Here is a 56,777-nt window from a genome sequence, read left to right on the forward strand (position 1 = left end):
GCGACTGCCAGCGTGCTGCGCCCGGTACGGATCGCCTCGCAGGCGTGGTGCACCGCGGTCAGGGTGGAGGAGCAGGCGCTGTCGACGGCGAACGAGGGGCCGTGGAAGTCGAAGACGTAGGAGATCCTGTTGGCGGTGTTGCAGGACGCCGACCCGCTCATGGCATAGGCGTTGATGGTCCTGAGCCGGCGGACCTGGAGTTCGTAGTAGTTGCGGTCGGAGACCCCGATGATCACGGCCGTGTCGCTGCCCGCCAGTGCGGCGGAGTCGAGCTGGGCGTCGTCGAAGGCCTCCACCGTGCACTCCAGCAGGAGCCGTTGCTGGGGGTCCACCCGGGATGCTTCCTTGGGGGAGATGCCGAAGTAGTCGGCGTCGAATCCGCTGATGTCGTCGAGGAACGCGCCGGTGGTGGAGTACGTCTTGCCCTCGTGCTGCGTGTCCTGGTCGAAGAACCGCTCGGGATCGAAGCGTTCGGGCGGTACCGGCGTGAGGACATCCTTGCCCGCGTTCAGGGTGCGCCACAGGTCCTCGCGGCTGTTGATGGCTCCCGGCACGCGAAAGCCCAGCCCGACGACGGCGACCGCGTCCTGCGGTTCGGTGGAACGGGCCGGGTACTCGGCGGACATCGCCGCTTCACCACGGGTAGGGGCACCGCGGCCGTTCTGCCGGATGGAATGCGCGGCCATCGGATTCTCCTCGCAGGACAGATGTTCACCTGATGAATCAGGCCGACGACCGCGTTCGCGTCAGGTGTCCGGCGTGAATCCTGGATCGGCCGCTCCGTTGGCGGACTCGACCGGCCGGGAACCGGGCCGGTCGGGCAACCGGTGCATGAAAAGTCGACTTCGCCTCATCGCGAGGCGACGGGTCGCCATCGACGCGACCCCTGTGACCGCCTCCCCGACCCCAGTGACATACGGGATGAAATGCCGGGAAAGTGCGTATCCATGCTTGCACGCCACCGCTACGGAAGCGACCCGCAGAGATCAGCGGAGGCGACCCCCGGAGAACAGGTGCCTGTCTCGCGGCCCCTCCCCGCTCAGCGCGAATCCCCCGGCGGACAAGCGTAGGGTCGAAAAAACCGTGCCTGTCGGCCCGACATCCCCTTGAACGTCCCGGACACCGCGGGACCACGTGCAGGAAGTCACCGGCCCCGCTCACGGCCTTTCCGCAGGAGAGAAGTGTGTGCCGCATGAACCCCCCACCGAAGCAGAACCAGGCGGCGCTCGCGCCGCACCTCCAGGAACGTCTGCACCGGTTGCTGGACCGGGAGTTCGAATGGAACGGGACCGTCACGGAAGAGGACGACCGTCCGCTGCTCAACCTGCCGGGCGTGGACTCCCTGGGCTTGCTCAGGGCCATGACCTGCATACAGAAAGAGTTCTCGGTTGCCTTCAGCGACGAAGAACTCTTCGATCTGCGCACGGTCGGTGATCTGCGTGCCCTGCTGGCCGCCAAAGCCGGGAGCGGGCCATGACCTCCCCGGACCAGCCGACCCCGGCCGTCTGCCCCGCCCGGACAGGCGGGAACCGGCAACTGATGGACGCCGCCTTCCCCCATGAGGCGTTCCCCACCGCCCTCCGCGATCTCGCCGACACCGGACCGGTCCACCCGGTCGTCCTCCCCGGCGGCCTGCACACATGGCTCGTCACCGATCACCACGCCGCACGCGCCCTGGCAGGCGACCAACGACTGACCCTCGACATCCGCGAGATCCCCGAACCCCCTTGCGGCCTCGGCCGCACCCGCTACCCCGAGGACGGACTGGCCGTGCGAGGGCGCCACTTGATGAACATCGACGGCGCCGACCACGACCGCCTGCGCCGGCAGGTCTCCCCCCTTCTCAGCCACGCGGCCGTCCAGCCGCAGCGGCCGATGATCGAAGCCGCAGCCGAGAACGCCTTGCGGGACCTCGCCGGCCAGGACCCCGCCGATGTGGTCGCCCACTACGCACGCCCCCTGGCCAGCGACGTCATGAGCACCCTGCTCGGCGTCCCGGCCGACCTCCGCGCACCGCTTGCCGACGTCACCGCCAGGCTCGGGGAACCCGACCCCCCGGACAGCGAACCCATGCACGCCGCCCTCCTCGAACAGTTCGACCTGGTCAGAGAGGCCATGGAACGACGCCGCACGGACCCGGGCGACGACCTCATCACCGTGCTGCTGAAAGCCCACGGCCGAGACCGGATCACCCGCATGGAGATCCAGGCAATGATCTCGCTCCTGACCGCCGCCGGGCTGGAAACCACCGCCACGCTCATCGCCTACGGCACCGCCCTGCTGATCGAGCACCCCGACATCCGACGCACCCTGCTGACCGACGACGACAGCGCCCAGGCAGTCGTCGAGGAACTCCTGCGTCACCACGCACCCCTGTTCACCGCAGGCTGGCGCTTCACCACAGAACCCGTTGAGGTCGGCGGCACCACCATCCCAGCAGGCGCCTTCGTGCTGCTCTCGCTCGCCGCCGCCAACAAGGACCCCGGCGTCTTCCCCCACCCCGACGACTTCCGCACGGACCGCCCCAACGCGGCCCAGCTGATGTCCTTCGGCCACGGACCCCACTACTGCCTGGGCTCGCACCTCGGCCGGCTGGAAGGACGTATCGCCCTGCGCGCCCTTTTCTGGCGCTACCCCTCCATCGCGCTCGCCACCGAACCCGACGCCCTCACCTGGCAGGGCGCCACCCTCAACCGCCGCCTCACCACCCTCCCCGTCACCCTCGGCACGGCGCGACAGCGGCCATGAAGACCCCGGCGCGACGGACGACACCACTGCCGCAGGCGGACCGGAACACGCCGGACCGAACCCCGCAAGCCCGGCGGTGGCAGACACACGTACCCGCAGACGCGGAAACCCACTCCCCAGCCGTTCGGCCGCCTTCCCCTCCCGCTCCTCCCCCGCCGGCCGACGGGAAGGACGACCGTGAGAACCGACATCCCCCTCTACATCAACGCAGCCGCGCTCTGGCTGCCCCAAACCGCCTCCACAGCCGAGGAAGCCGCCGCGTCCGGAGTCATCCGACTGCGTGCCGCCGAGGCCGAAGGCTTCGCCCAACTGGCCGTCTGCCATGACCGCACGGTCTCGAGCATGGCCGCCGAAGCCGCCCGCACCGCCCTTGAGGACGCCGGTCTCACCCCCGACGACGTGGACCTCCACATCCATTGCTGGGTCTACGAACAGGGCGAGGGGGTCTGGAGCCCGGCCCACCGCGTCGCCCGGCTCACCGGCGCCCACCACTGCATGGCGTTCGGCCTGCAACAGCAGTCCAACAGCGGAGCCACCGCGATCGAAACAGCCCTCACCAAAATCGCCACGGACCCCCGGACCACCACGGCCCTGATCACCACCGCCGACAAGTTCAACGAAGTCCCCCAAGGGCGCTGGTCCCCGCTCTCCGACGGCGGCCCCCTCGGCGACGGCGCCACCGCCGTCGTCCTCACCCCCTCCCCGGGCCCGCTGCTCATCGAATCCATCGCGGGCCACGGAGACACCAGCCTCGAACCCGACTTCCCCGGCCGCGACCCGTTCGGACTCCAGCCCCCCGACCCGAACGGCTCCCCCTTCCGCAAACAGGACGTCCTCAAGCGCATGCGGGCCTGCGTCAAGCACGCCGTGGACGACGCCCTCGACGACGCCCACCTCAGCCCCGACGCCCCCGGGATCGACTCGGTCCTCCCCTGTTTCCTGGGCCAGACCTTCATCGACTGGACCATCCGCCCCGCCCTTCCCACCCCCCTCCAGGACAAGATCCGCCGCTACGGCTCCCACACCGGCCACCTCGGGGGCGGCGACCTCACCGCCAACCTCGCCTTCACCCTCAAACAACCGCCCCCACCCGAGAGCCACACCCTGCTCGTCAGCGTCGGAGCCGGCTACTGCGCCACCTGCCTCGTCGTACGCGCCTGACACGCACCCGCAAGCCCTGAGAGCCGGCCCTGGGACTCCTTTGGGCACGGACGCGGAGGCTCGGTTGCCGCAATGTCTTCGCGGATCACGTCGTCTCGCCTACCGTCATCTGCATGAGCAACGACGGTGTAGTGGTGGATGAGGCGGTCCGCGCGGCGTGGGACACCTACCGGGTCCTGGAGAAGCGGACGCCCGCCAAGGAGCGCCAAGAAGCGCAGCAACGAGTGAAGGCTGCGGCGGACTCCGTCGGGCGCGAGGAGGTCTCCCGAGGCACGGTGTTCCTGGTGGGCGTCCTGACCGGGTACCTGATCGGCGAGCCGCCCGGCGGCGGGGAGCAGTTCGATCCGCTGAACGACCTCATCCCCGCGGTGATCCGCAAACTGCCCACCTTCGACATGGCTGACCCGGAGCAGGTGCCGATGGCCACCGGTGTCCTCATGGCCGCCGCCATGGGCATGGACACCGTGGCCTGGCGCGACCGGTTCGGGCCGATCGAGCCGAAGGAGGCCATAATCCACGGCTTCGTGCTGTGGCTGCTCGCGGACCTCTTCGACTCCCTGGCCGACAAGCCGGGCACCATCGACCAGTTGATGCGCGAGACCTTCGACTCCATGGGTACCTCGCAGGACTGACGCACGACACCAACCCGGAGGAGTGCCCGGAGTGCCGGCGCGAGGTGCAGCTCGGCGCCGACCGCCGCTGCGGCCGCGGGCAAGGGCCTCGCATCGCGCATACCCGGACGGCGCAGCAGCTCGCGGTGTCCCTGGCCGTGGTGTTGATGCCCGGAACAGGTGCCACCTGGTGACAACGGCCGGGCGGATACGCGTTGCCGCCGGGTGCCAACGGGCGACGACTCGTTCCCCGGCCCCGGCCGCGAGGTGGTGTGCGGCGCCGGAAAGGGCGATGCGCATGCCGCCGGGCGCCACGGGGCCCAGAAAGAGAGCAGACAGATGCAACCGACGTTCGTACTGGTTCACGGAGCTTTCGCGAACTCCTTCTCCTTCGCACCGCTCCAAGCCGAACTCGGCCTCCTCGGGCACCGTTCCGTCGCCGTCGACCTGCCGGGGCACGGGTTCGCCGCGACGTACCCGCGCGCCTATCAGGCGCCGCAGGACCTCGAAGAGCTCGCCACCGCGCCCGGGGCCGTCAAGGGCGTCACGCTCGCCGACAACGCCGCGCATCTCATCGGGACGCTGGAGCGCGCCAGACGGAACGGGCCCGTCATCCTGGTCGCCCACAGCCGTGGCGGCATGACCGCCACCGTCGCGGCCAACCAGCGGCCCGACCTGATCGACCGCATCGTCTACGTCTCCGCCTGGTGCCCTGTCGACCTCGACGTCAGCGCCTACTACGCCGAGCCCGAGATGGCCACGGTCGACACCACAGGAGTGGCATCGGCGATGGTCGGGAACCCTGCCGAACTCGGTCTGCTGCGCTCCAACTTCCGCACCGCCGACCCCGGCGCCCTCGCGGCCCTCAAAGCGGCCTTCCTCGCCGACGGGACAGACGGCGAGTTCATGGTCTTCCTCAACACCTTCCAGCCCGACGAGAACCTCGACGTCGGCTCACCCGACGACCGGGCACAGGCCGACACCTGGGGGCGGATCCCCAAGACGTACATCCGGCTGACCGAGGACACCAGCATGCCGCTCGCCATGCAGGACCGGATCATCCGCGAGGGCAACAAACTGACACCGAAGACCCCCTACGACGTCCGCACACTCACCAGCAGCCACCTGAAGTGGCTGGTCGACCCGGCACCGGCGGCCCGGGTCCTGGGGGAGATCGCCGCGCTCCTGCCTGCCGCATCCGGGCGCTACGTTGTCGCCCCAGGCTCCTGAGCGGTCCGCCTCCGGCGATTCCGGCCGGCTCGCCCTGGCACGCCGAGTCGTTTGACGGCCCGGCTCGTTTGCTCGGGTGGCGTGACCGGACGGTCCGCCGAACCCATGTGTCCCGACAGCATCAGGTTGCGTGATGGATCAGTTTCCTTCCGGATACGACGAGGCTCTCGCGGTGGTCGAGGCCCGCTGCGGGAGCGCCTTCCGGTTGCGGGAGGTGACGTCCCGCCGGGGAGCCGTGGTGTGGGAGGCCGCGGGTGCCGACGGGAGGTTCGCCGTGAAGATCGGCACCGGCGACGGCGCGGGGGCCGTGTCGCGGGAGACCGAGGTACTCCGGGCGTTGGGGTGGACCGGGCATCTGCTCGCCGCGGGTCGGGGACCGGACAGCGCGTGGCTGGTGGCGCGGTGGTTCGAAGGGCCCTCCACATGGGATGCCTTCGCCTCGTTCCGGGAGAACAGCAGCGGGCGGAGGGCGGGCCTCGACGCGGCGGTGCAACTGTGCCGGACGGTCGACGGCCTGCACGGCCTGGGCTGGGTCCATGCTGATCTCCAGCCGGACCACGGGATCCACACCGGTGGTGGTGTCCGTCTGATCGACCTGGCGTGGAGCTGGCGGGAGGGGATGCGGCCGCCACCGGTGACGGGGGTGGGCATCGACCATCTCGTGCCGCCGGAGGTGGCCCTGCGCGGCGCCGGTGATCTGCCGCTGGACGCGGGCAGGGCGGCCGACGTCTACACCCTGGCCGCCACCCTGTGGACCTGTGTCACCGGAACCTGGCCCCTGGACTACCCGGCCGCCGGCGTCTCACCGGAGCACCTGACCTCGGACCAGCTCCGCGCGCAGATCGCCACCGGCCGTATCCCCCTGCGAGCTGCGGCACCGTGGCCAGAGGTCCAGGGAGTCCTGCGAGAGGTCCTGCTGAGCGCTCCGGGTGACAGGCCCTCGGCGCGGGAACTCGCCACGAACGTGGAACGCTCGGCGTCCGGGCCGGCCGGACGCTAGGACCGCGTCCGCCGGTGCAGCTGGGTGAACAGCGGACCCACCGTGCGCCCGGCCCCGGATACGGGCCCCGAACCGCCGTTCGTACGCCGCGAACCGGCGCGGGTCGTCGTGGAGGAAGAGAACGTCGTGCGGGCTAGGGCCTCGGCGATCTCCGATGAGCAGGGTGTGGCTGCCGGGTGGGGGCGGTTGCTCGAGGGGGAGGGCGAGGTCGGCGGTGAGGTCCCCGCCTCCGAGGTGGCCGGTGTGTGAGCCGTAGCGGCGGATCTTGTCCAGGTGCGAGCACCCAGCAGCAACCTCACGGAATGGGTCGGTGGGGCGGGTTTCGGCGGGAACGTTGGACGGGCGGCCGAGTCGTTGAGCATCGCGGCTCGTTGTCCCTGATGGCGGTGGCCGTACCGGTCCGCCTGCCCGGCTCCAGGCAGCGTCTGGTCGTGTGGAGCCGTCCGGGAATCGCAGAAGGAGAGCAGCGTGGCTACAGGAACGGTGAAGTGGTTCAACGCGGAGAAGGGTTACGGTGCCATCACTCCGGACGACGGCGGCGCGGAGGTGTTCGTCCACCACACGTCGATCAATGCCTCCGGCTTCCGGAACCTGGACGAGGGCCAGGCGGTCGAGTACGACGTCACCGACGGGCCCAAGGGCCCCCAGGCCGAGAACGTGACAAGCGCCTGACCACCGCCTGCCCCCTCCGGCAGGCGCGGAGTGGAGCGCGGCCCGTACCGGGAACCATCTGACGCGGTGTCCGGCCTGGGGCGGTGTCCGGCCTGGGGCGGTGTCCGGCCTGGGGCGGTGTCCGGCCTGGGGCGGTGTCGTTTGTTCCCGGTCGGAGTGGTGGTGAACCGGCAGGCGGTGGATTCCGCGCCGGGCAGGTGCGGTGCCCGCGGCCGGTGAGTGGTGCCGGTCTCGCACTGGGGGCTGAGGTCGGGTTCTCCGCCCGGGAGCCGGAGGCCGTTGCCGTCCTCCGGTTCGTGTCGCGGGTGTCCCGCCGATCATCGGCGGGACACCCGGGTAGGTGCGGTGTTCGGCAGGGGTCAGGAGAACAGGCCCGGCCACACGTCCGTGATGTCCGCGATGTTCCCGATGCGCTCGCCGCTGTCCCAGTCGCACTCGACGTAGCTTCCATTGCTGATGAAGCGGGCATTGCTGTCCGGGCCCAGGAACGCCACTTCGAGCCGCAGCACCATTTCCGGGGGCAGGCCCGGCCAGACCTCTTTGATCTCGCGGGTGTAGCCGATGCGCTCGCCGCTGTCCCAGTCGCACTCGACGTACTGGTTGCCTCCGAAGAAACGGACGTTGCCGTTCGAGCCCAGGAGTGCCGTGTCGAGCTTGTCCATGCGCTTCGCCGTTCCTGTGGTGTATGCGGCTGTCCACGTCCGGGCGTTGTGGGTCCAACGTGCCTTGTAGAACTGCTTCCACCCGACCTCGCGGGTGCCGTCGGGCCGGTGGAGCTCGATGTGGTCGGACGACCAGCCCGCGTCCGGGAGGTCGTGCCGCCGGGGCCCGTGCTCTGTCCGGCGTTCGGGCCCGGGGCGGTGATGCCCGCGGTCCAGTCGGCTGCCAGTGGCGTACGAGCTGTCCATGCCGCAGGGGCGGCTGTCCTGCCTGCGGGTGGTTTATCCACGGGATGTGACCAGCCTGGGCGTATTCGCCGGATTCCTTGATCACGCTGGTGCATAGGGTCCCCGGGTTGATCGACTGAGAAGGAGCCCCATGCTCAACCGCAAGCTCGTCCTGGCCGCCGCCGTTGTCCCGTTCGCCACCTCACTGGCACTGGGACCGGGCGCCCAGGCCGCCGCCCCGCAACATGGCACCGCCACCTTCACCACGCCGGGAAGCGCTCAGCAGTGGACGGTGCCCAACGGCGTCTCCACCCTGACCGTCGACCTGTGGGGTGCCGGTGGAGGCGGCTCCGGAGGCACCGGCGGTGCCGGTGGAGGCGGGGGCGGGGGTGCCGGCGGGCAGGATGCCACCGGTCTGGGCCACGGCGGCACCGGCGGCGGTGGCGGCAGCGGCGCCAGTGGCGGCGGAGGTGGTGCGGGCGTCCACATCACCTGCACCATCCCGGTCCACCCCGGCATGCCGCTGCGCATCACCGTCGGCAAGGGCGGCTCCGGCACCGCGGGCAAGCCCGGCACCGCCGGTGGTACGGGCGGTGAGTACGGCCTGCTCGCCGGAACCGGCGGCAACAGCGGCACCGACGCCAAGTCCAGCACCGCTGACGGCGGCTCCGGCGGGGCCACCACCGTCGATGCCGCCGGAGGCCCCGTCATGTCGCCGGGAGCCGGCCCGGTCCTCTCCCCCAGGTCGACCGCATCAGGCGGGTCCGGGGGCAAGGGCGCGGTGGGCGCAGCGGGCGGGGGCGAGTGGGGCGGCGGCGGTAAAGCTCTGGGGATCGGCGGGGGCAACGGATCCGGTGGAAGCTCGGGCGGCTCCGGTGGCGGGGCCGGCTACGCCGGGCTGGACCTGTCCTGCACGGGCACTCCTCCCGCTCCCGGGAAGGCGCACGTCGTCCACGGCAAGAGCGGCAGCGCGGGTTCCGCGGGCAGGACCGGCGACGCCGAGGCGGGCATCGGTGAGCTGGGCGGCACGGGCGGAGCAGGCGGTACAGGCGGCCGGACCCCCAACGACCACGGCTACGGCCGCGGTGGCGACGGCGGCAGCAGCGGAGCCGGCGGCGACGGCGGCCGGGGAGCCGACGTCTCCGGCGCTGAAGGCGCGGACGGCGACAACGGCGGGAACGGGGCCGCCGGGAAGAACGGCAGCAACGGAGCCGTCGTCATCACCTACTGACAAAACCCGGGAGACCGTGTGCCCCGGTCACACCACCAGGCCGCACACACGACACCTGACACCGGGCCCCGGAGTGCGTGATGCCCTCCGGGGCCCGGTGGCGTGTCCGGTCCGGACTGTCCGGACCGAGGGGGGTGCGGGTGGTGTCAGCCAGCGGTCCACTGGTGAGTACCGGCGTCGCGCCACTCCACCCAGGCCGGATCGTCCAGGATCAGCTCCGGGCCGGTGACGCCCGCGGCTTCCAGGAAGACCACGAGATCGCGGTCGGAGAACGCGAGGTCCAGGGTCTCGTCCCGGCCGTTCCGGTGCGCATTCACCCGCCGACCGCCCGACGGCGACGGCCGGTGCACGACGATCGGTGCGCTCTCCAGGCCTTTCAGCGTGCGCACTCCCTGCCCCGGGCACAGCACGCGGCAGCGTCGGGCTGGCGGGGTCAGGGCCCTGTGCCGATGCCCCGGTACCCCGGCCCGGGGCCGCGCCGTTTCGGGCGCGGCAGGTGCCGGGGCGCCCCCGCCGGATCGTCCCGCTGCTCGGCCCGGACGCGCCGCCAGCGGAGCGGCTTGAGAACTGCATGCTGTACCCCGGCTGCTACCAGCCCCTCTACGGGAGCGCTGCCTCGCACATGCTCATCGTGGAGCGGGTGGAGACCCACCCGTTCGGTCTGCGCAGCCAGTAGGTAGGCAAGTGGACGGCATCCTGCTGGAGCGACTCGGGTTCGCGTGGGACCGTCCATCCGCCTCAGCCGGTGAGCAGTCGGGATCGAACCGGGGCCGGACAGGTTGTCTGTTCGGCCCCCGTGCCGAGACAGGTTTCGTTGTTCGGCAGGCCGCCGGTCCGGTGGAGGGATCTTGCTGATGGTCGAGCCCAGCGGCAAGGCTCCCTCAAGCCCGGTGAGCATGCCCAGTAGTTGGTGCGCAGCTCTGCCCGCTCCCCCGCGTCCCCGCCCGGAGGCCGGGGCGCAGCCAGGCTCGCCGGGATCTTCTCGGCCTCACATGATCAAAAAGGACAAGGCCCGACTACGCCGAAGCCCTGCCACAGGGCCATGTCCGGCGCGTCCAGGACGAGCTGGGTCTCCTTCGACGTGGCGGCGGACCGGTCGACGATGCGGCGGGAGAAGATGTCGACGCCGAAGGCGACGTAGACCACTGCCGGCCACGTGCTGATGTGGGTGAGGTCCGCGACCCAGCAGCGGTTGGGGGCCGGCGCGACGAAGTCGCGGTCCAGGAGGTCCGGTGCCCGCTCCACGGAGCTGTCCGGGATCGTGGTGATGATCTTTTTCCGCGGACGGCCCCGGTGACGCCCAGCTCGCGCATCAGGCGTTCGACGGTGCACCGGGCCACGACGTGGCCCTGTCGGTGCCGCTCGCGCCAGACCTTCCTGGCCTCGTAGACAAGGTAGTTGGAATCGAGGATCTGCCGGATGAGCGGCTTCAGCTGGGCGATCTCCTTCTTCAGCGCCTTGACCTGCGCGGACTCCTCCGTGGTCGTCCCCGGCCGCTGCCCGGAGTCGACCTCGTCCCGCTTCACCCGGTTCCGCGGGGGCTCTGCCGAACCGATGCCCGGCTTCTGGGCGACCGCCCGCAGCGCGGCCGACTCGTTCGGACAGCCACCACGGACCTCGGCGAACATGCGCACCGCGCGACGGCGCAGCTCAAGCGGGTAACGGGAAGGGCGTGCCATGGCTCGATCCATTCACGGAATCGGGTCTCCACCGAACCCGGAACGGTGCACTCGCAGTTCAGGAGGACGGTGCGTCCAGGTTCGGCTTCCGCCTCACCTCAGTCACGGACACGCTCTCGTCTGCGGGGGCGCCGAAGGGTTCCGCGATCACGCCTGTTCCGGTGCCGATGACTTCCACTGCCAGGCCGGAGCCCATGAACCGAAGGTCCACTCGGGCGCGCGGGTCGCCGCCGAGGTCGGGCATCTTGTGGATGCGGTCGGTACGGTATCCGGCGGCGATAATGGTCTGCTGAAGTGCGCTGTAGGTGGTATGCGGCTTTCCGGCTGCTTTGGTGGTCAGGCGCTCGGCGTGCTTGGCGGCGGCGCACTTTTCGATTTCGCCGAGTTCGACTTCCTGTGGCGGGCCGGACCGCATGGGCTTGTCGGGCATCTCACCTGACTCATCGACGGGGATGGGTATGTCGCCGTTCGCGTCAGGTGTCCCGGCGGGCTTGTCGGTGCGGGGGGCTGCACCGCTGGGGATGCCGCCGGGCAGTGTCCCGGGATCCGGTGCGGCGCCGCTGCCGCTGGGGGCGTCGGGGGAGCATTGGCGTGCGAACTTGTTGAGGAGGTCGAGGAACTGCTTCTCGGTGGGCTGCCGGGCGGGTGAGGCGGAGACCTGGGAGCCGACCGGGGTGGTGGAGGTGGATGAGGCTGTCTGGGTGCCGCAGGCGGTCAGGGCGAGGGAGCCCGCAGCCGCTATGACGACGGATCCAGTGAAGCGAATTGATGGCATAGATGAATCTTTGCCGCACGCTCACAGGGGCGCATGAGTATGCGTACTCATGGCTTGATTACGCCAAAGCAGTCGTAGAGATCTGTGGATCAATTGACCTCGGTCTCGTTGCGATGGCTCGATTTCGACGAGTTCGGTTTCGAATCCGTCATCGTTCTCCAGGAAAGGCCCCGGCGCAGTTCCGCGCTGCCCGGTTTCATGATGTTGATCAGATGTCGTGAACGGCGCAAGCGTCCCGTGGTGGAGTAGGTCGCGGCGGGCGTGGGCGATGCCGGCTCGTCCGGCGAGGCGGATCGTACTGATGGCCAGGTTGCGGAAGCCGGCCGTCGCCCGCAGAGCCGTACTGGTCCCGACCTGCGAGTCGTCCTCGTGGAAGGTGACGTCCGGGTCGGATCAGGCGGGCTTGGTGCTGATCATGACGGGGTGGTTCTCCTGTCGGTGCCCTCTCAGGCTCACCCGCCGAAGCGGGAAGTCTCACCCAAGGCTGACAGGGAGGGAATCGATGACCGTCCCAGGACCATTCGGCAAGGTATCCCTTTCGCGGGTCACCCGTCGCCGATCCACAGTTTTCGAGTATTGCTCCGGGTCTCAAAAACGCTCATAAATGGAGGAGTGGGCTCCAGTTATACGGTCTTGCAGGCACATGTTCGGATCGCATAAGTTCCCGGATTGTTGATCAGAGCTCGTCAACTTGACCGAAGGGAACACAGTGCGCAAAATCGCGCTTCCTGTGATAGCGGCGGCCTCCCTGGCCATGCTGCTGCCGCAGTCACCCGCCGTCGCCGACACCACGCCCAGCGCGCCTCTGGCCGACGGCACGGTCACCACCATCGGCCCCGGCCTGTACGAGTCTGCCACCGACACGTACACCGTCACCGAGAACGATGTCCCCGCCGGGCTGATGGGCCGCTCCCATGCCGTGAACGGGCAGGGATCCGGTCCCGCCGGCGTTGAGCAGGCGCCTTCCGCGCGTGCAGACCTGGACGTGTTCGGCAAGGCGTGGGAGGCCGAGTTCCTCGGCGGGCAACTCAACCGCACCCTCGTCTCCTCCAGTGGTGCGATCACCGTGCAGGACCTGGCGTCGGGTGCCTCCACCCGCTACGACCTGACCGAGTCCATCGCCGGCCCCAACGGCGGCAGCACCAACACCTACAAGGCCGCTGACGGGTCCACGCTCATGGAGTCCATCGTCTTCGATGACCTGTCCGGGTCGCTGAAGACCACCGTCGTCGAGACCGTAGAAGTCAACCTTGCCGCCGGCGCCACCGGGGACGACGTTCCCGTGGATGCGTCCGGCGCACCGATTCCGGCCGCTGACCTGAAGCCGACCTACGTCTACAAGCAGGTGTCTGGCAGCGGGGACACCTGGCGGGTGACGTCGGTGGGTAACAACGCGTACAAGCCGTCGACCGTCACCTACGACGCGCAGGGCCGCGTCTCGCAGGCGAAGGACCCGGCGCGTGGCACCGACACTCCGGCGCAGACGCTGAAGGTGAACTACTCCACCGCGACCACTGCCACTTCCACGGCGCTGGGTGAAGTGAGTGGTCTGGTGAAGGACATCTCTCTCACGGTCGGTACCACCACACAGACGCTGGCCCGCTACAGCTACGACAGTGCGGGGCTGCTGAAGAAGGTGGAGAACCCGTCGGCGGGTGACGAGCTGAACGCGTACGCCTATGACGGGTTGAATCGGCTGGACACCGCGACCACTGATGGTGGCGGGAGGTGGGATCTGAACTTCGGTGCGGAGACCGCTCAGGCGACGGTGACGGAGACGACCGGAACTGTTCCGGATGGCGGCACCGCGATGGCGGGTGCGCCTTCGATTCAGCAGGGAGAAGGGGTTGTTCCGGCGGCGTCCGACTTCGAGTCCGGTGAGATCAACGCGCCCACCGCGAACCCGTCGTGGTGCAACAACGCCTATGAGTGGATGTGGTACACGGCGAGTGGCTGTGCGACGAAGGTCGCTCACTACGGGTGGCGTAACCCGTACTGGAAGGTGACGCCGACGGGGCACTACGTGGTGGGTATCAACCACGATCACTGCACCTCTGCCAGGGACAAGCCGAACGGCTGGAACTTCATTCCGGCGTGCGACATGCACGACTACGGGTACGGCACGATCGGGAACGCCTACAAGGGCTACAAGTGGTACCTGGACAAGGGCAAGGGCGCTCAGGCTGACGTGACGTTCTACAAGACGTTGTACAACTACACCTGCCCCCGGTACAGCAACAAGAAGTCCTGCCGGGCTACGGCGTACGCGTACTACACGGCTGTCTTCTACTTCGGCCGTCCGAAGAACGGCGCCAACGCCACCTGACCGTTCAGGTGAGCGAGTCGGCTTGCTGAGGTGACAGGGGTCCGAGCCGTCCTATACCCGCTCGGACCCCTTTTCCATGCCGTCCCCGGAAGAAGGAAGAACCCGTTTTGAAGCGGCCTATATGGGCTACCGTCACGGCGACGGTAGCAGCCATGGTCCTCGCGGCCATGCCCTCCCCCTACAACCCCATCACCGGCACTGCGCTGGCGGCTACCAGCGACGCTGTTGATCCGGCCCTCAACGACAAGGTTGCCTCCGGCGGCACCGTCCGCGTCAACGTCGTCACCTCCCAGACATCGGAGCTGTCCTCTGCGCAAACGGCGGGGGCAACCCTCGTCACCTACAACACGCTTCCCCTGGTCACCTTGCGGGTGAACCAGACCGGGCTCACGAACCTTGAATCGCAGCCCGGTGTCATCTCCGTCACCGAAGACGTGCCGGTCAAGGCAACTCTGAACGAATCCACCGTCAAGATCGGGTCCGACAGGGCGACCGCCGCAGGCAAGACCGGCGCCGGAGTGACGATCGCTGTCCTGGACACCGGAGTGGAGAAGGGGCATCCGTTCCTCGGTGGGCGCGTCAAGCAGGAAGCGTGTTTCTCCGTCACTGACGCGGGCTACGGTGCCACCAGCCTCTGCCCGGACAGCACGCAGGCTCAGGTGGGTGCCGGTTCAGCTGACACGTCCACCGGCCCGTGCTCGCTGCTCGGCACGCAGTGCGACCATGGCACTCACGTCGCCGGTATCGCCGCAGGCAACTCGAACAGTGCTGTTGGTGCGCCAAAGCGAGGCGTCGCCCCCGCAGCTGATATTGCTGCCGTGCAGGTGTTCACCCGGTTCAACGACGACACCTACTGCGGAGCCGGGGGCAGCCCGTGCGTGCTGTCCTTCACCTCTTCGCAGATCAAGGGCCTGGAGCAGGTGCAGCAGTGGAAGACCGCCGGGGTGAACATTGTCGCCGCGAACATGAGCCTGGGCGGGGCCCGCTGGACCACTGGCTGCAACGCGGATCCGCGTAAGGCGATCATCGACAGTCTTCTCACCAAGGGTGTCGCCACTGTCATCGCCGCCGGCAACAACGGCTACACCGATGCCGTGTCCGCGCCCGGCTGTATTGCTTCTGCTGTCACCGTGGGATCGACCACGGACACCGATGAGGTGTCCACGTTCTCCAACCGTGGCCCGCTGCTGGACCTGTTTGCCCCCGGCACCTCCATCAACTCGTCGGTGACGGGCGGCAATTACGCCTCCAAGAACGGCACTTCGATGGCCACTCCGCACGTTGCGGGGGCTCTGGCTGTGCTGCGGCAGACGTATCCGGCGGAGACGATCGAATCCCTGGTGTCGCTGCTCGCCACGTCTGGTACGCCCATCTCGTACACGGGAGCGACCACGCCGCGTATTGATGTGTACAAGGCCATCACCGCGGTGACTCCGGGGCCTGATCCCACGACGAAGAAGCCGCGTGCGTTCCACATCGACAACGATCAGACGGTTGCCATCCCCGATGGTGTGGGCTCTCCGGCCCCTGGACCCGCCGCTACGTCGCCGATCACCGTGGCCGAGTACCCGGGGCAGGCGTCGAACAAGCTGAGCGTGTCGGTGAACATCACCCACACCTACCGGGGTGATGTGAAGCTGGAGCTGATCTCGCCGACCGGCAAGGTGTTCCTACTGAAGAATTCCTCTGTTTCGGATGGGGCGGACAACATTGTCGCCGTTTACACGGTGGATGCTTCTGTTGAACCGGCGAACGGCACGTGGAAGCTTCAGATGACCGATGTTGATGACGCTGACACCGGAAAGCTGAACTGGTGGTCGCTGATCTTCCCGACGCCGTTCGAGAAGAACGCCAACGAGGTCATTGCCGACAACAGCACGCTCGTGTCCGCGATCGACGTCACCAACATCAACGGCAACGCGGCCGGGCCGCTCCAGGTGTACGTGAACATGGATCACACCAAGCTCGGTGAGGCTCGTGTTCTCCTGGCGAGCCCGGACGGCCGGGTGTACACCCTCAAACCGTACGGTTCGGAGCCTGGCGGCAGTCTGGTCACCACATGGGGTGTGGATGCCACGGATGCGGTCGCGAACGGCACATGGACGCTGAAGGTCACCGACAACGCCACAGGTGACACCGGCACGCTGAAGGGCTGGGCGCTTGGTTTCCCGTCGTATGAGAACCAGACCGTCAAGCCCATCCCGGACAAGAACTACGAGGAGATCTGGACCAGTGTGTCCAACCTCTTCGGCACCGCGTCTTCGAAGGTCCAGGTGTATGTGGAGGTCGATCACCAGCGTCACGCCGACCTGAAGATTGATGTCATCGCCCCGGATGGCTCCATCCATCTCCTCAAGCCGTCCGGTGCGCCTACGGGTGGCGGCACCTTCAAGAAGGTGTACACCGTGAATCTTGATGGAAAGTCCGTCAATGGCTGGTGGAAGCTGCGCGTCGACGACCTGACTGTCGGGAACACGGGCACGACGAACAAATTCGCCGTCCGTTTCTGAATCCCCCTTCGGAACCGTACGGAGACAACTGCGCGCCCCGCCCTTCTCTTCCCGGGGTGGGGCGCGCTCCATGCCGGGCAATTGAAAGGATGATCGAATCTCATGTCCGCCAACCTCACTACCAGTGACTTGTCGATCTGAAACGCTTTGGGATCCGGCTCGTTGACCGCGAACTTTCGTGACGGGCTGTCGGATCTCCGGCGGCCAGCACGAAGCCGACTGGAGCCGCCTCCCCGACGAAGTGACCACCCGGCTCCGCCACGCGCACGCCCACCCCGGGCAGATCGCCGACACCCTCGACCACGCCGCCCACGCCTTCGGCACCCCGGCACACGGCGCCCGTGTCCGGCCGCCGCCTCGGATACACCGGCACCCGGGCCCGGATCGGGATGCCTTCCGCCACGGGGCATCATGCTGCGGGCGCCGCCGATCGGAAGTTCGTTCAATCATTCCTGGGCTGCTGCGAGGCCGGGGGCGGTGCCGGCCGGCTCGTACGCGAACCCGCTCCACTCCTCCAGAACGCGCGCCTCGTCGGGCCGGAGGTGACTGCGCCGCCGTGCACCGGCCGGTGACGCCGGTAGATGTTCATCGGCGGGCGGCGCCGCTCGTCGTACGCGGCGCATGGGTTGTCGGCGTCCAGACGCGGGACGGCGCGCGACGGCTGGTCCGACGGTTTGGGTCGGCTGTGCCTGACCATGCCTCGATGCTCTCAGGCCACGGTCGTGGTCTGCCTGGCGGAGAGTACCTTCGCCCGGGTCCGTGGGGTCGGCGCGGTCAGCACCCCGCGCTCGGCCACCGGTTCCACTGTCATCCGGAAGCCCCCGTCACGCACACGATCACGGACAACTCGACCGTAGTGCAAGCGAGTTCGACCCGTCCGGCACGTCCCGCGGTTCCCTGCACGTGACAGCCGACCACCGGCGTCGCCGCCGGAACTCGCGGAGAACGGGGACTGGCCATCCCCTCCACAGCCCGCACCTACTCAGCCCCAGCACTCACTCAGCGCGACTGCGACCACGTGCGGGTTCACTCCACGTCAGCGCCCGGGGCCAAGTCCCGCCTGGGAGGAACCGGGGGAGAAAGCGCACGGCTGGGGAGCGCTCAGGGAGAAGCGGCCGCATGACACGGCGCGCCCCTGAAAGACACCGAAAGGACCAACTAGGCAGGTCAGCCCGGGAAACTGCCACCTTTACGCAGGTCAGCCCCCCTCGCACGTCAACTTCATGGCGTACGTACCGAGATCGTCGGCCTCGACCACACCGGGCAGCGACCCGCCCTCACGCAGCGGCGTGATGTAGCGGGTCACGGTAACTTCCGTCAGTATCTCGCCAGGCTGTACGGCGTGCCCCGGGTGGGCGCCCATGGATCTGCCGGTCTCATGCCGTGGTGGTGGATGGCCGCGCACGGTGGCGGTCACCCACCACGGGGCTCGGATCAGTTCTTGGCCAGGCCCAGCTCGCCGAGGATCTCCTTGACCCGGCTGTTCTCCTCCTTGAGCCATGTCGCGAACTCGTCACCGGCGAGGAAGTTGTCGTTCCAGGCGTTCTCCGCGGCGATGTCCTTCCAGCCCTCTGTGCCGTGCATCTCCTTGAGCGTCTCGACGTACCGGGTCTTGAGCGCGTCGTCCAGATCACCCGGGGCCATCATCGAGCGCCAGTTCTGGAATTCCAGGGACTTGTCGACGTCAGCGGCGGTCTGCTCGAAGGGGGGGCCGTCGACGGGCTCAAGTGACGAGACGAGGAGGCCCTTCACCCTGCCGCTCTTGATCTGGGGGGCGAACTCGCTGAGCCCCGAGACGCCGGCCTGGGCCTTGCCGCTGAGGAGCGCGGTCGTCGCCTCGCCGCCGCCGCTGTTGGGCACGTACTTGATGTCGGCGGGCTTGACACCGTAGTGCCGGGCGAGCAGACCTATGTAGATGTGGTCGGCGCTTCCCACCGAGCCGCCCGCGATGGCGACCGATTCGGGGTCCTCCTTGATCGCCGCGAACAGGTCGTCGACCGACTTGTAGGGCGAGTTCGTCGGCGTGACGACGACCTCGTACTCGCCCATGAGGCGGGCGAGGGGCGTGAGGTCGTCGAGCGTGGCTTCGGTCCCGTTGCTGATGACGCCGCTCATCATCGCCAGCCCCGAGGTGATCCAGAGATCCTCCTTGCCCTTCTGGGGCGCGAACTTGGAGAGGGCGACGGTGCCGGAGGCCCCGGCGACATTCGTGACCTCGGGCGACTTCGCGAGCCCGGCGAATCTCAGCGCGTCCTGGGTGCCGCGGGCGGTTCGGTCCCAACCGCTGCCAGGCGCGGCCGGCGCGATGATCTCAAGACGGTCGAGCGCTTCGGGCTCGGCGTCCGAGGCCGGGTCCTCACTGCTACCGCATGCGCTGAGGGCAAGGACAGCGGCCGCAGTTGTGGCGGCGGTGCGGGTGATCTTCATGGAAGCTTCCTTGTCTCTCCGGCAGGTGCCTGGAGAACCGGAATGTATACATACGGAGGTGAGCCCACAAGAGTTCACGCGCATTTCGCACTCACTCGTAACCATGGTGTATACACTGCATCCATGTTGACCACTCCCCCCACAGCCGCAGGACGCGCCTACGCGCAACTGCGGTCGGAGATCCTTGACGGCGTTCTGCCACCGGGCGCCCACCTCCTGGAGGTGGAACAGTCCGAGCGCCTGGGGGTCTCCCGCACACCGGTGCGCGAAGCCCTGAGCCGCCTTGCCGCAGAGGGTCTCGCCGAGCCGTCGGGGAAACGGGGCCTCGTGATCACGCAGGTCGACGACCGGTACGTGCGCAGCCTCTTCGAGCAGCGTTCCTGCCTTGAGTCCCAGGCCGCCCAGCTCGCCGCCTTACGCGGTGAGCCCGCGGTCTTCGCGGAGTTCGGGGACCACTTCACGCAGTGGCATGACCTCTTCCGGGGTGCCGCGGTCTCCGACGGGCAGGTGAGCGACTACTTCGCACTCATCCGGCGCTTCGACGAGGCCGTCAACGAGGCGACGGACAACTCCTTCCTGGTCGACGCGATGGAGAACCTGCGGACCCACGTCGCCCGTGTGCGCCGTATGGCCGGCCACTCCCGGAGCAGGCTCGAAGCGTCCGCCTCGGAGCACGCGCTCATCGCGCGGGCCATCTCCCGCCGCGATGCCGCGCTCTCCGTCCACGCCACGCGTGTTCATCTGCACAACAGCGTCGAACACTTCCGCCGGTCCTGGCGTCCCGCCGAGACGGAACCGACCGAAGGGCAACTCCCCACCACAGCAACGGAGACGCCCGGATGAAGAACCGTCCCGTCCGGTCCCACCAGGCCATCGGCCAGGCACCGCACACCGATTACCACAGCCCGGGAGTCCCGCGAGGGCGGGATCTCCTCATGGAAGGCGTACGCGCCCGGGTTCGCCGGCAGGCTCGCGGTCGCGCGCGACAACTGGTGGACACGTGCGCACCCTGGACGAATTCTCCCGGGTACGTGCCGCGATCGCTGTACCGCCCCTCGTCAGCATGACCGAGTTCGTCGTACGGCGTGACTCCCGTGAATCCACGGACCGGGTGACGCCGTGCGGCCGGGGGTCCGCTGCCAGGCCCCGCACGTCACCGCCCGGCTGAAGCCGTCCGGCGTCCGATGGTCACCGCGCCGCCGAAGCCGTCCGGCGAGATGGCCGACATGGTGTCGAGCGACGGATCGGGGACGGGCAGCAGATGGGCGTCGACCCAGGTGTCCCCCTTCGCCGCGTCGGCCCACGGGTCGTCGACCACGACGGCGCCGGGCACGACGCCATGGCAGAGCACCCAGTGCGGCACGTCGAAGCCCTGCATCGCGGCGAGCGAGACCAGGAGCAGCACATGCTCGCGTCGGCCGATCGCGCTCCGGATGCCGGTCGTGGAGAGGCGGCGCGGGTCGACCGGGACGCCGATCCGTCCGGCGTCCTCACGTGACATGCGCTGGAGGTGGGCACGCCACTCCCGCTCGCTCTCCGGGAGGTGGCCGAGCATGACGGGCCGGTCCGTGTCGAGGTGGACCGTGACGGGGGACGACGGCCACGCGCGGCGGACGGCGACGCCCAGTCCCACGGGCTCGCACGCGGGGAAGTTGGTCGCGTCGCGCCACAGCGTCAGCTCCGCCCGGCGGTCGAGCCCGTCCCCCGGCAGCGCCCCCGCGTGTGCCTGCGCGACCAGGGCGGTGACGGCGCCGCAGGTGAAGTGCGTGGTCTGCCCGTAGTACGGAGGTGCGGTCACCACGCCGTCGCGCAGCCAGCGGAAGTATCCGGCGGCAGGCCCTTCGGCGCCCTCGGAGCGCGCGAGCGGAGGACCCAGGGGGGCGAATCCCGCGGCGACGGCTTCCTCGGAAGTCGCCGTCCAGCCTTCCCACTTGACCTGCGCGAGCCCCCGGGCGCGCGCGTGGGCGACAACCGCCGCGACGGCCGCCGGCACGTCACCGACGGCGTCGACGATCTTCAGATACGCCGTGTGCGGGCGGGCCGTCACGAGCGCGGCGGCGGTCCAGTCCTCCCCGTCCGCGCCCCGGACACCCACGAGGTGCGGGGCATGGCCGGAGCGGTCGACCGCGCGCCAGCGTTCCAGCACCCCGTGGTGTCCGAGCCCCCTCAGCGGGGCAGGCGGCTCACCGGCCTCGAACGGGACGACGACGGACCTCACGGACGCTTCCTGCGGGGACGGCATCGCGGTACTCCTGGCGGGACGGGACGGAGCGGGACTGGATTGGGCGGGACGGAGCGGGGCGGGACTGGGCGGGTCGGGCCGAGGGCGGGTCAGGGCGGGCCGGGGCGCGGGTACGGTGCGTCAGGTGTCATGCGCGGGACTGCCGGAGCACCCAGACGAAGTACGGCGCGCCGACCAGCGCGATCATGAGGCCCGCCGGTACCTGGGCGGGCGCGACGAGCGTGCGGCCGAGGGCGTCGGCCACGCACACCAGCAACGCGCCGAGCAGCATCGCGACCGGGATCGCGCGGCCGTGCCGGGCGCCCACCAGGGACCGGGCGAGATGCGGGGCGACCAGCCCCACGAAGCCGACGACACCGACGGCGATCACGCTGAGCGCCGCGAGCACCGCGGCGATCGCCAGCGCGGCGAAGCGGGTGCGCTCCACCTTGACACCGACGATGCGCGGGGTGTCCTCGTCGACGGCGAGCAGGTCGAGCCGGCCGCGCATGGCGAACAGCACGGGAAGCGCGAGCGCGAGCGCCACCGCGACCGGTACGACGTCGGGCAGCGTGCGGCCGTAGGTCGTACCGGAGAGCCAGGTGAAGATCTGCGGCGTGTTGTACGGGTCGGCACGCAGCAGCAGGAAGGTGGTGACCGAGCTGAGGCCGTATCCGCAGCCGATGCCGATCAGTACGAACCGGTCGGGCAGGAAACCGCCGCGCCAGGCCAGCAGGGCGACCAGCCCGAACGTGGCGAGCCCGGCGGCGACCGCGACCGCGACGAGCACGGGCCGGCCGCCCGACAGCCCGGACGTGGCCACGCTCGCCGCGCCCAGCCCGGCGCCCGCCGTGATGCCGAGCACTCCCGGCTCCGCCAGCGGGTTGCGCACCGCGCCCTGCACGACGCACCCGGCCAGTCCGAGCGCGGCGCCTGCCAGGACCGCGGCGGCCACCCGGGGAACGCGGTCGTCGAGCGCCTGGCCGATCAGGTCCGGGGCGCCGCCGCGGAACCACAGCGCGAGGTCCCCCGTCCGCAGCCAGAGGCTCCCCGCCAGGACCGCCACGAGGACCGCCACGGCCAGCAGGGCCAGTGCACCGGACACGACGAGGAGGAACGCGCGGCGGGACCGTGCGGCGACCCGTGAGTGCGGTGGCTGACGGAGCCGGCCCGTGTCACGCAGGCGCAGCGCGAGGACCACGATCACGACGGAGCCGAGCAGCGCGGTCGGCACGCCGGTGGGGATGGAGGCGGCGCCGTCCGCGCCCTGCACCGCGCGCAGGGAGGCGTCCGCGAGCAGGATGAGCAGCGCGCCGATCAGCCCGGCCGCGGGCACCAGCAGGAGGTGCCGCCGCAATGCCCGGACCCGCCCGGCGATCAGCCGGGCCAGGACGGGGGCGCCGAGGCCGACGAAGGAGATCGGGCCCGCGAGGGTCACCGCCGTACCGGCCAGGAGCACCGCGCAGATCACGGCGGTCACGCGGGTGCTCCGGATCGGCACACCGAGGGTGGACGCGGCGTCGTCGCCCAGGTTCATCACGTCCAGTCGCCGGGACAGCAGCAGGGCGGCGCACAGCACCACGGCCACGACCGGCAGGGCGCGTACCGAGGCGTCGATGTTCATCTGGGCGAGCGAACCGCTGCCCCAGGCGAAGAGGCCGGTCGTGTTCTGGTCGAACAGGATGAGGAGCATCCCGGTCGCCGCGTCCAGGGCGAGCGCGATCGCCGATCCGGCGAGGATGAGCCGGGTACCCGCGGTGCCCGAGGCCCGGCCGGAGAGCAGCAGGACGAGCGCCGCCGCGGCCAGGCCACCGGCGAAGGCGACCGCGCCCGACGCCCACAGCGGGACGGTGAGACCGAGGGCCGCGACGAGCGTGAGGGTGAAGTAGGACCCGGCCGTGACCGCGAGGGTGTCGGGCGAGGCGAGCGTGTTGTGCGTGACGGACTGGAGGAGCGCGCCGGCGACACCGAGGGCGAAGCCCACCGCGACGCCCGCGAGCAGGCGCGGCAGGCGCGAGCCGGTGATGATCTCGCCGACCGGCGCCCCGCCGGTGGCCTCCCGGTCCCCGGTCAGATGGCGCACCAGGTCGCCGACGCCGACGCCCGAGGTCCCCTGCGTCAGGTGCCACAGGCCCACCAGGACGGTCGCGACGAGCAGGACGGCCAGGACTGCCACCCCGAGGGGACCGCCACCGCGCTCGGCGCGCGGCGACGGTCCCGCTACGGGCTTCGACATCAGCGGTGTGTTCACTTCTTGTCGAGCACGTCTACGTACGCGTCGATCGCCTGTGCGCAGGAGCGCGGACCGCCCGCGCCCCACACCCGGGACGGGAACGCGTGCGCGCGGTCCTCCTTGACGGCCGGGAGGGTCTTCCAGATCGGGTTCTTGGCGAGCGCGTCGACGAAGCCGCCGGCCGCGTCGTCGTTGGCGTAGAAGAGGTTGGCGTCGCCCACCCCGGTGAGTCCCTCGACGTCGGTCTGCGCGAGGCCGTAGGCGGCGTCGACGCCGCCGTCACCGTGCGCCTTGTTGACGTCCTTGGTCCACGCGGGGGTCATCCCGAGTTCCTTGCCTATCTCGGTGAACAGGGCGCCGTCGCTGTAGGGGCGGATCGTGAGGTTGCCGCCCTGGAGCCAGCCGTCGAAGTACAGGAAGTCCTTGGTCGGCAGATCGGCGTCGGTGACCCGCTTCTTCGCGGTGGCCAGGTGCTGGTCGAACTCCTTGAGGACCTGGTCGGCCCGCTCGGTGCGGCCCGTCGCCTCGCCGATCATGCTGAACACCTCCCGCATGTTCCCGATCGGGTCCTCGGGGTCGGCGCCCCGGGTGGCCATCACGGGGATGCCCCGCTTCTCCAGCTTCGCGATGGTCTCGTCGTCGGCCTTGAACGCCTCCACGACGATGAGGTCGGGCTTGGCCGCGTAGAGGGTGTCGAGGTCGGGCTCCTCACGGGCGCCGATGTCCGTCACCCCGCCGGGCAGCTTCTCCGCGCTGGTCCAGGCGCGGTACCCCTTCGCGTCGGAGACGACGGTGGGGGTGACGCACAGGGTCAGCGCGTCCTCGACCTGCTGCCATTCCAGGACCGCGATCCGCTTGGCGGGCTTGTCGAGCTTCACCTGCCGGCCGACGCCGTCCTTGAAGGAGACCGGCTTCGTGGAGGTGGTCGTGGTGTCGTCGGCACAGCTCTTCGACGCGGGCGGCGCGCTGGTGCCGCCGCCCGCCTCGCTCTTGTCGACATCGGTCGTGCCGCAGGCCGTCGCGGCGAGGAGGGCGAGCCCCGTGGAGGCTGACGCCGCCAGGCGATGGGCACGGTTCATGAAAGGTCCTCTTTCTTGCGGTTCGTCTGGGGTTCGTGGGAGGGGGCGGGTGTCCCGCCTCGGGGCGTGCCGCCGCGGCCGGTCGGGACCCGCTCCGGGCGGAGGGCCGCCCGAGCGGGTCGGGCTGGTCCGTTCCGGAGGAGGGCCGCCCGAGCGGGGGGCGGATGTCCTGGTTCAGCGGGGCGGACGCCCTGCGGTCCAGCGGGGGCGGCCGTCCCGCGTCAGGAGGAGTGCCGCCCGAGCGGGTCGATACGGAGACGGCCGGTGCGGGGATCGGTACCGACCTCGACCCGGACCTCGTAGACCTCGCCGATGTTCTCGGCGGTGAGGACATCGGCGGGCGCGCCCGCCGCGTGCACCCGGCCGGAGCGCATCAGGACCAGGGTGTCCGCGACCCGGGACGCCTGGTCCAGGTCGTGCAGCACGACCCCGACCGCGATGCCGTGCTCCTCGACGAGATCGCGTATCAGGTCGAGCGTCTCGATCTGGTAGCGCAGGTCCAGGTGGTTGGTCGGTTCGTCCAGCAGCACGACGCCGGTGTCCTGGGCCAGGCAGGCCGCGAGCCAGACCCGCTGCATCTCGCCGCCGGAGAGTTCCCCGACCGGCCGGGCCGCCATGTCCCGTACGCCGGTGATGCCCATGGCGCGGTCGACGGCGGTCCGGTCCTCGGGGGTCGTTCCGCCGAAGCCGTGCCGGTAGGGATGGCGTCCGAACGACACGACCTCCGTGACCGTCAGCCCTTGGGGCGCGGGCCTCGACTGGGAGAACAGCGTGACCTCGCGGGCGAACCGGCGGGAGCTGAGCAGGGCCGCGTCACGCTCGGACGGCCCGCCGAGGGGGCCGAGCGTGACCCGGCCGCCGTCCACCCGGTGCAGCCGGGAGAGCGCGCGCAGCAGCGTGGACTTCCCGCTGCCGTTCGGCCCCACCAGCGCGGTCGCGCGGCCGGGTTCCAGGGTGATCGAGACACCGTGGACCACGGGCTCACCGCCGTACCGCAGCACCAGGTCGTGCCCGTGGAGGGCGGCGGCCGGCGCGGTGGGGTCGACCGCGGGGCGGTCGGCGCGCCGGAAGGGGCTTGTGAACATCGAGGGTCCGGACGGTCGGAGGGGCAAGGACTGCGGCACCCTCCGTCCGGCCTGCACCGGCCGGGCCGCGACTCCCCGCGTACGGCAGGGAGCACCGTTCACGGCGAGCACCAACTAAGGGTCACCTAACTCCGTGAAGGTTATATTCCGCTTGCCGAGTCGACAATCAGGAGTCCGGGACACCCGATACGGGATTCCGGACATCGCCGGGGTCGCCGGCGGTCGTGTCGAAGAACGCGCCGGGCGTGGTTCCCATGACCCGCCGGAACGCCGCGATGAAGGAACTGGGCTGCGCGTAGCCGAGCGTGTCCGAAACCGTCATCACGTCGAAGCCGTCGGAGAGGAGCATCAGCGCCCGGTGCACCCGCAGCATCTGCCGCCACCGGGCGAAGGAGAGCCCTGTCGTGTGACGGAAAGCACGGGTGATCGTGCGGTCGCTGATCCCCAGCGACCGGGCCCACTCCTCCAGCGAACGGCTGTCGCCGGGATCGTCCAGCAGGGCTTCGGCGATCGCGTCGATCCGGGTGTCCCCCGGCAGCCGCAACGCGACCTGGCGCTCCGACGGCTGGATCACGTCGAACACGACCGACTCCGCGCGCGCCCTGGCCTCCGTGTCGAGATCCCCACGGGACAGATGGGTCAGCAGCGACTGGAGCAACGGCGTCATCTCGATCGCCTTCGGCTCCCCGAAGGCGAACGGCGTGCGGTCGGGGGCGAAGAAGGCGTCATGGAACTTCGCACCCGCCGTCGCCCGGCCCCCGTGCACCACTCCGGCGGGCATCCACAGCCCGCACCCCTCGAACACGGTGAAGACACGGTCCCCCACCCGGGACGTCAGCGTTCCGCCGCGTACCCAGACGAGTTCGTGCATGGCGTGCGCGTGCGGCGCCCACTCCGTGGGGACGGGGGGAACATGGAACCCGGCGACGATGGCGAACGGGGCCGCCGTCCCCTCCGGCAGCGCCGGGGCCCGGCGCATCGCGGTGCCCGCCTCGCGCCGCCACATCCCGGGGGTCGCCTCACCGCAGGACGATCGAACCATGGCGACGAGTCTATCCGCGGCCCGCACCGGTGCCCCCGCCCCGGACCGCGATACACCGGCGAGCGGTTCCGGGCGGCTCCCCGGTGAGCGACGGAGCCACGCCGCGCCGCCGTCGCTCACCGGGAAGGGGGACGGAGCCACGCCGCGCCGCCGTCGTCCGCGGGAAGGGGGACGGAGCCGCGCCGCCGTCCCCCTTCCCGCTGCCGCCGCGAACCCGTCCACACAGCTGCGAACCCGTCCACCCGCGCGAACCCTTCCGGCCAGTACCCGTACGGACGCCCCCGCCTCGCGGCCCGGGTCACCCGGGAAGCGTGCGACCACCTCCGGACAGGTGCGGCTCCCACGCCGCCCGTCCCGCGCCACGAGTGGGATACGGCCAAGCCTCCGGTGCCCCTTCTGGCGCACGGCTCCCAGCGGTGTCACGCTTCCCGCCGTACCGATCCCCTCCCGACCCGGTGGTCCCCCGAGCCGGAGCGCGTCACTCGCGCGCCACGGGACCACCCGGACTCCGAGCCCTTCGGAAGGGAGCCGACGGCACACCGCACCGGAATCTCTGCCCGTCCGGCACACCCCGTCGGCGGGTCCTGTCCCGGCCGTGACAGACGGCCGGCGCGCAAGGAGTTCGCTATGAGACGGTTTCCCCGCAGGGCCTCGGCCGCTGGAGCCCTGCTCGCAGGTGTCGCGCTGATCGCCGTGGCCGTGCCCTCCGGTACGGCCGGGGCCGCGCCCGCCCGGCCCGGCTCGCCGGGGCCCCAGCCGCGTGCCGGCGCCATGCCGGTGAAGCTCGCACCCGAGCGGCAGACGGAACTGCTCGCGCGGGCCACGGCCGACCGCGCCGGGACGGCGACCGCACTCGGTCTGGGCCCCAAGGAGAGGCTGCTGCCGCGCAGCGTGCTCCAGGACGCCGACGGCTCGGTGCACACCCGCTACGAGCGCACCTACGACGGCTTACCCGTCCTGGGCGGTGACCTGGTCGTCCACACCACGGCGTCCGGCGCGACCAAGGGCGTGACCAGGGCGACCAAGGCCCGGGTCACCGTTCCCCGCACGACCCCCGCCCGTAGCGCCGCCACGGCCACCAGGTCCTCCCTGGCGAAGGCCGAGGGGGAGGGCACCAAGGACGCCGTCCTCGACAAGAAGCCGCGTGCCGTGGTCTGGGCCGCCTCCGGCCGCCCCGTCCTCGCCTGGGAGACGGTCGTGCGGGGCACCCTGCCCGACAACGGCCCCAGCGAACTGCATGTGATCACCGACGCCACCACGGGTGCCGAGCTGTACAGCCACGACGCGGTGAACAGGTACACCGGCGTCGGCCACAGCAGGCACAGCGGTCAGGTCGCCCTCGGCACCTCCAAGTTCGGCACGCTCCACAACATGACCGACACGGAACGCGGCAGTCATCGGACCTACGACGTCACGGGTGTGTGGTCCGGCGACGGCCCCGGCAAACTCCTCACCGACGCCGATGGCGTGTGGGGCGACGGCACCTCGGCGAGCCAGCAGACCGACGCGGTGGACGCCGCCTACGGCGCCCAGGTCAACTGGGACTACTTCGCCCAGGTGCACGAGAGGTACGGCGTACGCAACGACGGCGACGGGGCGAGCTCCCGGGTCCACCGGACGGGCATCCGCGGGGCCTCCTGGGAGGACTCCTGCTTCTGTGTGACCCACGGGCACGACGGCACGACGCCCTACACCTCCATCGACGTCACGGCCCATGAATTCGCGCACGGCCTCATCAACAACACCGCCAGGCTCAGCTACTACGGCGAGTCCGGCGGGCTGGCCGAGGCGACCGCTGACATCTTCGCCGCCGCCGTGGAGTTCCACGCGGGCAACAGCCAGGACGTGGGCGACTACCTGACCGGCGAGAAGGTCGATGTCGGCGGTCTCAACCGTCATGTGCGCCAGATGGACCGGCCGTCCGCACCGGGATGGACCGCCGACTACTGGCACCCGCGCCTCGCGTCCAGCACGAACGGGCGGTACATGGCGGGCCCGGCCGTCCACTGGTTCTATCTGGCCTCCGAGGGCAGCGGCGCCAAGACGATCAACGGGGTCTCCTACGACAGCCCCACCCATGACACCCTGCCGGTCACCCCGATCGGCCGGGCCGCCGCCGAGCGCATCTGGTACCGCGCCCTGACCGTCTACATGACCTCCACCACCGACTACGCCGGCGCCCGGGCCGCCACCCTGTCCGCCGCCGCCGACCTCTACGGGGCGAACTCGGCCGTCCACCTCAATGTGCGGGACGCCTGGGGCGCCGTCAACGTCGGCACCCGCCCCAGCAACCCCACCCCCCGGCCGCCCGGCCCGGCCTTCACCAACTCCGCCGATGTCCCCATGCCCACGCCGCCCGCCGTCGCCGAGTCACCGATCACCGTCACCGGTGTCCCCGGCAACGCGCCCAGCATCCTCCTGATCGATGTGCACACCATCGGGAACCCGAACGCACAGCTCGAACTGGTGGCCCCGGACGGAACCGCCTACCCACTGGCGAGCGGCGGCGGGTTGGAGGGCAACCCCTACATCGCCACAGTCGCCGTGGACGCGTCCTCAGAGACCGCCAACGGCACCTGGAAGCTGCGTGCGCGCGGCTGGGAGTACGCCTACCCCGGCGGGTACATCAACAGCTGGACACTGCACTTCTGACCCAGCGGCCCCGCCTGTCCGCACCTGACCCGGCAAGGCGGTCCCGAGGAGAGTCCTCCTCGGGACCGCCTTCCCCCATGACCTCGCCGCCGACGGCATCGTGGGGCCACCTCACCAGGAGCTGCGGCAGCGGACGGTCACATATAGCGGCGGGAGCGGGCGGGCGCCACGGCGTGGGCCACCGCCTCGGCGAGGGACGGCATGTCGTCGACGGTCAGCGACGAGACGGTGATCCGTACGCCCTGCGGTGAGCGCGCGCGGAAGCGCGCCCCGGGGGCGACCGCCCAGCCGGACTGCAACAGCCGCGCGACCGCGCCCGTCTCGTCCGGGACGGGCACCCATACGTTCATCCCGCTGTGCCCGCCCGCGCCGACGCCCCGCCGGGCGAGCGCGTCGATCAGCGCGGTACGCCGCGCCCCGTACGAGGCGGCGACCTCGCGCGCGTCCACCGCGCCGGCGCGCAGCAGACCGACGACGGCCCGCTGCTGAAGCAGGCTCACCCAGCCCGGCCCGAGACTCTGGCGGCCCTGCACCCGGCCCAGGGTGACCGGGTCACCGGTGAGCACGGCGACCCGCAGATCGGGGCCGTACGCCTTCGCGGTGGAGCGCAGGAACGCCCAGTGCGTGGTGACCCCGGCCAGCGGGCTCAGCGGCTGGTCCACGATCCCGTGCCCGTGGTCGTCCTCGATCAGCAGTACGTCGGGGTGGGCGGCGAGGATCCCCCGCAGGGCACGCGCGCGCGTGGGGGTGACGACGGCACCGGTGGGGTTCTGCGCGCGGTCCGTGACGATCAGGGCGCGGGCGCCCTCGGCGAGTGCCCGTGCCGTCTCCTCGGGGAGCGGCCCCTCACCGTCCACGGCGACGGGGACCGTGCGCAGTCCGAGCGCGGGGACGAGATCGAGCAGGCTGCCCCAGCCGGGGTCCTCGACGGCCACGGTGTCGCCCGGTCTCAGATGCGCGGCGAGCACCCGCTCGACGGCGTCGAGCGAGCCGGAGGTGACGGCCACCGGCCCCGCCGGTACCCCGTCCCGGTCGAAGGCCGCGCGGGTGAGCGCGCCGAGGTCGGGGTCGACCGGGTCGGCGCCGTACAGCACCGGCCGGGCGTCGGCGTGGGAGGCGGCGGCCGTGAACGCGGCGGTGAGCGGGGGCAGCAGCGCGGGATCGGGGTTGCCGTCGGACAGATCGCGCACCCCGGCGGGTACATCGGCGTGGATCATCTCGCGCGCGGTGACCGCGGGTCTGGCGCGGACCTTGCTGCCCCGGCGCCCGTCCGTCTCGATCACCCCGCGCTCCCGGAGGGTGCGGTAGGCGGCGGCGACGGTGTTGGGGTTCACCCCGAGCTCCGCGGCCAGCGCGCGCAGGGGCGGGAGGTGCTGACCGGGCTCCAGGCCACCCCCGGTGACCGCCCGTTCGACGCTGCGGGCGATGTCGGCGGCGCTCCGGCCCATGGGATATTCTCCTAGCACAAAAAGTATTATGCACTAGTGCAATAACGACGGCAAGTGACCGGAGCGGCCGGACGGGCCCCCGGGTCAGCACCAGCACGAGGGAGACGGCCATGCCGGAACAGACCGCCTACACCCCCACGGGACGCACGGTCCCGACCCGTTCCCGCGAGCGGGCGTCCTACGACCGTGCCGTGGTGCACTCGATACTCGACGCCGCCTATGTCTGCCATCTGGGATTCATCCGTGACGGCGCCCCGGTCGTGCTTCCCACGCTCTACGCGCGCGTGGGCGAGCACCTCTATGTGCACGGCTCCACGGGATCGCGCCCCTTGCGGATGGCGGGCCAGGGCGACCCGGGGCTCGCCGTCTGTGTCACCGTCACCCATGTCGACGGGCTGGTCCTCGCGCGGTCCGCGTTCCACCACTCGATCAACTACCGCTCGGTGGTCGTCCAGGGCATCGCCCACCCGGTGACCGACCCGGAGGAGAAGCGCGTGTCGCTCGACGCGCTGGTCGACCATGTCGTGCCCGGCCGCTCCGCCGACTCCCGGCCCGCGAACGCCAAGGAACTGGCGTCCACCGCCGTGCTCAGGCTCGACCTGGCCGAGGTCTCGGCGAAGTGCCGCGCGGGCGGACCGGGCGACGAGCCCGAGGACCTCGGACTGCCGCACTGGACGGGCGTGGTGCCCGTACGGCAGGCGTACGGTGCCCTCGTCCCGGCCGACGACCTCGCGGACGGGATCGCCGTACCGGAGTACCTGGCCCGCTTCCCTGGGCCCGACAGCTCCTGACCGACCGCTTCCTGACACGGCGGTTCCTGACGCACCCACTCCCCGAGCACCGGTTCCGGGCCTACCGGTTCCACCCGTCCTTGGGCACCGGTTCCGGGCCCACCGGTTCCTTGACGCACCCGTCCCTGAGAACCGGTTCCGGACCGGTCCCACCCCGTTCCGGACCACCGGGTGCCGGGGACGGCCGCGCCACGCGCGCCCAGTTCCCCCGGCACCGGGCGGACGCCCCGCCTCCGCCCCGTCCCCGGCACCCGGGGTTCAGACCCGTACGGCCTCGGCCGCCTTCCGTGCCCCGGCGGCGTCCCGGGTCTCCGCGACCGCCAGCCCCGTCACGGCGACCAGCATCAGCAGGGTGCCCGCGACCGTGGCGGGCGTCAGGGTCTCCCCCAGCACGGCCACCGCGATGACCGCGGCGCCGACCGGTTCCAGCAGCATGATCACCGACACGGTCGCGGACCGGACGACCGCGGCACCCGCGAAGTACAGCGCGTACGCGAGGGCGGTCGGCACCGCCGCGACGTACACCAGCAGGCCCAGGACGCGAAGGGGTTCAGCCGTGTGCGGGACCGGCCCTTCGAGCACGGCGAACGGCAGCAGGCAGACGGCCGTGACGGCGAACGCGCCCACGGTCGTGCCCACCGGGTCGCCGCCACCGCGGCCCCACCAGCGGGTCAGTACGGTCATGGCCGCGTAACCGCCCGCCGAGGCGACCGCGAGCAGCACCCCGAGCGGGCGGACACTCGTGGCGCCCCCGCCGAGCACGAGCACCGCCAGACCGGCGAGCGCCCCGCCGACCGCGAGCGTCCCGGCGCGCCCGAGGCGCTCCCCCAGGAGGACACGGGCACCGCAGGCGATCAGTACGGGACCGGCGCCCATGGTCACCACGGTCGCCACCGCGAGACCGGTGGCCTGGACGGCCGCGAAGTAGCAGGTCTGGAAGACCGCGAGGGCCACACCGGTGGCGGTGACCCGGAGCGCCGTACGGCGCCGGGACCCGGGCGCGGCGGCGACGCGTACGCGCGGCCTCAGCAACCGGACGGCGAGCAGCAGGACGAGTCCGCCGGCGCAGCGCCAGAAGGACAGGGCGACGGGCCCCATGTCGCTGACGCGGTAGAGCAGGGACGCCGCGGCCCCCGCGGTGCCCCAGGCGGCACCGGCGATGATCAGACAGAGGAGGCCTCGCCCTACGGGCAGGCCGGTGGCAGTGTTCGACACGTGATCTCTCCGCGGATTCGCAGAAGTTCGGAACGGGACCGTGGAGGGTCCCCGGACTTCTTCTGCGGGCAGCACCGCGCCGCCCGGCGACCGCCGGGCGGGACTACCGCAGGGCCCGCGTCAGCGGGTCGGGGGCGGAAGGACGAGAGCGCGTGCGTGCATGATCGTGAGCGTACGCGGGTCCGCCGGGGTGGGACAAGACCGGGTCGGGCCGGTCGGGCCGCCTGTCAGTCGGACCCGGACCGGGCGGCCGAATCCCCTTCCGGGGCCACGGAGGACACAGCGCCGACCGGTGCTTCGCCGGCCGCTGCGTCGGCGGCCAACGCGGCCGTGGTCGCGACCCCGCCACCGGCGGCGACCGGTTCGGCGGAACCCTTCACCGGCGTGGCGGACTGCGCGATGAACGCGCCGACGACGACCACCAGTCCGCCGACGATCTGGGGGGTCGACAGCGCCTCGCCGAGCAGCACCCAGGCGAGGACCGTGGCGACGACCGCTTCCAGACAGGCCACCACCCCGGCGACCTGCGGTGAGAGCCGCCGCACCGACAGCACGCCGGTCATGTACGCGAGCACGGTCGCGATCAGGACGACCCAGCCGAGCAGCAGATAGGCCGCCACGGGGACGCCGTTCATGTCGGCGGTCCCGGCGAGCACCGACCAGTCCATGCCCCAGGGGCGGGAGACGACCGTCAGCACGGCAGCGCCGATGAGCAGTCCGAAGGCGATGACCCCGAGCGGGTCCGGCGCGTCGGCGCCCGCGTCGCTGCCCTGGTCGGAGAGGAGGAAGTAGCAGGCCTGGCAGCAGGCGGCGCCGAAGGCGAGCAGCAGTCCGAGGGCGTCGAAGCTGAGGCCGGACCAGATCTCGACCACACAGGCGAGACCGCCGACGGCGAGCACGACCCCGACGGCGGCGGCACGTGTCACGGGGCGCCGCTGGACGAACCGCACGTAGCCGAGCAGCAGCGCCGGTCCCAGGTACTCGACGAGCAGCGCGACCCCGACCGGGATACGGGAGATGGACGCGAAGTAGAACGCCTGGACGCCCGCGACGGCGAGCAGTCCGAAGCCCGCCAGCAACGCGGGCCGCCGGCGCAGCAGATCCCGGTGGCGCCAGGCGAGGGGCAGCATCAGGAGTGCGGCCCCCGCGACCCTCAGCCACACCACGTGCAGTGGGTCGAGCCCGGCCTCGATCAGGGGCTTGGCCGCGACTCCGGAGCCGCCGAAGGCGAGCGCCGACACAAGGGCGATGCCCAGACCCACACCGCGGTTCCGGCCGCTCTGATCCAGCTGAGAGGTACGCACCGGCACATGATGCCAGCCGCGACCGGGCATGTCATGAGCGTGTACCGAGTTGACACCTGTCCCGGAGCGGCCACCGGCCGAACCCCGTACGCGGCACGTCGCCCGCCCCGTACGGATCTCCGCCGGGACGGCCACCGCGCGGCGGGCGGAGCGGTCAGCGGGCGGAGAACCGGGCCGGTGGGGATCAGGGAGCGGGGATCAGGGGGCAGGGATCAGGGCGTGGGCCAGGCGGTCCCGTCGCCGCTCCCCCACTCCTCGCGTCCGGCGTCGGCGAGTCCGGCCGCCGCCCGCGCGCCCACCTCCGCGGGCTCCACCCCGGAGTGCAGCAGCACCTCGACGGCACGGCACTCACGGTCGGCGAGCAGCGCGACGAAGAGGTCCAGCCCCCGCGCCCGGTGCTCACCACGCCGCCGGGCGCGCGCCACGGCACGCTCCAGGGCCGCCGCGGCGGACGGCGACCAGCGGATGTCACGTGAGGTGTCCCGAACGGCGGTGGCGGCGCCGACGACGGGAACCGCGCCGGAGTCCTCCACCGAGGACTGCCACTGGAGGCCGTAGCCGATGCTCCGCTGGACGAGATAGCCGAGGACCCGGACGGTCTGCGGCCCCTCGCCGAACGCGGTCCGCACGGCGGGGTCGCTCTCCAGGAGCGAGTGCAGGAGGTGGGCGGTGTCGATCTGGCGGTCCCCGTCGCGCATGGCCCGCCGTCTGGCGCCCGCGACCACCGAGATCACCTCGGCTCGGAGCCGGTCGTCGGATTCGGGTCGTACGGCTCCGCCGCTGTCGGCGGACTGTTGCGGGATACGGGGTTGCACAACTCCTACCCCATCACCCCAACCAGGCGAAAACATCACCGGAGGGGAGCATTCCCGCATCCGACAGAGGTTGGGCATGGGCGTTCCGGTTGTCCTCCTCAGGAAGGAGATCGCGCGCTTTCTCGTCCGCGCCGTGCGCGCCCCCTTGCCTCCGGAGCGCACCCCTGCGCACCACCCGGAGCGCGGACCCGCGCCATCCGGCCCGTCCGGACCCCGGAGCCAATCGGAATATGTGGTTCCGATCAGCAACCGGCGGGTTTTCCCGTACGTCCTTCAGGAGCATGGAGGACGAGTGCTGGCTCGTGACCTTGCCGTCCATCGACGGCAGGGATTACGTGTACCGGGTCTACGCCCCCGACGACGCCCTGCTCGCGGACCTGTTCTGGGAAGCCTGGCACTGTCATGACGAGGGTCCCCACCCCAGGGCGTTCGACCTGTTCGACGCGGCGGAGATCCGGCGCGTGCGCTGACGCCCGCCCCGCGCACACCGTTCCCCGAGCGCCGTCCCGTCCAGCGCGCCACCCCCAGCGCTCCGGCCCCGGCCCCGCCTCACCCCTGACAGCCCGACCCGGCCGACCCGGCGTCCGTCGCCCCGGCATCGGCCGAACTCGACCCCCACCGGCTCGGCCTCTGCCGGCTCAACCCTCGTCGGCGAGGATCAGATACAGCTTCTTGCGGGCCTCGTTGATCACGGCGACCGCTTTGTCGCGCTGCTCCTTGTCGCCGGTCCTCCAGACTTGGCCGAACGCGTCCATCAGCCCGGTCCCGGCCTGCCGGATCTCGTTCAGCGCCTCCCGGTCGGCCCCGCGCCCGGCGTCCTCCCAGGGCGCGTCCGGGCCGTCCGCCGCGGCCTGCCTGCCGGGCTCGGTGAGCGAGAACAGCTTCTTGCCGCCGTCCGTGGCGCTGCTGATCAGACCCTCGTCCTCCAGCAGCTGCAAGGTCGGGTACACCGAGCCCGGACTGGGCTTCCACACCCCGCCGCTGCGCTCGGCGATCTCCTGGATCATCTCGTAGCCGTGCATCGCACGGTCCTTCAGCAGGACCAGGATCGACGCGCGCACGTCCCCGCGCCGCGCCCGCCCCCTCGGTCCGCCACGGCCGCGCCCGCCCCACGGCCCCCCGCCCGGACCGAAGCCCGGCCCGAAGGGACCGAAGGCGGCCCGCCTGCCTTCGAAGCCGCCCCGACCGTGATGTCCGGGGCCGCACGAGCCCTGCCCGTCGTATTCGTGTCCATGGGGACGCATAGCGATCACTCCTTAGTTCATTGATCGGTCGCGATACGTCAACGATATATCGGAGCGACGGTCATAGCAAGACCCCCGAAGACGACCGGGCCGACCTGTCGGGGGCTCCGCATCCGGCCGCCGCGGACACCCGGGTCGGGCACGGCCCGGACGGCGGGCCATGCGGCGGCGTCCTTGCCGACCAGGAACAACGGAACATCCGCACCAGGGAAGAAAAAGTTCGGACGCCGATGTCGAGAACCCGTGTCCGGCTCCGTCCCAGGGTCGAACGCGGCCACCATGGGTCGCACCAGTACCGAGGAGAAGACGATGGCCAAGTACCTGCTGCTCAAGCACTACCGTGGCGCCCCGGCCGCGGTGAACGACGTACCGATGGACCGGTGGACACCCGAGGAGATCTCCGCCCACATCCAGTACATGAACGACTTCGCGGCCCGTCTGGAGAAGACCGGCGAGTTCGTCGACGGTCAGGCGCTCGCACCCGAGGGGACGTTCGTCCGGTACGACGGCGAGGGCCGTCCGCCGGTCACCGACGGCCCGTTCCCCGAGACCAAGGACCTCATCGCCGGCTGGATGGTGATCGACGTCGACACCTATGACCGCGCCGTCGCACTGGCCGGTGAGCTGTCGGCCGCCCCCGGGGCGGGCGGGAAGCCGATCCACGAGTGGCTGGAGCTCCGCCCGTTCCTGACCGCGCCGCCCACCGTCACCGAGTGACCTCCGAGGTGGACGCGGAGCTGCTCCGCCGCCTCACGCCGAGCGTGATCGGTGTCCTCGTCCGCCGCGGAGCCGACTTCGCGGCGGCCGAGGACGCGGTGCAGGACGCACTGGTCGAGGCGGTCCGCCACTGGCCGGCCGATCCCCCTCGGGACCCGAAGGGCTGGCTGGTCACCGCGGCCTGGCGCAAGTTCCTCGACGCGACCCGCGCGGAGACCGCCCGCCGCCGGCGTGAGGACCTCGCCGACGAGGAACCCGCGCCCGGGCCCGCGTCCGCGGCGGACGACACCCTCCAGCTCTACTTCCTGTGCGCCCACCCGTCGCTGACCCCGTCGTCCGCCGTCGCGCTCACACTACGCGCCGTCGGCGGACTGACCACCCGCCAGATCGCCCGCGCCTATCTGGTGCCCGAGGCGACCATGGCGCAACGGATCAGCCGGGCCAAGCGCACCGTCTCCGGTGTGCGGTTCGACCGGCCCGGCGATGTCGCCACCGTGCTGCGCGTGCTCTACCTGGTCTTCAACGAGGGCTACTCCGGCGATGTCGACCTGGCCGCCGAGGCCATCCGGCTCACCCGGCTGCTCGCGGCCCGGGTCGACCACCCGGAGGCGGCGGGACTGCTCGCCCTGATGCTGCTCCACCACGCCCGGCGCGCGGCCCGGACCACACCCGACGGCGGTCTGGTGCCGCTCGCCGAGCAGGACCGCGGCAGGTGGGACACCGCGCTGATCACCGAGGGCGTCGGAATCCTCCAGGCGGCCCTCGCCCGCGACCGGCTGGGCGAGTTCCAGGCCCAGGCCGCCGTCGCGGCGCTCCACGCCGACGCGCCCACCGCCGAGGAGACCGACTGGCCGCAGATCGTCGAGTGGTACGACGAGCTCGTACGGCTGACGGACAGCCCCGTCGTCCGGCTCAACCGCGCGGTGGCCGTCGGCGAGGCCGAGGGACCGCGCGCGGGGCTCGCGGCCCTCGCGGAGCTGGACGTGTCGCTCCCGCGCCATACCGCGGTGACGGCGTACCTCCATGAGCGCGACGGCGACCTGGCGACGGCCGCCCGGCTGTACGCCGAAGCGGCCCGCAAGGCGTCCAACCTTGCCGAGCGCGACCATCTGAACCGGCAGGCCGCCAGGCTCAACACCCGCGAGCCGCGCTGAGCGGTCCCGTTCGGGCCGGGCCGACCGTGAGCCGGGCCGACCGTGAGCGGGACACAGGCCGGACCAGGACCTGGCGCCCCGGTGCGGACCGCCGTGCTCCGGTCCGCACCGGGAGGCGCCGGCCCCGGTCTGACGCGCCCTGGCTCAGGCCATCTCGGGCTGCGGTTCCAGTCGCTGCGCCGGGGTGATCTGCGGCTGGTCCCACAGCTTGGCGATCCGCGCGTAGGCGTACACCACGGAGCACATCGCCAGGATGAGAAGGGGTCCGAACACCCACGGGTACTCGGCCATCTCCATCGACAGATAGCGATAGGACACCAGGAACGCGACGAAGACCGCTGTGCCGTAGGCGACCAGCTGGATTCCCTTGCGGTCCCAGCCGCGGTCGAGCTGGCGCATGCCTGCCTCGATCGTGACCGCGAACACCACACCGGCGACGAGGTCCACGCCGTAGTGGTAGCCGAACCCGAGCGTCGCGGCGAGCGTGGCGATCAGCCAGAACGCCCCGGCGTACCGCAGGAGCCGCGGGCCCTTGCGGGAGTGGATGAAGATCACGGTGGCCCACGCCGTGTGCAGGCTGGGCATGCAGTTGCGCGGGGTGATCTCGTCGAAGGGCATCTGTTCCGGGGCACTGATCTGCGGCAGCGTGTTGGGCCACAGATCGGCCACCGCCCACTGCCCGCCGTCGGCGCCGTAGGCGAAGATCGGTCCGACCACCGGGAAGATCATGTAGATGCCCGGCCCGAGCAGGCCGACCATCAGGAAGGTGCGGACCAGATGATGGCCCGGGAAGCGGCGTTCGGCGGACACATGGCGCAGCTGGTACAGCGCGACGACGACCGCGGCCACCGCGAGCTGCACATATATCCAGTCGAGGAACGTGTGACCCATCGGGCCGGTGGCCTCGACGACCCGGCCCACCAGCCACGAGGGGTCGCCCAGCGCCTGGTCGGCGGCGGCCAGATACGGGTCGAGCACCTGCGGCCGGGCCTTCGACGTGATCAGCAGCCAGGTGTCGCCGGTCTTACGTCCGGCCACCAGCAGCAGACCCAGCCCGACGCCCTTCAGCAGCAGTACCCGGTCCTCGCCCGTGCGGCGCGTGAAGGCGATGACCGCACAGCCCAGGATCACCCACAACGCGCCGTTGCCGTAGGCGAACTTGGCGTCGACCGCCCACCGCACCAGCGCGAAGACGATGTCGATGCCCACCGCGGTACCGGCCGCGATGAACCGCTCCCGCCGGGTGAGCACCACCAGCATCAACGCCATGCTGGCGTACAGCAGCGGTCCCGACGCGGGCGCGAACACCACTTCTCGCGCCTGGTGGACGATCGGCCCCGGCAGGCCGTAGTGGCGCGCGGCGATTTCCAGCGCGATGAGGAATCCGAGGGCCACCACACCCGCCGTGGCCCACATCACCACCCGTGGCTGACGCCACTCGGTGGACGCAAGTCTGCATTTTATTCGCGAAAACACCCGCGATGCTATGGATATCAATTGTTTGGCCGATTTGTTAGATTTTAAGTAATAGGTCACCCTTCATGCCGGACCGTAATGATTTTCCGGTGAAGGACGGCGAAGAGGCGATCGCCATGAGCTCGAACATGCTAGCGGAGCTGTGCGGGTGGGTTTCCCTGGTCACGGGTGGTACGAAAGCCGGTCGGTCCCGTGCCCGGCGGTCCGGCGGCCCGGGGACGGCCATGAACTCCCGTCGCCCCGCCCGACGGAGCCGCTGACCGGGACGGCCGTTCCGGCCTCCTCCCGCACCCCGTCCGACCGCGAGCGACGCAGGCCGGCCCGCCGGACCGCGCGACGGGGAACCGGTCCACACGCATCGGATTGGCCTTGGCGGCGCCGTGACCGGCCCTCTACGGTCGGCGCATGCGCCTACGAATCGTCGATGCGTTCACCGACCGCCCCTTCTCCGGGAACCCCGCCGGGGTCGTCCTCCTCGAACCGTCGGAAGGGGCCGCGACCGGCACGGGCCGGTTCCCCGACGACACCTGGCTCGGGCTCGTCGCCCGCGAGGTCAACCACCCCGAGACGGCCTTCGCGCACCGGCTGCCGCCCGGCGAGGACGCCGACTGGGCGCTGCGCTGGTTCACACCGACCACCGAGGTCGACATGTGCGGGCACGCCACCCTGGCCACCGCCCATGTCCTGCGGACCACCGGCCTCATCGACGGTCCGGTCCGCTTCCGGACCCGCTCCGGTGTACTGACCGCCGCTCCGAACCCGGACGGCACCCTCACCCTGGACTTCCCGACCGCGCAGCTCGGTCCGGTCACCGCGCCCGAGGACCTCAACGCCGCGCTGGGCGCCGAACCGCTCTCCGTACTGGACACGGGGCAGCTCGGCGATCTGCTGGCCGAGTTCGCGGACGAGGCGGCCGTCCGCGCCCTGGCCCCCGACCTCCGGGCGCTCGCCCTGGTCTCCGAACGAGGTGTCATCGCCACCGCGCCCGCGCAGGACCCTTCCGCGGGCCATGACTTCGTGTCGCGGTGCTTCTTCCCCCGGTTCGGGATCGACGAGGACCCGGTGACGGGCAGCGCGCACACCGCCCTGGCACCCTTCTGGTCGGCCCGGCTGGGCCGCACGGAACTGACCGGACGTCAGGTGTCGCCGCGTTCCGGCGTCGTACACACCCGCCTCATGGGCGACCGCACCCTGCTCACCGGCAGCGCGGTGACCGTCATCGACGGCGAACTGCTCGCCTGACGAACCTCAGGCGATCGGCGGCGGACGGTCCGGGGGGCGGGAAGCCGGGATGCGGGAAGCCTGGAGGCGGACGGCCCGGGGGCAGAGCGGCAGTCCCCCCGGGCAGTGGGGCCGACCCCTTGAAGGAGTGGCCGACCGCCCCCGGCAACGGCCGCCCGGCTCAGGGAGTCGGCAGCCAGTCGACCCGGCCCGCCAGCAGCGCGTACCCGACGAACGCCCCGATGTCGAGCAGGGTGTGCGCGACGACGAGCGGGCCGACCCGCCCCCACCGCCGGTACAGATACACGAAGACGACGCCCATCACCAGGTTCCCGATGAAGCCGCCGATGCCCTGGTACAGGTGGTACGACCCACGGAGCAGCGAACTGGCGCCCAGCGAGGCCCACGGGGACCAGCCGAGCTGGTCGAGCCGGCGCAGCAGATAGCCGACGACGACGACCTCCTCCAGCACGGAGTTCTGCACCGCCGCCAGGATCAGCACCGGGTACTTCCACCACACCTCGGGCAGCGCCTCGGGCACCACGGTGAGATTGAAGCCCAGGCCACGGGCCAGCAGATAGAAGGCGATCCCGGTGCTGCCGATCACCGCCGCGAGCGCCGCCCCGCGCCCCAGGTCGAACCACGGGCGCGTCCGGTCGAAGCCGATGGCACGCAGCCCGGCGCCCTCCCGGATCAGCAGATGCGCGACCAGCGCGACGGGGACGAGCGCGGTGCTGATCCCGAAGAGCTGCCAGGCCAGGTCGAGCCAGGGGCGGCCGGGAGCGGCCGAGGCGTTCATGGTCGCGGCCTGGTCCTTGAGACCGCCCGGCTCGGTGACCGAGCCGATGAAGCTGATCAGCGCGGACACCCCGCTCGCGCCCAGACAGAGCGCGAGGACGAGCAGTGTCTCGTCCCGCAGTGTCCGCCGTGAGAGCCGTTCCACCGGACGCACCGGATCCGCCCCGGCCACCGCTCCCGCTTCCGTCCGCACCCGTGCCTCCATCGAGTAGTCCCGCCGCGCCCCGGCCCCTGCCGGTGGCGCCGCCCGCCCATCCTCCCCCGCCGGTCGCCCCCACGGGTACGACGATGGTGCCCGACCGGCCCCCGGACGTACGAAGGCGGGCCGGACTGCTCCGGCCCCCGGACGTACGAAGGCGGGCCGGAGCAGTCCGGCCCGCCCGGTACGGGTCGCGTCCGCCGGGGCCCGGCGCCGCCGTTCAGCCCAGGGGCAGCGCGGGCTGTGGGAGCCCGACCGGCCAGGTGTGCACGGGGTCACCGGCGTGCATCAGCTCGCAGTAGCGGCGGGTGGTCGCCGCGAGCGCCGCGTGCCGGTCGAGTCCGCTCTCGCGCGCCCGGTGGAAGGTGGCCGCCTGCCAGGAGGCTCCGTTGACGCGCCGGCGGCACCGCTCCTCGATCACCCCGAGGTAGAGGTCTCGGTCGGCGGGCTCCACCCCCCAGGCGTCGAGTCCGGCGGCGGCGAGCGGCAGCAGTTCCTCCAGGACGAGGGTGACCGCCGGGATCCTCGCCGTCCCGCCGTACCGTCCCGGACGGGGCCATTCCAGCTCGGCGTCGATGCCGTGTCTGCACGCGGTGTCGAAGTTCGCGGCGGCGGCCTCGAAGGGCAGCAGTGACCACACCGGCACGGTGTCCTCGGCCAGCGCGCGGACCACTCCGTAGTAGAAGGCCGTGTTCGCGACGACGTCGATCACGGTCGGCCCGGCGGGCAGGACCCGGTTCTCCACCCGCAGGTGCGGCACCCCGTCGGCGATGCCGTAGACCGGGCGGTTCCAGCGGTAGACGGTGCCGTTGTGCAGGACGAGCTCGGCGAGCGAGGGCACCCCTCCGTCGTCCAGCACCCGCGCCGGGTCCTCCTCGTCGCACAGGGGCAGCAGCGGGGGGAAGAACCTCAGGTTCTCCTCGAAGAGGTCGTACGCCGACCCGATCCAGCGCTCCCCGAACCAGGTGCGCGGGCGCACGCCCTGGGCCACCAGCTCCGGCGGCCGGGTGTCCGTGGACTGCTGGAACAGCGGGGGCCGCGACTCCCGCCACAGCTCCCGTCCGAACAGGAACGGCGAGTTGGCGCCCAGCGCGATCTGGACGGCTGCCACGGCCTGCGCCGCGTTCCACACATCGGGGAACCGCTCGGGGGTCACCTGGAGGTGCAGCTGGACCGAGGTGCACGCGGCCTCCGGGACGATCGACTGCGAGGTGCACGTCAGCCGCTCGACCCCCTCGATGTCCAGCAGGAAGTCCTCGCCCCGGGCGGCGACGATCTGGTCGTTCAGCAGGGTGTAGCGATCGACCTCGGAGAGATTCGCCGAGACGAGGTCGTCCTGGGTGAGGGTCGGCAGAATGCCGATCATCACGATTCCGGCATCGACCTCGTTCGCTTTCCGGTGCGCGTAGGAGAGACCGGTGCGAAGTTCCTCGGCGAGCCGGTCGAGAACCCGGCCGCCCAGCCGGTGAGGCGCGATATTCACCTCCAGGTTGAACATCGCGAGTTCGGTCTGGAAATCCCGGCTCGCGATCCGCTCCAGTACCTGGCCGTTCATCATGCGGGGCAGACCGTCGGGCCCGGCGAGATTGAGCTCGATCTCCAGACCCATCAGGTTCTTGGGGCGGTCGAACCGCTCCTCCGCCAGCAGCCTTCCGAGCCCCGCCAGGCACTGCCGGAGCTTCTCGCGGTACTGCTGCCGACCGGACAGGTCCACGGCGCCCGCCGCCACCTTCTCGCCCATCGCAGCATCCCTCCTCGAAGCGGGCAGCCGCCGTACCGGCCGCTCTGTCCTGGGGGATGATGCCCAGACCACGCGATCGATAACGCCCCGCACCGGCCACCTGGACCGCTACTGTGGGCCGCGTCTCAGCTCGGTATTTTCAGGGAGCAATGACCGGTAGTTCCACGGAACGGACGCCGGACGGGCCAACTGTTTGCCGAAGCATGGTGAAAAATGCCGATGAGAATCGGCCGTCCGCCCCGGGAAATCACCCGAGGTCACGCCCTCGGAGTCATCAGATATCGGGAGAAATAGTCCCGATTCAGCGACCGGAACGCCCCTTGTTGCCGGTATCCCTATAGGCTAGACGAATCACCAGGCGAACACGTGTCGTATAAACTTCGTTACCGAGGCAGAGAGTTGGCGCTCGCGGAGCTCGCCCCCACCGCCCTCGCCCCCTCTGACCCCGTGCTGACAGCGCCGTCCGCAAGCACCTTTCCCTGGTTCCGCCTGCCTGTGAATGAGAGGCGACCCACCATGCCGCTGCTCTTTCCCCTTGCTCCCGCGCCTGCCTTGCGCAGCGTCGTCGCGGCACTCGGCTCCCCCACGGCCGTCCGTGAAGCCCGTACCCCGTCCCTGCGCGCCGCACAGGGAACCACCTCGGTGGAACTGCCGCTGCCCGTACATGTGCTCGACCACCTCGTACCCGCGTCGCCCACCCGGCTCGCGGGCTGGCGTTTCGTCATCCGCTGCGGCGACCAGTCCGTGGCGGCGGCCGACACCACCCCCACCCCGGACGGCTGGAAGTTCTCGCACTTCTTCGAGGGCCCCTACATCGCCTCCACCGAACGCGCCGTGCTCCAGGCCGAGTCCCTCGGCACGTCGTACCAGGCCCGGCTGCTGTCGGTGCCGGAGCTGTACATGCTGACGCTGTGGCTGCACGGCGACCACACGGCCGACCCCGCCGAGGGGTCCCTGGACCCCACCGACCTGCTCATCCCGCTGGCGCCCGCCCCGCCGGGCGTCGCCGCGCACCGGCCCCACCAGGTGGGCGAGCTGCTGCCCGCGCTGGGCCATCGGCTGACCCGCCCCGCCTCGCTCACCACCACGACGGCCTCGCTCGTCACACCGGCCTCACTCACGGCCCCGGCCCCGACCTCGCTCACGACCCCGGCCTGATCCGGGTCCGCGCCACCACCGGCGGGTCTGCCCGGACGACGCGGGGAGCGTCCCGGACACCCCGCCGGCGGGAGCGCGCGGCGCCACCCGTCCGCCCCCGCCGGACCACGCGACCCGGCGCGCCCGCTCTCCGGCACCACCCCGGAACACACCCTGCAATACGCCGAGCCCGGCGCTCACCGAGAGCGCCGGGCTCACTCGTCTCCGCTAACGGCCCGAAAGGACTAGCCCTTTCCGACCACCCCGAACCCCCCGATCGGACAACCCGTTTGGGCTGAACCATCCGAGCGGGTGATACGTCTCTGACGAGTAAGAACCTGCTGCCGCGAAATCCCTGCGGAATCACTTCCGTGGGGCAACACTGGGGTAACCGGACCGAGGATACGGGGGGCGGCCATGAGCAACGAGTCGAGCCGCAGGACAGACTTCACATCGCAGCGAAAGAACTCATCCACCATGTGCCAGCATCAGCCAGCGTGCCCGTCAGCAGAATCCGCCGACCGTGAGGCCGCGCTCCTCACCGCGCACCACCCGGAACAGGGATGGAGCCTGCTCTGCAACGGCGTCCTCGTCTTCGAGGACACCGGTGAACTGCTGCCGAACGGCGAGATCATCGCCCCGCACCGCCCGATGGGGGCGATGACCGCCGCCTGAGGGCCGCCCGAGCTCCGACGGCGGCCCGGCGCAACAGCATCCGGTCCACCGTCCGGTTCCCCACGCGCCCGTCACCCGTTCCCAGGTCGCGGAACAGGTGACACGTACCAGCACGGCGACCGGACGGGGCCGCTCCGGACACCTCCGGAACGGCCCCGGTGACAACGGTTCCGCGACGCCTCCCGTGGAGGATCAGTCCTCGTACGCGTCCAGCGGCGGGCAGGAGCAGACGAGATTGCGGTCGCCGTACGCCTGGTCGATCCGGCGCACCGGCGGCCAGTACTTGTCCGCAGGAGAGACACCGGCGGGGAAGACCGCCTCCTCCCGGGTGTACGCGTGCTCCCAGTCGCCCGACAGTGCGCGCGCGGTGTGCGGCGCGCCCCGCAGCGGGTTGTCCTCGGCGGGCCACTCGCCCGAGCCGACCTTCTCGATCTCCGCGCGAATCGCGATCATCGCCTCACAGAAACGATCCAGCTCGCGCAGGTCCTCGCTCTCCGTCGGCTCGATCATCAGCGTGCCGGCCACCGGGAACGACATGGTCGGCGCGTGGAAGCCGTAGTCGACAAGGCGCTTGGCGACATCGTCGACGCTCACCCCGGTCGCCTTGGTCAGCGGACGCAGATCGATGATGCACTCGTGCGCGACGAGACCGCCCGGGCCCGTGTAGAGCACGGGGTAGTGCGGCTCCAGCCGCTTGGCCACGTAGTTCGCGGACAGCACGGCGACCTGGGTGGCCCGCTTGAGCCCCTCACCGCCCATGAGCCGGACGTACGCCCAGGAGATCGGCAGGATGCCCGCGGAACCCCAGGGGGCGGCGGAGACCGGGCCGACGCCCGTCTCGGGACCGGCCTCGGGCTGGAGCGGGTGGTTCGGCAGATACGGCGCCAGATGCGAACGGACGGCGACCGGGCCCACCCCGGGACCGCCACCGCCGTGCGGGATGCAGAAGGTCTTGTGCAGGTTCAGGTGCGAGACATCGCCGCCGAACCGGCCCGGCTTGGCGAGCCCGACCAGGGCGTTGAGGTTGGCGCCGTCCACATAGACCTGGCCACCGGCGTCGTGCACCTGCGCGCAGATGTCGGCGACATGCTCCTCGAACACCCCGTGCGTGGACGGATAGGTGATCATCAGGACGGCCAGCTCGTCACGGTGCCGCTCGATCTTGGCCCGCAGGTCCTCGACGTCGACCTCACCGTCGTCGGCGGTCCGCACGACGACGACCTTCATCCCGGCCATCACGGCGCTCGCCGCGTTGGTGCCGTGCGCCGAGGACGGGATGAGGCAGACCGTACGCTGTTCGTCGCCGTTCGCCCGGTGGTAGCCGCGGACCGCGAGCAGTCCGGCCAGCTCGCCCTGGGAGCCCGCGTTCGGCTGGAGGGACACCTTGTCGTAGCCGGTGACCTCGGCGAGCCGGTCCTCCAGCTCATGGATCAGGGTGAGATAGCCCTGTGCCTGCTCGGCGGGCGCGAACGGGTGCAGCTGACCGAACTCCGGCCAGGTCACCGGCTCCATCTCGGTGGTCGCGTTCAGCTTCATGGTGCAGGAACCGAGCGGGATCATGCCGCGGTCCAGCGCGTAGTCACGGTCCGACAGCTTGCGCAGATAGCGCAGCATCGCCGTCTCGGAGCGGTACTGCTGGAAGACGGGGTGCGCGAGATAGTCGTCGGAGCGCAGCAGTGTGCCGGGCAGGGTGTCGGCGGTCGACGCGTCGAGCGCCTCGATGTCCGCCTCCGCGCCGAACGCGTTCCACACGACGCCGAGCTGGGCGCGGGTCGTCGTCTCGTCGCAGGCGATGCCGATGTGGTCGGCGTCGACCAGACGCAGATTGACACCGTCCTCGCGGGCGGCGGCCACGATCCGCTCCGCCTCGCCCGGCACCCGCGCGGTGAGGGTGTCGAAGTAGGCGCCGTGCACGATCTCGACCCCGGCGTGCCGCAGACCGGCGGCGAGGATCGCGGCGTAGCGGTGGGTGCGCCGGGCGATGGTCCGCAGCCCCTCGGGGCCGTGGTAGACGGCGTACATCCCGGCCATCACCGCGAGCAGCACCTGCGCGGTGCAGATGTTGCTGGTGGCCTTCTCCCGGCGGATGTGCTGCTCACGGGTCTGGAGCGCGAGCCGGAGCGCCTGGTGGCCGTCGCTGTCGACGGAGACGCCGACGAGCCTGCCGGGCAGATTGCGGGCGAACTTCTCCTGGACGGCCATGAAGCCCGCGTGCGGTCCGCCGAAGCCCATCGGCACGCCGAAGCGCTGGGTGGTGCCGACGGCGATGTCGGCGCCCAGCTCACCGGGCGGGGTGAGCAGGGTGAGCGCCAGGAGGTCGGCGGCGACGGTGACGATCGCGCCCAGCTCATGGGCCTGCTCGATGACGGTCCGCAGATCACGGACCGCGCCGGAGGCGCCCGGGTACTGGAGGAGGACCCCGGTGACCCCGCGTTCGGCGACCTCGTCCGGGATCCCGGCGGACAGATCGGCGACGACGACCTCGACCCCGGTGGGTTCGGCACGGGTCCGGATGACGGCGGTGGTCTGCGGCAGGGTGTCGGCGTCGATCAGGAAGACACCGTCCTTCACCTTGCCGACCCGCCGGGACAGGGCCATGGCCTCGGCGGCGGCGGTCCCCTCGTCCAGCAGGGACGCCCCGGAGGTGGGCAGCCCGGTCAGTTCGGCGACCACGGTCTGGAAGTTCAGCAGCGCCTCCAGCCGGCCCTGCGAGATCTCCGGCTGGTACGGGGTGTAGGCGGTGTACCAGGCCGGGTTCTCCATGACGTTGCGGAGGATGACCGGCGGGGTGAACGTACCGTGGTAGCCGAGCCCGATCATGGAACCGAGCACCTGGTTGCGGTCCGCGAGGGAGCGCAGCTCGGCGAGGACCTCGGCCTCGGTACGGGCACCGGGGAGCGCCAGCGCCTCGGCGTTCTTGATCACATCCGGTACGGCGGCTGCCGTCAGTTCGTCCAGCGAGCCGTACCCGACCTGCGCGAGCATCTTGGCACGGGCCTCCACGTCGGGGCCGATGTGCCGCCGCTCGAAGGGAATGCCCTGTTCGAGACGGGAGAGCGTGGGACGGTTGGCTGTCATGGCGGAGGCCTCCTGGTCTGCGCGACCTGCGAGGGCACCACGGCGCGGGTGCCCGACGGCCTCCCCCTCTGTCATCTCGACCTGAGAGCTTCACCGGGCCAGGACCCGGCTTTCACCGTCGGTGAGGGCGGGGGTCGTGGAACTCCCGCCCTGCTTTCCAGAGTGACCTCACCCGTGCGGTACTGGGGGCCTGAGAGATTCCGGGGAGGATTTGCTCCTTCGGCGCCCCCGGCCGTCAGCCGGGGAACTCTCCCGCACAGGGTCGACAGCCGCCTGCCAGCCTACCAGCGGGACCCTCGCACGGGCCTTCGAGTGGCCGCGACCGTGATTCTGCTCTTTCGTAGTGCTTACGGATGATTTGCGACGAGCGGGAGGGCACGTGCAGACCGATATCGATCCGCGCAACCTGATCGGCCGCAAGGCGTTCGACCTCCACGGCGCGAAGCTCGGCACGGTCGACGAGGTGTACCTGGACGATGCCACCGGCGTACCGGAGTGGGCCGCGATACGGACCGGGCTGTTCAGCCGGGACGCCTTCGTCCCGCTGGAGCCCAGCGAGCTGGTGGCGGGCACGCTGCGGGTGCCCTTCGAGCGCGGCCTGATCAGGGACGCGCCGGACTTCGGGGTGGGCCGCCATCTGTCACCGGAGCAGGAGCTCCAGCTCTACCACCACTACGGACTGAACATCGCGGCCCCCGGCTCCGGCACACCCCCCGACCGGGACTTCGGCCGGATCGCGGGCACGGCCGAGGAAGACCGACCGTCCGACGACGGCTAGCCCGGCGCGGCACCGCCCACGTCACCCGCCCCCGTCACCCGCCCCCGGGCGAAGCGGCCGAGGCCGACGAATCCGCTACGGACGACCCCGCCCCGGGTCCGGACTCCGCCCCGGGTCCGGACTCCGCCCCAGGCCCCCGTTCCGCCTCCGGCTCCGCCCCACGGCCCTGCCCCCGTTCCGCCTCCGGTTGCTGCCCCTCCCCCGGCCCCGCCCCCGGTTCCGGTTCCGGGGCGACCGCCGGCGGTACCTGCTCAAGCACCAGCGCCACCGGCTCGGACAGCTCCAGGTCGCGGTCGTCGACGGCAAACGTCCGTACCCGGCCGGGCGCCGACTGCGGGGTCTCGAAACGCACGGTCACTCTGCCCACCCCGCTCCCCTGCACCCACCCGGGCCCGTACACGGCATGCCGTACGTCGTGCCCGGCCGGCCACCGCCGCTCCACCGGCGCCACCGGCGGCTCACCGGACCCCCGCTCCGCCCTCACGCCCTCCCCGGCCGGCGCCCCGGCGGGCCCGCCGGGGCCCTGCTCACCCTTCTCACCCGCCTCATGGATCAGCGACCCGTCCGGCCCGGCCCCCCTGGCCTGGCCCTCGTCCGCCGACTCCGCCCTCGCCGCCGCGTCCGCCCTGCCGGTCCGCTCCGCCGCCTCGGCGGCGGCCCGCGCACCCGCCGCCTGCGCGAAGAGGTCTTCCTGGGTGTAGTCCGCGAGACCGCTGACCCCCACCCCCAGCAGTCGCACCCCGCCCGTGGTGTCGACCGACTCCAGCAGCCGCGCGGCGGCCTCCTGTACGACCGACGGGTCGTCGGTGGGGCCCCGGAGCGTCTCGGAGCGGGTCAGGGTGGAGAAGTCGTAGCGGCGGACCTTGAGGACCACGGTGCGTCCCGAGTGGCCGGAGGCCCGCAGCCGCCCCACACAGCGGGCGGCGAGCCGCTGGACCTCCAGGCGGACCCGGGTGCGGTCATGGATGTCCACGTCGTAGGTGTCCTCGACGGAGACCGACTTCGTCTCCCGCTCCGCCACCACCGGCCGGTCGTCGCGGGCGAGCGCCATCGCGTACAGCCCCGCCCCATGGGACTTCCCCAGCATCCGTACCAGCTCGTCCTCGCCCGCCTCCGCCAGCTCACCGACCGTGGTGATGCCCGCCCGGCGCAGATGGTCCCCGGTGGCGGGCCCGACCCCGGGCAGCACCCGGACCGCCATCGGCGCGAGCAGCGCCCGCTCGGTGCCCGCGTGTATCAGCACCAGCCCGTCCGGCTTGGCCTCCTCCGACGCGATCTTGGCGAGCATCTTGGAGGCGGCGATCCCCACCGAGCCCGTCAGCCCCGTGACGGCGCGGATATCGGCACGCAGCCGCTCCCCCACGGCCCGCGCGGACACCTCGTCCGAGGCGACACCGCCCGCCTCCAGGTCCACGAAGGCCTCGTCCAGGCTGAGCGGCTCCACCAGCGGCGACAGCTCCCGCAGCAGCCCCATGACCCGCTCGCTGATGTCACGGTAGAAACCGAAGCGCGGCACGAGGTAGGCGGCGTTGGGCGCGAGCCTGCGTGCCTGGGCGGTCGGCATCGCCGAGTGCACCCCGAACCGCCGCGCCTCGTACGAGGCGGTGGCCACCACTCCCCGGGGGCCGAGACCTCCCACCACCACGGCCTTGCCGCGCAGACTGGGCTTGGACGCCTGCTCCGCCGAAGCGTAGAAGGCGTCCATGTCCAGATGCAGGATGGTGGGCTCGTTCCTCACCCTTCCGATGCTGCCCTACGGCACTGACAATGCCGCGCCGGGCGGGGCCGGGGCCCCGCCCGTGGTTCAGACCGCGCGGTTGCGACGGCGGGCCAGCTCGTCGCCCGGATTGTGCCCGACCAGCGTCTCGCCGGTGTCGACGCGCTCGCCGTGCAGCTGGGACAGCGCGGTGTCGACGTCCTGCCACACCACGCCGACCGCGATCCCGAAGATCCCCTGGCCGCCCTGGAGCAGCTTGTGGACCTCGTCGGGCGAGGTGCACTCGTAGACCGTGGCGCCGTCGCTCATGAGCGTCATGCGCTCCAGGTCGCGCAGTCCGCGCTCCCGTAGATGGCGCACGGCGGCGCGGATGTTCTGGAGGGACACGCCCGTGTCGAGGAAGCGCTTGACCACCTTGAGGACGACCACGTCCCGGAAGCTGTAGAGCCGCTGGGTCCCCGACCCGTAGGCGGGCCGCACACTGGGCTCCACGAGTCCCGTACGGGCCCAGTAGTCGAGCTGCCGATAGGTGATGCCCGCCGCCGCGCACGCCGTGGGCCCCCGGTATCCGACCTGTTCCGCCGTACCGCCCTCGTCACCGGGCACGGCCGTCGGCCGAACGGCCGTATGACCTGTCGGACCACTGTCGAGCGCGTACGGACCACCCTCCCCCAGGAACCGCCCGGGGGCACCCCCGGCCGTACCGTCGCCGCTGCTTCTCACGCCGACCTCCGTCCTTGACCTGCCCTCCCGACGGTAGGCAGTCACTCGGGGTGCGTCAACGATCGCCACACTCGCCACGCCGAGTGATAATCACCCTACGAGTGGTTTCCCGTGTCCGGCTGTGGGGAAAGGCTAGCCGAATGTGCCGAGAGGGTCGGCCCGTCACCGGATCGACCCTCGGGAACCGGCCGGTCGTGTGGATCACCGACGCGGGTTCCTGCCGTCACTGGCTGTTGGTACCGAAGTCCTCCGGCGAGATCTGGTCGAGGAACTCACGGAACTTCTCGACCTCGTCCTCCTGCTCGTCCGGGATCGCGATCCCGGCGTCGTCCAGGACACCGTCGCTGCCGTAGATCGGCGTACCGGTACGCAGCGCCAGCGCTATGGCGTCGGACGGACGGGCACTGACCTCGACGCCGCTCGCGAAGACCAGCTCCGCGTAGAAGACGCCTTCGCGGAGGTCCGTGATGCGCACTTCACTGAGCTCCTGGCCGACGGCCTCCAGCACGTCCTTGAACAGGTCGTGGGTCAGCGGCCGTGCGGGGGCCATGCCCTGCTGGGCGAAGGCGATCGCCGTCGCCTCCCCAGGCCCGATCCAGATGGGGAGGTAGCGGTCGCCTCCCACTTCACGCAGAAGCACGATCGGTTGGTTGGAGGGCATTTCGACCCGGACACCTACGACGTCGAGCTCGTTCACACAGCAACCCTAGGCCGTGCCCGGCACCTTTGGGTAGTCGGGCACTCCGGCCACCGGCCCCACGCACCCCCGGATCAGGGGTCATGTCAGGGCAAACGCACCCCGAGGGCCGTCTGCACAAGGGCCGAATGAAGCCGTACGGTGAGCTCCGCCAGCTCCCTGGTACGGGCCTGGGCGTGGACCCTGGTCTGGGGGTTGCGATGCCGCCGCAAGGGGGCCACGACCTGGTCGACCAGGCCGGCGTCCCGGTCGGCGGACGCCTTCATGGCCCGCAGATGACGGGGTTCGATACCGAATCTGCCGAGTTCGAGCACCAGAGTCGCCACGGTGACGGCCTCGGCGTCGTACCCGCCGTCCGGCAAGGGCGCCACCAGGCCGTACGACTCCCATTCGGCCAGCTCGGACTCACCGACCCCGGCGGCGGCCAGCAGCTCGTCCCGGCCGACCCGTGCGGCCGTCGGGGCCGGTGCGCCCGGCAGACCCGGGGAACGGCTCTCGTCGGCCGGCTCACCCGCCGCGGGGCCGGGCGACGGCAGCGGCAGGGCCTCACCGCGCTCCACGGCGTCCAGATGCTCACGGATCACCCTGAGCGGCAGATAGTGGTCCCGCTGCATCCGCAGGACCTGTGCGAGCCGCTCGACGTCCCGCGGACCGAACTTCCGGTACCCCGAGGCGGTGCGTTGCGGCTCGACGAGCCCCTCGGCCTCCAGGAAACGGATCTTGGAGATGGTGACCTCGGGGAACTCGTCCCGCAAGGTGTTCAGCACGGTGCCGATACTCATCAGACGACCGTCCGCGGCGGCGGCGCCGTGCCCGGCACCGCCGCTCGGTGTGTGAAGCATGGGGCCTTCCCCGGGGGTCAGATACCCCGCTGGCTCGCGTAGAAGACCAGCCGGTACTTGCCGATCTGGACCTCGTCACCGTTGGAGAGCCGGACCTCGTCGATCCGCTCACGGTTGACGTAGGTGCCGTTGAGGCTGCCGACGTCGGAGACCGTGAACAGACCGTCCGTCCCGCGACGGAACTCCACATGGCGACGCGACACCGTCACATCGTCCAGGAAGATGTCGCTCTGCGGGTGACGCCCCGCGGTCGTCAGCTCACCGTCCAGCAGGAAGCGGCTGCCGGAGTTCGGCCCCCGCCGCACCACCAGGAGCGCCGAACCGAGCGGCAGCGCGTCCACCGCGGCCTGGGCCTCGGGCGACAGGGAAGGCGACGGGGTCTGGCCCGTGACCTCCGCGTCGTACGCCTCCAGACCCGAGATCGAGATGGTCGAGGTCGTCTCCGAGGGACGCTCGGCGCCCCCGCGCAGCGGCGCGCCGCAGTTGGAGCAGAAACGGCTCGCCTCCGCGTTCCGGTTGCCGCACCTCGTACACACCAGGGGCATGGACTGACCCTCCTGCCGCTGCCCGCCAGGGGACCCGTACGGGTCCGGAGCGAACCCGCCACCCGCACCCGGGGCCGAAGAATCCCCGAAACCTATGCGGCCGGCCGAGGCCGGGTCGCCGGACGACGCGCCCGGTCCACCCGGGATGTCACCACCTGGCGCACCGACCTGATCACGGAACAGCGGGCGCTCGCCCGACTGCCCCTCGTCACCGGAGCGCGGCGCACGATGCCGGGCCGTGGCATTGCCACGGTCCTGGCGTGCGCTCTTGCCGAACAACTTCGCAAACAACTTCACGGGCGATTCCCCTTGACCGAAACAGACCCGCCCGTGGGGCAGGACGAACCCTGATTGCACACACCTGCCGACCCGGACATCTTCACAACGTCCGTACCCACCGGACAGTTTCCACCACGCACCGTCCTTCCGGTGCGCCGACCCCCCGCAACCACATGCCCTCGGGGAGTGACCTTCACGCTCACCGGTTCACTCCGAGGACGACCGAGCGTAGTCAGGCCGCTTCGCCGGTCGCAAGGCGTCAACGATGATCTTCTCCGCGCGTGTCACCGTCACGCCGGCCTGCTCCTTCTCCAGAGTCTGCACCACACCCCCGGGAATGTTGAGCGCCGGCTCCAGATCCTGCGGGCGCCCGATCACCTTGAACCGGTACGGCGGGCGGATGTCGGTGCCGTCCACGCTCACCCCTTCGCCGCCGCCGTCCGAGAGATAGGTGCCGGCCACCACGCGCACCCCGTTGACCTGGATGGCCTCGGCTCCCGCCGCGCGCAGTTCCTGGACGGCGTCGAGGAGCATACGCGCCTCCACGGCCCCGCGTGCGTCGGTGACAGCCATGGTGATACCCGGGCCCTCGGCCCCCACGGTGCCCGCGAGGACGCCCAGTTGCTTCTCCCTCTCGACCGTCTGCTTACGCGCCTCCTCGGCCTGGTCCGAGCTGGTCTCCAGCTCGGTCCGCTGGCCTTCCAGGCGACGCTTCTCATCATCTAGACGTTGAGTTCGGTCATCCAGTTCATCGAGGATGCGCACGAGATCCTCCTGTCTGGCGCCACGCAGCACATTGCTGTCGCTGGTGGACGCGACCTGGACCGCGAGTCCGAACCCGAGCCCCGCGAGCAGCAGGGCCACGATGAGCTGGGCCCGGCTGAAGCGCAGCGGCCAGAGGCCCTTCGCGAGGCGCTGTCGGCCCGTCAGGCCCTTCTCCCCGGCGCCGGGGGCGCCGGAGGCCGCCGGATCGCTCCCGGCGGGCGGCGCGGGCACCTCGGCGGGCAGTTCCCTGCTCAGCCGGTGGTCGGGGTTCTCTTCGCTGTTCATCGGCCTCACGCCCGGAACACATGCCGCCGGATCGCGGCGGCGTTGGAGAAGATACGGATGCCGAGCACCACGACCACACCGGTGGACAGCTGGGCACCCACACCCAACTCGTCCCCCAGGAACACGATCAGAGCCGCCACGACCACGTTCGACAGGAACGAGACCACGAACACCTTGTCGTCGAAGATACCGTCGAGCATCGCCCGCAGGCCCCCGAACACGGCGTCCAGCGCCGCGACCACGGCGATCGGAAGATACGGCTCGACCACCGCCGGGACTTCGGGCCGGACCAGCAGTCCGGCAACGACTCCCAGGACGAGGCCCAGTACGGCGATCACTGTGTGCCCTTCTCTGTTCTCGGCTGTGCTGTACGGACGATCACGCTCGGCGCCGCGGGCAGCCGAAGCTCCTTGTGCGTGGAGATCCCGGTCCGCACCCCGAAGTTCTCCTGGAGAGCGTTCAGGTAGAGACCGTCGGGGCTGTTCTGGAACCGGGTGCTCAGCCGTTCTCCGTCGCCGACGGCGAGGATGGTGTAAGGCGGCACCAGGGGCCGGTTGTCGACGAGTATGGCGTCGCCCGCCGCCCGGATCGCGGACAGGGCCGTGAGCCGCTGCCCGTTGATCGAGACAGCCTCCGCCCCGGACTGCCACAGCCCGTTGACGACGCGTTGCAGGTCGCGGTCCTTGACCCGGCCCGTGTCGGAGAAACCGGAGGTGCCGCGGGGACCGTCGCCGTTGCCGTCCGCCTCCTTGGCGTCGTCCACCGACAGTTTGACGCCGGGTCCGTGCACGGCCGCGGAGCCCGCGAGCACACCGATGAGGTCGTCGGCGCCTTCCTCGTGCCGGAGCGCCTCGCGCCTGCGGTCGTCGACGTCGTCACGGAGGGTGTCGACGTTCTTCTCCAGCTTGTCCGCGGCGGCGGTCTCGTCCTCGATCCGGTCGATCAGTTCCTCGCGCTCCTTGGCGATCACCGGCGCCGTGACCCGGGCCTGCGCGGCCCCCACCGTGACGACGAGCGCCGCGAGCACGAGTCCCGCCCCGAGCCCGAGCCGGGCCCGCAGCGTCTTCGGCAGCCCTCCGCCGCCGCCCTGCGCCCGCTTCCTCGCCGCCGCCTCCGCGTAGCCGTCGTCCAGGCTGTGGTCCATGACATTGGTGAGCAGCGACATGGACGCGTCCGGGCGCCGGGGACGCGAAGAACTGCTCCGAACGGGGGGCGGCTGCGGCATGCCGCACATCGTCGCACGTCGGCGCCCATTCCTCCGAATGGCCCTGGGACACCGCCGGACAGCGCCCAGGAGGGGCACTGTCCGGCACACGAAAGACGTACGTTTGATGCGTTACGGGCTACTCGCGCGGGTGATCCCCGCGCTCACTCGCCGGCGCTCTCCACCACCGCCGACCACTCGTCGAGCAGTGCCTGCGCGGAGGCGTCGTCCGGTCCCTCGGCCCACAGATGGGTGACCGCCTCGGCCCGGTCCGGCAGGACCAGCACCCAGCGGCCGTCCGTCTCGACCACCCGGACACCGTCGGTCGTGTCCACCGACCGGTCCCCGGCCTCCTCGACC

General features: G+C 71.0%; 52 protein-coding genes, 2 pseudogenes and 1 riboswitch (2 of these 55 cut by a window edge). Of the genes and pseudogenes, 22 read left to right on the forward strand and 32 right to left on the reverse strand.

The window, feature by feature from the left end:
• On the reverse strand, positions 1–686 hold the start of the coding sequence (locus AB852_RS34940) for a type I polyketide synthase (RefSeq protein WP_079185144.1). It extends 6,913 nt beyond the left edge of the window; the window shows 686 of its 7,599 coding nt (coding positions 1–686); its start codon is at positions 684–686; the stop codon falls past the left edge of the window.
• Positions 687–1,192: 506 nt separating this feature from the next.
• On the opposite strand from AB852_RS34940, the gene AB852_RS34945 reads away from it, so the two are divergent.
• The 7 genes from AB852_RS34945 (at position 1,193) to AB852_RS34975 (ending at position 7,422) form a co-directional block, all read left to right on the forward strand.
• Positions 1,193–1,477 (forward strand): acyl carrier protein, encoded by a 285-nt coding sequence (locus AB852_RS34945; RefSeq protein ID WP_073794921.1) that lies wholly within the window; start codon positions 1,193–1,195, stop codon positions 1,475–1,477.
• Positions 1,474–2,748 carry a cytochrome P450 gene (locus tag AB852_RS34950; RefSeq protein ID WP_073794924.1) on the forward strand — a complete coding sequence of 425 codons (1,275 nt, stop codon included), beginning with the start codon at positions 1,474–1,476 and terminating at the stop codon, positions 2,746–2,748. Before AB852_RS34945 ends, AB852_RS34950 begins: the two co-directional genes overlap by 4 nt.
• A gap of 177 nt (positions 2,749–2,925) precedes the next feature.
• Positions 2,926–3,909 (forward strand): ketoacyl-ACP synthase III family protein, encoded by a 984-nt coding sequence (locus tag AB852_RS34955; protein ID WP_073794927.1) that lies wholly within the window; start codon positions 2,926–2,928, stop codon positions 3,907–3,909.
• 113 nt (positions 3,910–4,022) lie between these two features.
• Positions 4,023–4,541 carry a hypothetical protein gene (locus tag AB852_RS34960; RefSeq protein ID WP_143201322.1) on the forward strand — a complete coding sequence of 173 codons (519 nt, stop codon included), beginning with the start codon at positions 4,023–4,025 and terminating at the stop codon, positions 4,539–4,541.
• 318 nt (positions 4,542–4,859) lie between these two features.
• On the forward strand, positions 4,860–5,750 hold the full coding sequence (locus AB852_RS34965) for an alpha/beta fold hydrolase (protein ID WP_073794932.1): 891 nt from the start codon (positions 4,860–4,862) through the stop codon (positions 5,748–5,750).
• Positions 5,751–5,883: 133 nt separating this feature from the next.
• Positions 5,884–6,750, forward strand: coding sequence for a serine/threonine-protein kinase (locus tag AB852_RS34970; RefSeq protein WP_073794935.1), 867 nt, complete (start codon positions 5,884–5,886; stop codon positions 6,748–6,750).
• A 468-nt stretch (positions 6,751–7,218) separates the two neighbouring features.
• A complete protein-coding gene (locus AB852_RS34975; protein ID WP_073794938.1) occupies positions 7,219–7,422 on the forward strand; it encodes a cold-shock protein in 204 nt (67 codons plus the stop codon).
• 359 nt (positions 7,423–7,781) lie between these two features.
• Here AB852_RS34975 and AB852_RS34980 read toward each other — a convergent pair whose 3' ends face one another.
• Positions 7,782–8,330 (reverse strand): hypothetical protein, encoded by a 549-nt coding sequence (locus AB852_RS34980; protein ID WP_073794941.1) that lies wholly within the window; start codon positions 8,328–8,330, stop codon positions 7,782–7,784.
• Positions 8,331–8,460: 130 nt separating this feature from the next.
• Here AB852_RS34980 and AB852_RS34985 point away from each other — a divergent pair, with 130 nt between their 5' ends.
• Positions 8,461–9,540, forward strand: coding sequence for a hypothetical protein (locus tag AB852_RS34985; protein ID WP_079185145.1), 1,080 nt, complete (start codon positions 8,461–8,463; stop codon positions 9,538–9,540).
• 146 nt (positions 9,541–9,686) lie between these two features.
• Here the strand turns inward: AB852_RS34985 and AB852_RS34990 are convergent, their stop codons facing one another.
• Entirely contained in the window at positions 9,687–9,911 is a 225-nt protein-coding gene (locus AB852_RS34990; protein WP_073795140.1) for a hypothetical protein, read from the reverse strand.
• 125 nt (positions 9,912–10,036) lie between these two features.
• On the opposite strand from AB852_RS34990, the gene AB852_RS34995 reads away from it, so the two are divergent.
• On the forward strand, positions 10,037–10,216 hold the full coding sequence (locus tag AB852_RS34995) for a hypothetical protein (protein ID WP_073794944.1): 180 nt from the start codon (positions 10,037–10,039) through the stop codon (positions 10,214–10,216).
• A 320-nt stretch (positions 10,217–10,536) separates the two neighbouring features.
• Here AB852_RS34995 and AB852_RS41190 read toward each other — a convergent pair whose 3' ends face one another.
• Entirely contained in the window at positions 10,537–10,785 is a 249-nt protein-coding gene (locus AB852_RS41190) for a DDE-type integrase/transposase/recombinase (RefSeq protein WP_245877041.1), read from the reverse strand.
• An 86-nt stretch (positions 10,786–10,871) separates the two neighbouring features.
• Positions 10,872–10,994, reverse strand: a pseudogene (locus AB852_RS41715) (hypothetical protein); the annotation flags it as partial.
• Between AB852_RS41715 and AB852_RS41195 the strand changes: the two are divergent.
• Positions 10,960–11,202 (forward strand): hypothetical protein, encoded by a 243-nt coding sequence (locus AB852_RS41195; protein ID WP_245877042.1) that lies wholly within the window; start codon positions 10,960–10,962, stop codon positions 11,200–11,202. The pseudogene AB852_RS41715 and the gene AB852_RS41195 sit on opposite strands and share 35 nt — an antisense overlap.
• 75 nt (positions 11,203–11,277) lie before the next feature.
• Here the strand turns inward: AB852_RS41195 and AB852_RS35005 are convergent, their stop codons facing one another.
• Complete coding sequence (locus AB852_RS35005) at positions 11,278–11,994, reverse strand: hypothetical protein (protein WP_073794946.1); 717 nt, start codon at positions 11,992–11,994, stop codon at positions 11,278–11,280.
• A gap of 709 nt (positions 11,995–12,703) precedes the next feature.
• Here AB852_RS35005 and AB852_RS35010 point away from each other — a divergent pair.
• Together AB852_RS35010 and AB852_RS35015 are read left to right on the forward strand one after the other, a co-directional pair.
• Positions 12,704–14,320 carry a phospholipase A2 gene (locus AB852_RS35010; protein WP_245877043.1) on the forward strand — a complete coding sequence of 539 codons (1,617 nt, stop codon included), beginning with the start codon at positions 12,704–12,706 and terminating at the stop codon, positions 14,318–14,320.
• A gap of 152 nt (positions 14,321–14,472) precedes the next feature.
• Positions 14,473–16,830 carry a proprotein convertase P-domain-containing protein gene (locus AB852_RS35015; protein ID WP_073794949.1) on the forward strand — a complete coding sequence of 786 codons (2,358 nt, stop codon included), beginning with the start codon at positions 14,473–14,475 and terminating at the stop codon, positions 16,828–16,830.
• 446 nt (positions 16,831–17,276) lie between these two features.
• On the opposite strand, the gene AB852_RS41555 is transcribed toward AB852_RS35015, so the two are convergent.
• From AB852_RS41555 to AB852_RS35025, 3 genes and pseudogenes are all read right to left on the reverse strand, one after another.
• Positions 17,277–17,453 (reverse strand): DUF6087 family protein, encoded by a 177-nt coding sequence (locus AB852_RS41555; RefSeq protein WP_329562198.1) that lies wholly within the window; start codon positions 17,451–17,453, stop codon positions 17,277–17,279.
• 581 nt (positions 17,454–18,034) lie between these two features.
• Positions 18,035–18,154 (reverse strand): annotated as a pseudogene (locus AB852_RS41720) (HipA family kinase); the annotation flags it as partial.
• Positions 18,155–18,264: 110 nt separating this feature from the next.
• Positions 18,265–19,257 (reverse strand): Bug family tripartite tricarboxylate transporter substrate binding protein, encoded by a 993-nt coding sequence (locus tag AB852_RS35025; RefSeq protein ID WP_073794952.1) that lies wholly within the window; start codon positions 19,255–19,257, stop codon positions 18,265–18,267.
• A 123-nt stretch (positions 19,258–19,380) separates the two neighbouring features.
• On the opposite strand from AB852_RS35025, the gene AB852_RS35030 reads away from it, so the two are divergent.
• Positions 19,381–20,100, forward strand: a complete 720-nt coding sequence (locus AB852_RS35030; protein ID WP_073794955.1) for a GntR family transcriptional regulator — start codon at positions 19,381–19,383, stop codon at positions 20,098–20,100.
• A 310-nt stretch (positions 20,101–20,410) separates the two neighbouring features.
• Here the strand turns inward: AB852_RS35030 and AB852_RS35035 are convergent, their stop codons facing one another.
• The 5 genes from AB852_RS35035 to AB852_RS35055 form a co-directional block, all read right to left on the reverse strand.
• Positions 20,411–21,499, reverse strand: a complete 1,089-nt coding sequence (locus AB852_RS35035) for a peptidase C39 family protein (protein ID WP_073794958.1) — start codon at positions 21,497–21,499, stop codon at positions 20,411–20,413.
• 127 nt (positions 21,500–21,626) lie between these two features.
• A complete protein-coding gene (locus AB852_RS35040) occupies positions 21,627–23,714 on the reverse strand; it encodes an iron ABC transporter permease (RefSeq protein WP_073794961.1) in 2,088 nt (695 codons plus the stop codon).
• An 11-nt stretch (positions 23,715–23,725) separates the two neighbouring features.
• Positions 23,726–24,790, reverse strand: coding sequence for an iron-siderophore ABC transporter substrate-binding protein (locus tag AB852_RS35045; protein ID WP_073794964.1), 1,065 nt, complete (start codon positions 24,788–24,790; stop codon positions 23,726–23,728).
• Positions 24,791–25,011: 221 nt separating this feature from the next.
• Positions 25,012–25,875, reverse strand: a complete 864-nt coding sequence (locus AB852_RS35050) for an ABC transporter ATP-binding protein (RefSeq protein WP_073794967.1) — start codon at positions 25,873–25,875, stop codon at positions 25,012–25,014.
• Positions 25,876–26,041: 166 nt separating this feature from the next.
• Positions 26,042–26,917 carry a helix-turn-helix domain-containing protein gene (locus tag AB852_RS35055; protein ID WP_073794969.1) on the reverse strand — a complete coding sequence of 292 codons (876 nt, stop codon included), beginning with the start codon at positions 26,915–26,917 and terminating at the stop codon, positions 26,042–26,044.
• Between the two features lie 627 nt (positions 26,918–27,544).
• On the opposite strand from AB852_RS35055, the gene AB852_RS35060 reads away from it, so the two are divergent.
• Entirely contained in the window at positions 27,545–29,569 is a 2,025-nt protein-coding gene (locus AB852_RS35060; protein WP_073794971.1) for a M4 family metallopeptidase, read from the forward strand.
• Between the two features lie 137 nt (positions 29,570–29,706).
• Here the strand turns inward: AB852_RS35060 and AB852_RS35065 are convergent, their stop codons facing one another.
• Positions 29,707–31,035 (reverse strand): aminotransferase class I/II-fold pyridoxal phosphate-dependent enzyme, encoded by a 1,329-nt coding sequence (locus AB852_RS35065; protein WP_073794973.1) that lies wholly within the window; start codon positions 31,033–31,035, stop codon positions 29,707–29,709.
• Positions 31,036–31,127: 92 nt separating this feature from the next.
• Here AB852_RS35065 and AB852_RS35070 point away from each other — a divergent pair, with 92 nt between their 5' ends.
• Positions 31,128–31,808: a pyridoxamine 5'-phosphate oxidase family protein gene (locus AB852_RS35070; RefSeq protein ID WP_073794975.1), complete on the forward strand. Its 681-nt coding sequence runs from the start codon at positions 31,128–31,130 to the stop codon at positions 31,806–31,808.
• A 258-nt stretch (positions 31,809–32,066) separates the two neighbouring features.
• On the opposite strand, the gene AB852_RS35075 is transcribed toward AB852_RS35070, so the two are convergent.
• The 3 genes from AB852_RS35075 to AB852_RS35085 all read right to left on the reverse strand — a co-directional run bounded on the left by AB852_RS35075 (position 32,067) and on the right by AB852_RS35085 (position 35,142).
• Positions 32,067–33,023: a DMT family transporter gene (locus tag AB852_RS35075; RefSeq protein WP_073794978.1), complete on the reverse strand. Its 957-nt coding sequence runs from the start codon at positions 33,021–33,023 to the stop codon at positions 32,067–32,069.
• 227 nt (positions 33,024–33,250) lie between these two features.
• A complete protein-coding gene (locus tag AB852_RS35080; protein ID WP_245877047.1) occupies positions 33,251–34,333 on the reverse strand; it encodes an EamA family transporter in 1,083 nt (360 codons plus the stop codon).
• A 206-nt stretch (positions 34,334–34,539) separates the two neighbouring features.
• On the reverse strand, positions 34,540–35,142 hold the full coding sequence (locus tag AB852_RS35085; RefSeq protein WP_073794980.1) for a Clp protease N-terminal domain-containing protein: 603 nt from the start codon (positions 35,140–35,142) through the stop codon (positions 34,540–34,542).
• A gap of 281 nt (positions 35,143–35,423) precedes the next feature.
• Between AB852_RS35085 and AB852_RS35090 the strand changes: the two genes are divergently transcribed.
• Positions 35,424–35,612, forward strand: coding sequence for a hypothetical protein (locus tag AB852_RS35090; protein ID WP_073794982.1), 189 nt, complete (start codon positions 35,424–35,426; stop codon positions 35,610–35,612).
• A 168-nt stretch (positions 35,613–35,780) separates the two neighbouring features.
• Here AB852_RS35090 and AB852_RS35095 read toward each other — a convergent pair whose 3' ends face one another.
• Complete coding sequence (locus tag AB852_RS35095) at positions 35,781–36,386, reverse strand: PadR family transcriptional regulator (RefSeq protein ID WP_073794986.1); 606 nt, start codon at positions 36,384–36,386, stop codon at positions 35,781–35,783.
• Positions 36,387–36,695: 309 nt separating this feature from the next.
• On the opposite strand from AB852_RS35095, the gene AB852_RS35100 reads away from it, so the two are divergent.
• Together AB852_RS35100 and AB852_RS35105 are read left to right on the forward strand one after the other, a co-directional pair.
• The gene (locus AB852_RS35100) at positions 36,696–37,103 is read left to right on the forward strand and encodes a YciI family protein (RefSeq protein ID WP_073794988.1); all 408 of its coding nucleotides are present in this window, start codon (positions 36,696–36,698) and stop codon (positions 37,101–37,103) included.
• A gap of 8 nt (positions 37,104–37,111) precedes the next feature.
• Complete coding sequence (locus AB852_RS35105; protein ID WP_073795146.1) at positions 37,112–38,257, forward strand: RNA polymerase sigma factor; 1,146 nt, start codon at positions 37,112–37,114, stop codon at positions 38,255–38,257.
• A 144-nt stretch (positions 38,258–38,401) separates the two neighbouring features.
• Here the strand turns inward: AB852_RS35105 and AB852_RS35110 are convergent, their stop codons facing one another.
• Positions 38,402–39,673, reverse strand: coding sequence for a phosphatase PAP2 family protein (locus AB852_RS35110; protein WP_079185149.1), 1,272 nt, complete (start codon positions 39,671–39,673; stop codon positions 38,402–38,404).
• Positions 39,674–40,138: 465 nt separating this feature from the next.
• Between AB852_RS35110 and AB852_RS35115 the strand changes: the two genes are divergently transcribed.
• The gene (locus tag AB852_RS35115; protein WP_073794991.1) at positions 40,139–40,975 is read left to right on the forward strand and encodes a PhzF family phenazine biosynthesis protein; all 837 of its coding nucleotides are present in this window, start codon (positions 40,139–40,141) and stop codon (positions 40,973–40,975) included.
• Between the two features lie 160 nt (positions 40,976–41,135).
• On the opposite strand, the gene AB852_RS35120 is transcribed toward AB852_RS35115, so the two are convergent.
• Both AB852_RS35120 and AB852_RS35125 read right to left on the reverse strand, forming a co-directional pair.
• Positions 41,136–41,945, reverse strand: coding sequence for a CPBP family intramembrane glutamic endopeptidase (locus AB852_RS35120; protein ID WP_073795151.1), 810 nt, complete (start codon positions 41,943–41,945; stop codon positions 41,136–41,138).
• Between the two features lie 226 nt (positions 41,946–42,171).
• Entirely contained in the window at positions 42,172–43,692 is a 1,521-nt protein-coding gene (locus AB852_RS35125) for a glutamate-cysteine ligase family protein (RefSeq protein ID WP_073794993.1), read from the reverse strand.
• A 516-nt stretch (positions 43,693–44,208) separates the two neighbouring features.
• On the opposite strand from AB852_RS35125, the gene AB852_RS35130 reads away from it, so the two are divergent.
• Both AB852_RS35130 and AB852_RS35135 read left to right on the forward strand, forming a co-directional pair.
• On the forward strand, positions 44,209–44,850 hold the full coding sequence (locus AB852_RS35130; RefSeq protein WP_073794996.1) for a hypothetical protein: 642 nt from the start codon (positions 44,209–44,211) through the stop codon (positions 44,848–44,850).
• 456 nt (positions 44,851–45,306) lie between these two features.
• Positions 45,307–45,504, forward strand: a complete 198-nt coding sequence (locus tag AB852_RS35135) for a DUF5999 family protein (protein WP_275942392.1) — start codon at positions 45,307–45,309, stop codon at positions 45,502–45,504.
• 192 nt (positions 45,505–45,696) lie between these two features.
• On the opposite strand, the gene gcvP is transcribed toward AB852_RS35135, so the two are convergent.
• Entirely contained in the window at positions 45,697–48,582 is a 2,886-nt protein-coding gene (gcvP, locus tag AB852_RS35140; RefSeq protein ID WP_073795000.1) for an aminomethyl-transferring glycine dehydrogenase, read from the reverse strand.
• Between the two features lie 167 nt (positions 48,583–48,749).
• Positions 48,750–48,847, reverse strand: a riboswitch (glycine riboswitch).
• 114 nt (positions 48,848–48,961) lie between these two features.
• Between gcvP and AB852_RS35145 the strand changes: the two genes are divergently transcribed.
• A complete protein-coding gene (locus AB852_RS35145; RefSeq protein WP_073795003.1) occupies positions 48,962–49,360 on the forward strand; it encodes a PRC-barrel domain-containing protein in 399 nt (132 codons plus the stop codon).
• A gap of 34 nt (positions 49,361–49,394) precedes the next feature.
• Here the strand turns inward: AB852_RS35145 and AB852_RS35150 are convergent, their stop codons facing one another.
• From AB852_RS35150 to AB852_RS35190, 9 genes are all read right to left on the reverse strand, one after another.
• Complete coding sequence (locus tag AB852_RS35150; RefSeq protein ID WP_245877044.1) at positions 49,395–51,098, reverse strand: DNA polymerase IV; 1,704 nt, start codon at positions 51,096–51,098, stop codon at positions 49,395–49,397.
• A gap of 66 nt (positions 51,099–51,164) precedes the next feature.
• Complete coding sequence (locus tag AB852_RS35155) at positions 51,165–51,800, reverse strand: MerR family transcriptional regulator (protein WP_073795006.1); 636 nt, start codon at positions 51,798–51,800, stop codon at positions 51,165–51,167.
• Positions 51,801–52,023: 223 nt separating this feature from the next.
• Complete coding sequence (locus AB852_RS35160; RefSeq protein ID WP_030794342.1) at positions 52,024–52,497, reverse strand: bifunctional nuclease family protein; 474 nt, start codon at positions 52,495–52,497, stop codon at positions 52,024–52,026.
• Positions 52,498–52,583: 86 nt separating this feature from the next.
• On the reverse strand, positions 52,584–53,339 hold the full coding sequence (ftsR, locus tag AB852_RS35165) for a transcriptional regulator FtsR (protein WP_073795009.1): 756 nt from the start codon (positions 53,337–53,339) through the stop codon (positions 52,584–52,586).
• A 17-nt stretch (positions 53,340–53,356) separates the two neighbouring features.
• On the reverse strand, positions 53,357–54,289 hold the full coding sequence (locus AB852_RS35170) for a zinc-ribbon and FHA domain-containing protein (RefSeq protein WP_073795012.1): 933 nt from the start codon (positions 54,287–54,289) through the stop codon (positions 53,357–53,359).
• Positions 54,290–54,370: 81 nt separating this feature from the next.
• Positions 54,371–55,213 carry a DUF881 domain-containing protein gene (locus AB852_RS35175; RefSeq protein ID WP_073795015.1) on the reverse strand — a complete coding sequence of 281 codons (843 nt, stop codon included), beginning with the start codon at positions 55,211–55,213 and terminating at the stop codon, positions 54,371–54,373.
• Positions 55,214–55,218: 5 nt separating this feature from the next.
• Positions 55,219–55,551, reverse strand: coding sequence for a small basic family protein (locus AB852_RS35180; protein WP_073795017.1), 333 nt, complete (start codon positions 55,549–55,551; stop codon positions 55,219–55,221).
• On the reverse strand, positions 55,548–56,378 hold the full coding sequence (locus AB852_RS35185; RefSeq protein WP_073795019.1) for a DUF881 domain-containing protein: 831 nt from the start codon (positions 56,376–56,378) through the stop codon (positions 55,548–55,550). The genes AB852_RS35180 and AB852_RS35185 overlap by 4 nt, the downstream gene beginning before the upstream one ends.
• Before the next feature lie 203 nt (positions 56,379–56,581).
• Positions 56,582–56,777, reverse strand: the end of a protein-coding gene (locus AB852_RS35190; RefSeq protein WP_073795021.1) for a mannose-1-phosphate guanyltransferase. It continues 2,300 nt past the right edge of the window; 196 of the gene's 2,496 nt are visible here — the last part of the coding sequence; the start codon falls outside the window, past its right edge; it ends in the stop codon at positions 56,582–56,584.

The organism is Streptomyces uncialis, from assembly GCF_001905345.1.
Taxonomy (GTDB): Bacteria; Actinomycetota; Actinomycetes; order Streptomycetales; family Streptomycetaceae; genus Streptomyces; species Streptomyces uncialis.

What these genes read in the sequence shown, in the direction of transcription:
- AB852_RS35185 (WP_073795019.1), bottom strand. Translation starts at nt 56,378, where the DNA reads ATGTCGCTGCTCACCAATGTCATGGACCACAGCCTGGACGACGGCTAC.
- AB852_RS35050 (WP_073794967.1), bottom strand. Translation starts at nt 25,875, where the DNA reads ATGTTCACAAGCCCCTTCCGGCGCGCCGACCGCCCCGCGGTCGACCCC.
- gcvP (WP_073795000.1), bottom strand. Translation starts at nt 48,582, where the DNA reads ATGACAGCCAACCGTCCCACGCTCTCCCGTCTCGAACAGGGCATTCCC.
- AB852_RS41555 (WP_329562198.1), bottom strand. Translation starts at nt 17,453, where the DNA reads ATGCGCCGCGTACGACGAGCGGCGCCGCCCGCCGATGAACATCTACCG.
- ftsR (WP_073795009.1), bottom strand. Translation starts at nt 53,339, where the DNA reads ATGCTTCACACACCGAGCGGCGGTGCCGGGCACGGCGCCGCCGCCGCG.
- AB852_RS35060 (WP_073794971.1), top strand. Translation starts at nt 27,545, where the DNA reads ATGAGACGGTTTCCCCGCAGGGCCTCGGCCGCTGGAGCCCTGCTCGCA.
- AB852_RS34980 (WP_073794941.1), bottom strand. Translation starts at nt 8,330, where the DNA reads ATGGACAGCTCGTACGCCACTGGCAGCCGACTGGACCGCGGGCATCAC.
- AB852_RS34970 (WP_073794935.1), top strand. Translation starts at nt 5,884, where the DNA reads ATGGATCAGTTTCCTTCCGGATACGACGAGGCTCTCGCGGTGGTCGAG.
- AB852_RS35115 (WP_073794991.1), top strand. Translation starts at nt 40,139, where the DNA reads ATGCGCCTACGAATCGTCGATGCGTTCACCGACCGCCCCTTCTCCGGG.
- AB852_RS34965 (WP_073794932.1), top strand. Translation starts at nt 4,860, where the DNA reads ATGCAACCGACGTTCGTACTGGTTCACGGAGCTTTCGCGAACTCCTTC.
- AB852_RS35015 (WP_073794949.1), top strand. Translation starts at nt 14,473, where the DNA reads ATGGTCCTCGCGGCCATGCCCTCCCCCTACAACCCCATCACCGGCACT.
- AB852_RS35130 (WP_073794996.1), top strand. Translation starts at nt 44,209, where the DNA reads ATGCCGCTGCTCTTTCCCCTTGCTCCCGCGCCTGCCTTGCGCAGCGTC.
- AB852_RS35040 (WP_073794961.1), bottom strand. Translation starts at nt 23,714, where the DNA reads ATGTCGAAGCCCGTAGCGGGACCGTCGCCGCGCGCCGAGCGCGGTGGC.
- AB852_RS35135 (WP_275942392.1), top strand. Translation starts at nt 45,307, where the DNA reads ATGTGCCAGCATCAGCCAGCGTGCCCGTCAGCAGAATCCGCCGACCGT.
- AB852_RS35005 (WP_073794946.1), bottom strand. Translation starts at nt 11,994, where the DNA reads ATGCCATCAATTCGCTTCACTGGATCCGTCGTCATAGCGGCTGCGGGC.
- AB852_RS34945 (WP_073794921.1), top strand. Translation starts at nt 1,193, where the DNA reads ATGAACCCCCCACCGAAGCAGAACCAGGCGGCGCTCGCGCCGCACCTC.
- AB852_RS35095 (WP_073794986.1), bottom strand. Translation starts at nt 36,386, where the DNA reads ATGCGTCCCCATGGACACGAATACGACGGGCAGGGCTCGTGCGGCCCC.
- AB852_RS35090 (WP_073794982.1), top strand. Translation starts at nt 35,424, where the DNA reads ATGGAGGACGAGTGCTGGCTCGTGACCTTGCCGTCCATCGACGGCAGG.
- AB852_RS35045 (WP_073794964.1), bottom strand. Translation starts at nt 24,790, where the DNA reads ATGAACCGTGCCCATCGCCTGGCGGCGTCAGCCTCCACGGGGCTCGCC.
- AB852_RS41195 (WP_245877042.1), top strand. Translation starts at nt 10,960, where the DNA reads ATGAGCGGCTTCAGCTGGGCGATCTCCTTCTTCAGCGCCTTGACCTGC.
- AB852_RS35125 (WP_073794993.1), bottom strand. Translation starts at nt 43,692, where the DNA reads ATGGGCGAGAAGGTGGCGGCGGGCGCCGTGGACCTGTCCGGTCGGCAG.
- AB852_RS34960 (WP_143201322.1), top strand. Translation starts at nt 4,023, where the DNA reads ATGAGCAACGACGGTGTAGTGGTGGATGAGGCGGTCCGCGCGGCGTGG.
- AB852_RS35175 (WP_073795015.1), bottom strand. Translation starts at nt 55,213, where the DNA reads ATGAACAGCGAAGAGAACCCCGACCACCGGCTGAGCAGGGAACTGCCC.
- AB852_RS35025 (WP_073794952.1), bottom strand. Translation starts at nt 19,257, where the DNA reads ATGAAGATCACCCGCACCGCCGCCACAACTGCGGCCGCTGTCCTTGCC.
- AB852_RS34985 (WP_079185145.1), top strand. Translation starts at nt 8,461, where the DNA reads ATGCTCAACCGCAAGCTCGTCCTGGCCGCCGCCGTTGTCCCGTTCGCC.
- AB852_RS34950 (WP_073794924.1), top strand. Translation starts at nt 1,474, where the DNA reads ATGACCTCCCCGGACCAGCCGACCCCGGCCGTCTGCCCCGCCCGGACA.
- AB852_RS35055 (WP_073794969.1), bottom strand. Translation starts at nt 26,917, where the DNA reads ATGGTTCGATCGTCCTGCGGTGAGGCGACCCCCGGGATGTGGCGGCGC.
- AB852_RS35035 (WP_073794958.1), bottom strand. Translation starts at nt 21,499, where the DNA reads ATGCCGTCCCCGCAGGAAGCGTCCGTGAGGTCCGTCGTCGTCCCGTTC.
- AB852_RS35070 (WP_073794975.1), top strand. Translation starts at nt 31,128, where the DNA reads ATGCCGGAACAGACCGCCTACACCCCCACGGGACGCACGGTCCCGACC.
- AB852_RS35100 (WP_073794988.1), top strand. Translation starts at nt 36,696, where the DNA reads ATGGCCAAGTACCTGCTGCTCAAGCACTACCGTGGCGCCCCGGCCGCG.
- AB852_RS35030 (WP_073794955.1), top strand. Translation starts at nt 19,381, where the DNA reads ATGTTGACCACTCCCCCCACAGCCGCAGGACGCGCCTACGCGCAACTG.
- AB852_RS35110 (WP_079185149.1), bottom strand. Translation starts at nt 39,673, where the DNA reads ATGTGGGCCACGGCGGGTGTGGTGGCCCTCGGATTCCTCATCGCGCTG.